The organism is Bacillus sp. NPDC094064 (assembly GCF_050279585.1).
Lineage (GTDB): Bacteria > Bacillota > Bacilli > Bacillales > Bacillaceae_G > Bacillus_A.
The window spans coordinates 439,297-495,932 of record NZ_JBNNUI010000002.1; the positions used below are offsets into that span (position 1 = coordinate 439,297).

67 protein-coding genes and 1 pseudogene (1 of these 68 running past the window's edge) are annotated in these 56,636 nt (G+C 35.0%); 55 read left to right on the plus strand and 13 right to left on the minus strand.

Features of this window, described 5'->3' with window-relative positions:
- The 7 genes from ACQKNI_RS06880 to ACQKNI_RS06910 form a co-directional block, all read left to right on the plus strand.
- Positions 1 to 818, plus strand: partial view of a flagellar motor protein MotP gene (locus tag ACQKNI_RS06880; RefSeq protein WP_098357151.1) — the 3' portion only. The gene continues 16 nt to the left of window position 1, outside the view; the window shows 818 of its 834 coding nt (coding positions 17-834); the start codon falls outside the window, past its left edge; it ends in the stop codon at positions 816 to 818.
- A gap of 19 nt (positions 819 to 837) precedes the next feature.
- Complete coding sequence (locus tag ACQKNI_RS06885) at positions 838 to 1,515, plus strand: OmpA family protein (protein ID WP_088231106.1); 678 nt, start codon at positions 838 to 840, stop codon at positions 1,513 to 1,515.
- A gap of 146 nt (positions 1,516 to 1,661) precedes the next feature.
- Entirely contained in the window at positions 1,662 to 2,030 is a 369-nt protein-coding gene (locus tag ACQKNI_RS06890; protein WP_088231107.1) for a response regulator, read from the plus strand.
- A gap of 128 nt (positions 2,031 to 2,158) precedes the next feature.
- Positions 2,159 to 4,207: a chemotaxis protein CheA gene (locus ACQKNI_RS06895; protein ID WP_098357149.1), complete on the plus strand. Its 2,049-nt coding sequence runs from the start codon at positions 2,159 to 2,161 to the stop codon at positions 4,205 to 4,207.
- A 334-nt stretch (positions 4,208 to 4,541) separates the two neighbouring features.
- Positions 4,542 to 6,185, plus strand: a complete 1,644-nt coding sequence (locus ACQKNI_RS06900; RefSeq protein ID WP_098357148.1) for a flagellar motor switch protein — start codon at positions 4,542 to 4,544, stop codon at positions 6,183 to 6,185.
- A 29-nt stretch (positions 6,186 to 6,214) separates the two neighbouring features.
- Entirely contained in the window at positions 6,215 to 7,540 is a 1,326-nt protein-coding gene (locus ACQKNI_RS06905) for a transglycosylase (RefSeq protein WP_427282281.1), read from the plus strand.
- A 27-nt stretch (positions 7,541 to 7,567) separates the two neighbouring features.
- A complete protein-coding gene (locus tag ACQKNI_RS06910) occupies positions 7,568 to 8,284 on the plus strand; it encodes a hypothetical protein (protein ID WP_088231111.1) in 717 nt (238 codons plus the stop codon).
- Positions 8,285 to 8,394: 110 nt separating this feature from the next.
- On the opposite strand, the gene cheR is transcribed toward ACQKNI_RS06910, so the two are convergent.
- A complete protein-coding gene (gene cheR, locus ACQKNI_RS06915) occupies positions 8,395 to 9,177 on the minus strand; it encodes a protein-glutamate O-methyltransferase CheR (RefSeq protein WP_140417385.1) in 783 nt (260 codons plus the stop codon).
- A 39-nt stretch (positions 9,178 to 9,216) separates the two neighbouring features.
- The gene (locus tag ACQKNI_RS06920) at positions 9,217 to 9,714 is read right to left on the minus strand and encodes a flagellar motor switch protein FliG (RefSeq protein ID WP_088231113.1); all 498 of its coding nucleotides are present in this window, start codon (positions 9,712 to 9,714) and stop codon (positions 9,217 to 9,219) included.
- 151 nt (positions 9,715 to 9,865) lie between these two features.
- Here ACQKNI_RS06920 and ACQKNI_RS06925 point away from each other — a divergent pair, with 151 nt between their 5' ends.
- From ACQKNI_RS06925 to ACQKNI_RS07030, 22 genes are all read left to right on the plus strand, one after another.
- Complete coding sequence (locus tag ACQKNI_RS06925) at positions 9,866 to 10,330, plus strand: YaaR family protein (RefSeq protein WP_000946323.1); 465 nt, start codon at positions 9,866 to 9,868, stop codon at positions 10,328 to 10,330.
- Between the two features lie 15 nt (positions 10,331 to 10,345).
- Positions 10,346 to 10,798 (plus strand): hypothetical protein, encoded by a 453-nt coding sequence (locus tag ACQKNI_RS06930; RefSeq protein WP_088231114.1) that lies wholly within the window; start codon positions 10,346 to 10,348, stop codon positions 10,796 to 10,798.
- A 17-nt stretch (positions 10,799 to 10,815) separates the two neighbouring features.
- On the plus strand, positions 10,816 to 12,114 hold the full coding sequence (flgK, locus tag ACQKNI_RS06935) for a flagellar hook-associated protein FlgK (protein WP_280147152.1): 1,299 nt from the start codon (positions 10,816 to 10,818) through the stop codon (positions 12,112 to 12,114).
- 378 nt (positions 12,115 to 12,492) lie between these two features.
- Positions 12,493 to 13,356: a flagellar hook-associated protein 3 gene (locus tag ACQKNI_RS06940; protein WP_088231116.1), complete on the plus strand. Its 864-nt coding sequence runs from the start codon at positions 12,493 to 12,495 to the stop codon at positions 13,354 to 13,356.
- Between the two features lie 19 nt (positions 13,357 to 13,375).
- A complete protein-coding gene (locus ACQKNI_RS06945; protein WP_088231117.1) occupies positions 13,376 to 14,794 on the plus strand; it encodes a flagellar hook-associated protein 2 in 1,419 nt (472 codons plus the stop codon).
- Positions 14,795 to 14,817: 23 nt separating this feature from the next.
- On the plus strand, positions 14,818 to 15,186 hold the full coding sequence (gene fliS, locus ACQKNI_RS06950) for a flagellar export chaperone FliS (protein ID WP_088231118.1): 369 nt from the start codon (positions 14,818 to 14,820) through the stop codon (positions 15,184 to 15,186).
- On the plus strand, positions 15,176 to 15,448 hold the full coding sequence (locus tag ACQKNI_RS06955; RefSeq protein WP_088231119.1) for a flagellar biosynthesis protein FlgG: 273 nt from the start codon (positions 15,176 to 15,178) through the stop codon (positions 15,446 to 15,448). The genes fliS and ACQKNI_RS06955 overlap by 11 nt, the downstream gene beginning before the upstream one ends.
- Before the next feature lie 378 nt (positions 15,449 to 15,826).
- Entirely contained in the window at positions 15,827 to 16,234 is a 408-nt protein-coding gene (gene flgB / locus ACQKNI_RS06960; protein WP_088231120.1) for a flagellar basal body rod protein FlgB, read from the plus strand.
- A gap of 21 nt (positions 16,235 to 16,255) precedes the next feature.
- Positions 16,256 to 16,669: a flagellar basal body rod protein FlgC gene (gene flgC / locus ACQKNI_RS06965; protein ID WP_088231121.1), complete on the plus strand. Its 414-nt coding sequence runs from the start codon at positions 16,256 to 16,258 to the stop codon at positions 16,667 to 16,669.
- A gap of 15 nt (positions 16,670 to 16,684) precedes the next feature.
- Positions 16,685 to 16,984 (plus strand): flagellar hook-basal body complex protein FliE, encoded by a 300-nt coding sequence (gene fliE, locus ACQKNI_RS06970; RefSeq protein ID WP_427282283.1) that lies wholly within the window; start codon positions 16,685 to 16,687, stop codon positions 16,982 to 16,984.
- A 22-nt stretch (positions 16,985 to 17,006) separates the two neighbouring features.
- A complete protein-coding gene (gene fliF / locus ACQKNI_RS06975) occupies positions 17,007 to 18,575 on the plus strand; it encodes a flagellar basal-body MS-ring/collar protein FliF (RefSeq protein ID WP_098357227.1) in 1,569 nt (522 codons plus the stop codon).
- Positions 18,576 to 18,588: 13 nt separating this feature from the next.
- Positions 18,589 to 19,593, plus strand: coding sequence for a flagellar motor switch protein FliG (locus ACQKNI_RS06980; RefSeq protein WP_088231124.1), 1,005 nt, complete (start codon positions 18,589 to 18,591; stop codon positions 19,591 to 19,593).
- Complete coding sequence (locus tag ACQKNI_RS06985) at positions 19,580 to 20,266, plus strand: FliH/SctL family protein (protein WP_427282284.1); 687 nt, start codon at positions 19,580 to 19,582, stop codon at positions 20,264 to 20,266. Before ACQKNI_RS06980 ends, ACQKNI_RS06985 begins: the two co-directional genes overlap by 14 nt.
- A complete protein-coding gene (fliI, locus tag ACQKNI_RS06990) occupies positions 20,263 to 21,567 on the plus strand; it encodes a flagellar protein export ATPase FliI (protein ID WP_427282285.1) in 1,305 nt (434 codons plus the stop codon). The genes ACQKNI_RS06985 and fliI overlap by 4 nt, the downstream gene beginning before the upstream one ends.
- 114 nt (positions 21,568 to 21,681) lie before the next feature.
- Entirely contained in the window at positions 21,682 to 22,092 is a 411-nt protein-coding gene (locus ACQKNI_RS06995; protein ID WP_098357228.1) for a cytoplasmic protein, read from the plus strand.
- Positions 22,093 to 22,102: 10 nt separating this feature from the next.
- Positions 22,103 to 23,215 carry a flagellar hook-length control protein FliK gene (locus tag ACQKNI_RS07000; RefSeq protein WP_427282286.1) on the plus strand — a complete coding sequence of 371 codons (1,113 nt, stop codon included), beginning with the start codon at positions 22,103 to 22,105 and terminating at the stop codon, positions 23,213 to 23,215.
- Between the two features lie 3 nt (positions 23,216 to 23,218).
- Positions 23,219 to 23,785 carry a flagellar hook assembly protein FlgD gene (locus ACQKNI_RS07005; RefSeq protein WP_098357230.1) on the plus strand — a complete coding sequence of 189 codons (567 nt, stop codon included), beginning with the start codon at positions 23,219 to 23,221 and terminating at the stop codon, positions 23,783 to 23,785.
- Positions 23,786 to 23,813: 28 nt separating this feature from the next.
- Positions 23,814 to 25,037, plus strand: a complete 1,224-nt coding sequence (locus tag ACQKNI_RS07010; RefSeq protein WP_088231129.1) for a flagellar hook protein FlgE — start codon at positions 23,814 to 23,816, stop codon at positions 25,035 to 25,037.
- A 49-nt stretch (positions 25,038 to 25,086) separates the two neighbouring features.
- Positions 25,087 to 25,422, plus strand: coding sequence for a DUF3964 family protein (locus ACQKNI_RS07015; protein ID WP_088231130.1), 336 nt, complete (start codon positions 25,087 to 25,089; stop codon positions 25,420 to 25,422).
- A 324-nt stretch (positions 25,423 to 25,746) separates the two neighbouring features.
- The gene (locus ACQKNI_RS07020) at positions 25,747 to 26,232 is read left to right on the plus strand and encodes a LysR family transcriptional regulator (protein WP_088231131.1); all 486 of its coding nucleotides are present in this window, start codon (positions 25,747 to 25,749) and stop codon (positions 26,230 to 26,232) included.
- Between the two features lie 104 nt (positions 26,233 to 26,336).
- Positions 26,337 to 27,245, plus strand: coding sequence for a chemotaxis protein (locus ACQKNI_RS07025; protein WP_088231132.1), 909 nt, complete (start codon positions 26,337 to 26,339; stop codon positions 27,243 to 27,245).
- A gap of 642 nt (positions 27,246 to 27,887) precedes the next feature.
- Positions 27,888 to 28,823: a DNA-binding domain-containing protein gene (locus ACQKNI_RS07030; RefSeq protein ID WP_098252655.1), complete on the plus strand. Its 936-nt coding sequence runs from the start codon at positions 27,888 to 27,890 to the stop codon at positions 28,821 to 28,823.
- Between the two features lie 264 nt (positions 28,824 to 29,087).
- On the opposite strand, the gene ACQKNI_RS07035 is transcribed toward ACQKNI_RS07030, so the two are convergent.
- Positions 29,088 to 30,494, minus strand: coding sequence for a flagellin (locus tag ACQKNI_RS07035; RefSeq protein ID WP_088231134.1), 1,407 nt, complete (start codon positions 30,492 to 30,494; stop codon positions 29,088 to 29,090).
- Between the two features lie 245 nt (positions 30,495 to 30,739).
- Here ACQKNI_RS07035 and ACQKNI_RS07040 point away from each other — a divergent pair.
- From ACQKNI_RS07040 to ACQKNI_RS07115, 16 genes and pseudogenes are all read left to right on the plus strand, one after another.
- Positions 30,740 to 31,507 (plus strand): annotated as a pseudogene (locus ACQKNI_RS07040) (lytic transglycosylase domain-containing protein).
- Between the two features lie 61 nt (positions 31,508 to 31,568).
- Positions 31,569 to 31,793, plus strand: a complete 225-nt coding sequence (locus ACQKNI_RS07045) for a flagellar motor switch protein FliN (RefSeq protein WP_000775710.1) — start codon at positions 31,569 to 31,571, stop codon at positions 31,791 to 31,793.
- A 14-nt stretch (positions 31,794 to 31,807) separates the two neighbouring features.
- Positions 31,808 to 32,794 carry a flagellar motor switch protein FliM gene (gene fliM / locus ACQKNI_RS07050; RefSeq protein ID WP_088231136.1) on the plus strand — a complete coding sequence of 329 codons (987 nt, stop codon included), beginning with the start codon at positions 31,808 to 31,810 and terminating at the stop codon, positions 32,792 to 32,794.
- Between the two features lie 10 nt (positions 32,795 to 32,804).
- Positions 32,805 to 33,164 (plus strand): flagellar motor switch protein FliN, encoded by a 360-nt coding sequence (fliN, locus tag ACQKNI_RS07055; RefSeq protein ID WP_088231137.1) that lies wholly within the window; start codon positions 32,805 to 32,807, stop codon positions 33,162 to 33,164.
- Positions 33,165 to 33,176: 12 nt separating this feature from the next.
- On the plus strand, positions 33,177 to 33,497 hold the full coding sequence (locus ACQKNI_RS07060) for a hypothetical protein (RefSeq protein ID WP_000121176.1): 321 nt from the start codon (positions 33,177 to 33,179) through the stop codon (positions 33,495 to 33,497).
- A complete protein-coding gene (locus tag ACQKNI_RS07065; RefSeq protein ID WP_427282287.1) occupies positions 33,494 to 34,252 on the plus strand; it encodes a flagellar type III secretion system pore protein FliP in 759 nt (252 codons plus the stop codon). Before ACQKNI_RS07060 ends, ACQKNI_RS07065 begins: the two co-directional genes overlap by 4 nt.
- A 33-nt stretch (positions 34,253 to 34,285) precedes the next feature.
- Positions 34,286 to 34,561: a flagellar biosynthetic protein FliQ gene (locus ACQKNI_RS07070; protein WP_001098082.1), complete on the plus strand. Its 276-nt coding sequence runs from the start codon at positions 34,286 to 34,288 to the stop codon at positions 34,559 to 34,561.
- Positions 34,562 to 34,576: 15 nt separating this feature from the next.
- Positions 34,577 to 35,338, plus strand: a complete 762-nt coding sequence (locus ACQKNI_RS07075) for a flagellar biosynthetic protein FliR (RefSeq protein ID WP_088231139.1) — start codon at positions 34,577 to 34,579, stop codon at positions 35,336 to 35,338.
- A gap of 10 nt (positions 35,339 to 35,348) precedes the next feature.
- Positions 35,349 to 36,395 carry a flagellar type III secretion system protein FlhB gene (flhB, locus tag ACQKNI_RS07080; RefSeq protein ID WP_088231140.1) on the plus strand — a complete coding sequence of 349 codons (1,047 nt, stop codon included), beginning with the start codon at positions 35,349 to 35,351 and terminating at the stop codon, positions 36,393 to 36,395.
- A gap of 23 nt (positions 36,396 to 36,418) precedes the next feature.
- Positions 36,419 to 38,485, plus strand: coding sequence for a flagellar biosynthesis protein FlhA (gene flhA / locus ACQKNI_RS07085; protein WP_088231141.1), 2,067 nt, complete (start codon positions 36,419 to 36,421; stop codon positions 38,483 to 38,485).
- 14 nt (positions 38,486 to 38,499) lie between these two features.
- Positions 38,500 to 39,807 (plus strand): flagellar biosynthesis protein FlhF, encoded by a 1,308-nt coding sequence (flhF, locus tag ACQKNI_RS07090; RefSeq protein ID WP_088231142.1) that lies wholly within the window; start codon positions 38,500 to 38,502, stop codon positions 39,805 to 39,807.
- A 42-nt stretch (positions 39,808 to 39,849) separates the two neighbouring features.
- On the plus strand, positions 39,850 to 40,623 hold the full coding sequence (locus ACQKNI_RS07095) for a flagellar basal-body rod protein FlgG (RefSeq protein ID WP_088231143.1): 774 nt from the start codon (positions 39,850 to 39,852) through the stop codon (positions 40,621 to 40,623).
- Positions 40,624 to 40,781: 158 nt separating this feature from the next.
- Positions 40,782 to 41,618, plus strand: coding sequence for a TrmB family transcriptional regulator (locus tag ACQKNI_RS07100; protein WP_088231144.1), 837 nt, complete (start codon positions 40,782 to 40,784; stop codon positions 41,616 to 41,618).
- Positions 41,611 to 42,336 carry an AzlC family ABC transporter permease gene (locus ACQKNI_RS07105; protein WP_088231145.1) on the plus strand — a complete coding sequence of 242 codons (726 nt, stop codon included), beginning with the start codon at positions 41,611 to 41,613 and terminating at the stop codon, positions 42,334 to 42,336. The genes ACQKNI_RS07100 and ACQKNI_RS07105 overlap by 8 nt, the downstream gene beginning before the upstream one ends.
- Positions 42,327 to 42,638, plus strand: a complete 312-nt coding sequence (locus tag ACQKNI_RS07110) for an AzlD domain-containing protein (protein WP_088231146.1) — start codon at positions 42,327 to 42,329, stop codon at positions 42,636 to 42,638. Before ACQKNI_RS07105 ends, ACQKNI_RS07110 begins: the two co-directional genes overlap by 10 nt.
- A 62-nt stretch (positions 42,639 to 42,700) precedes the next feature.
- A complete protein-coding gene (locus ACQKNI_RS07115; RefSeq protein WP_016088508.1) occupies positions 42,701 to 42,871 on the plus strand; it encodes a DUF3951 domain-containing protein in 171 nt (56 codons plus the stop codon).
- Positions 42,872 to 42,893: 22 nt separating this feature from the next.
- Here ACQKNI_RS07115 and ACQKNI_RS07120 read toward each other — a convergent pair whose 3' ends face one another.
- The 5 genes from ACQKNI_RS07120 to ACQKNI_RS07140 form a co-directional block, all read right to left on the minus strand.
- Positions 42,894 to 43,253: a hypothetical protein gene (locus tag ACQKNI_RS07120; RefSeq protein ID WP_088231147.1), complete on the minus strand. Its 360-nt coding sequence runs from the start codon at positions 43,251 to 43,253 to the stop codon at positions 42,894 to 42,896.
- Positions 43,254 to 43,264: 11 nt separating this feature from the next.
- The gene (locus tag ACQKNI_RS07125) at positions 43,265 to 43,858 is read right to left on the minus strand and encodes a dienelactone hydrolase family protein (RefSeq protein ID WP_427282288.1); all 594 of its coding nucleotides are present in this window, start codon (positions 43,856 to 43,858) and stop codon (positions 43,265 to 43,267) included.
- A 2-nt stretch (positions 43,859 to 43,860) separates the two neighbouring features.
- Positions 43,861 to 44,196, minus strand: a complete 336-nt coding sequence (locus ACQKNI_RS07130; RefSeq protein WP_088231149.1) for an antibiotic biosynthesis monooxygenase family protein — start codon at positions 44,194 to 44,196, stop codon at positions 43,861 to 43,863.
- A 124-nt stretch (positions 44,197 to 44,320) separates the two neighbouring features.
- Complete coding sequence (locus tag ACQKNI_RS07135) at positions 44,321 to 44,500, minus strand: H-type small acid-soluble spore protein (RefSeq protein ID WP_001019753.1); 180 nt, start codon at positions 44,498 to 44,500, stop codon at positions 44,321 to 44,323.
- Positions 44,501 to 44,566: 66 nt separating this feature from the next.
- Complete coding sequence (locus ACQKNI_RS07140) at positions 44,567 to 45,781, minus strand: helix-turn-helix domain-containing protein (protein WP_088231150.1); 1,215 nt, start codon at positions 45,779 to 45,781, stop codon at positions 44,567 to 44,569.
- Positions 45,782 to 45,900: 119 nt separating this feature from the next.
- Here ACQKNI_RS07140 and ACQKNI_RS07145 point away from each other — a divergent pair, with 119 nt between their 5' ends.
- Positions 45,901 to 47,169 carry an MFS transporter gene (locus tag ACQKNI_RS07145; RefSeq protein ID WP_088231151.1) on the plus strand — a complete coding sequence of 423 codons (1,269 nt, stop codon included), beginning with the start codon at positions 45,901 to 45,903 and terminating at the stop codon, positions 47,167 to 47,169.
- A gap of 109 nt (positions 47,170 to 47,278) precedes the next feature.
- Positions 47,279 to 47,809 carry a DUF4398 domain-containing protein gene (locus tag ACQKNI_RS07150; RefSeq protein ID WP_141552191.1) on the plus strand — a complete coding sequence of 177 codons (531 nt, stop codon included), beginning with the start codon at positions 47,279 to 47,281 and terminating at the stop codon, positions 47,807 to 47,809.
- A 40-nt stretch (positions 47,810 to 47,849) separates the two neighbouring features.
- Here the strand turns inward: ACQKNI_RS07150 and ACQKNI_RS07155 are convergent, their stop codons facing one another.
- Complete coding sequence (locus ACQKNI_RS07155) at positions 47,850 to 48,272, minus strand: YfmQ family protein (protein ID WP_098357241.1); 423 nt, start codon at positions 48,270 to 48,272, stop codon at positions 47,850 to 47,852.
- 39 nt (positions 48,273 to 48,311) lie between these two features.
- Here ACQKNI_RS07155 and ACQKNI_RS07160 point away from each other — a divergent pair, with 39 nt between their 5' ends.
- The 4 genes from ACQKNI_RS07160 (at position 48,312) to ACQKNI_RS07175 (ending at position 49,871) form a co-directional block, all read left to right on the plus strand.
- Positions 48,312 to 48,428 (plus strand): multidrug transporter MatE, encoded by a 117-nt coding sequence (locus ACQKNI_RS07160; RefSeq protein WP_098357242.1) that lies wholly within the window; start codon positions 48,312 to 48,314, stop codon positions 48,426 to 48,428.
- A gap of 65 nt (positions 48,429 to 48,493) precedes the next feature.
- On the plus strand, positions 48,494 to 48,655 hold the full coding sequence (locus ACQKNI_RS07165; protein WP_002171285.1) for a hypothetical protein: 162 nt from the start codon (positions 48,494 to 48,496) through the stop codon (positions 48,653 to 48,655).
- A gap of 181 nt (positions 48,656 to 48,836) precedes the next feature.
- Complete coding sequence (locus ACQKNI_RS07170) at positions 48,837 to 49,412, plus strand: histidine phosphatase family protein (protein WP_088231155.1); 576 nt, start codon at positions 48,837 to 48,839, stop codon at positions 49,410 to 49,412.
- 87 nt (positions 49,413 to 49,499) lie between these two features.
- Positions 49,500 to 49,871, plus strand: a complete 372-nt coding sequence (locus ACQKNI_RS07175; protein ID WP_088231156.1) for a hypothetical protein — start codon at positions 49,500 to 49,502, stop codon at positions 49,869 to 49,871.
- A gap of 18 nt (positions 49,872 to 49,889) precedes the next feature.
- On the opposite strand, the gene ACQKNI_RS07180 is transcribed toward ACQKNI_RS07175, so the two are convergent.
- From ACQKNI_RS07180 to ACQKNI_RS07190, 3 genes are read right to left on the minus strand one after another with little or no spacing between them, the layout of a single operon-like run.
- Positions 49,890 to 50,822: an alpha/beta fold hydrolase gene (locus tag ACQKNI_RS07180; RefSeq protein ID WP_141552192.1), complete on the minus strand. Its 933-nt coding sequence runs from the start codon at positions 50,820 to 50,822 to the stop codon at positions 49,890 to 49,892.
- On the minus strand, positions 50,783 to 51,112 hold the full coding sequence (locus ACQKNI_RS07185) for a DUF3147 family protein (RefSeq protein WP_098252659.1): 330 nt from the start codon (positions 51,110 to 51,112) through the stop codon (positions 50,783 to 50,785). Before ACQKNI_RS07185 ends, ACQKNI_RS07180 begins: the two co-directional genes overlap by 40 nt.
- Positions 51,096 to 51,506: a MarR family winged helix-turn-helix transcriptional regulator gene (locus ACQKNI_RS07190; RefSeq protein WP_088231158.1), complete on the minus strand. Its 411-nt coding sequence runs from the start codon at positions 51,504 to 51,506 to the stop codon at positions 51,096 to 51,098. The genes ACQKNI_RS07185 and ACQKNI_RS07190 overlap by 17 nt, the downstream gene beginning before the upstream one ends.
- Before the next feature lie 124 nt (positions 51,507 to 51,630).
- Here ACQKNI_RS07190 and ACQKNI_RS07195 point away from each other — a divergent pair, with 124 nt between their 5' ends.
- From ACQKNI_RS07195 to ACQKNI_RS07205, 3 genes are all read left to right on the plus strand, one after another.
- Complete coding sequence (locus ACQKNI_RS07195; RefSeq protein WP_088231159.1) at positions 51,631 to 52,461, plus strand: protein phosphatase 2C domain-containing protein; 831 nt, start codon at positions 51,631 to 51,633, stop codon at positions 52,459 to 52,461.
- Between the two features lie 126 nt (positions 52,462 to 52,587).
- A complete protein-coding gene (locus ACQKNI_RS07200) occupies positions 52,588 to 53,154 on the plus strand; it encodes a sigma-70 family RNA polymerase sigma factor (protein WP_088231160.1) in 567 nt (188 codons plus the stop codon).
- Positions 53,151 to 54,257 (plus strand): DUF4179 domain-containing protein, encoded by a 1,107-nt coding sequence (locus ACQKNI_RS07205; protein WP_088231161.1) that lies wholly within the window; start codon positions 53,151 to 53,153, stop codon positions 54,255 to 54,257. Before ACQKNI_RS07200 ends, ACQKNI_RS07205 begins: the two co-directional genes overlap by 4 nt.
- 39 nt (positions 54,258 to 54,296) lie before the next feature.
- On the opposite strand, the gene ACQKNI_RS07210 is transcribed toward ACQKNI_RS07205, so the two are convergent.
- Positions 54,297 to 55,370 (minus strand): WD40/YVTN/BNR-like repeat-containing protein, encoded by a 1,074-nt coding sequence (locus ACQKNI_RS07210; RefSeq protein ID WP_088231162.1) that lies wholly within the window; start codon positions 55,368 to 55,370, stop codon positions 54,297 to 54,299.
- Between the two features lie 212 nt (positions 55,371 to 55,582).
- Here ACQKNI_RS07210 and ACQKNI_RS07215 point away from each other — a divergent pair, with 212 nt between their 5' ends.
- Entirely contained in the window at positions 55,583 to 56,482 is a 900-nt protein-coding gene (locus ACQKNI_RS07215) for a cation diffusion facilitator family transporter (protein ID WP_098357244.1), read from the plus strand.
- The last annotated feature ends 154 nt before the right edge of the window (positions 56,483 to 56,636 follow it).

Here is a 56,636-nt window from a genome sequence, read left to right on the forward strand (position 1 = left end):
AAGTATTTGCTAGACCACAAAGAAGAAAAAGGAAGTTTGACATTTCTAGCCCGATTGGCATCATAATAGGTTTCGCCATTGTGATAGCGGCGATTATGCTTGGCGGCGGCGGAATAAAAGCTTTTAAAAACTTCTTAGACGTTTCATCTATTTTAATTGTCATTGGGGGAACAACAGCGACGATTGTTGTAGCATATCGACTTAGAGAAATAAAAAAATATACGAAAAGTATTTTCACTGTTTTACATAGAAGAGAAGAAGATTTAGAACAGTTAACGGATTTGTTTGTTGATTTTTCAAAAAAGTCTAAAAAATATGGTTTGCTTTCTTTAGAAGTTGATGGGGAGCAAGTAGACAATCCGTTTATTCAAAAAGGAATTCAACTCATGTTGAGCGGTTACGATGAAGAGGAATTAAAAGAAGTGTTAATGAAAGATGTAGAAACAGAAGTGTATGAATTAAGAAAAGGGGCAACTTTATTAGATAAAATTGGTGATTTTGCCCCAGCTTGGGGGATGATAGGAACTTTAATCGGTCTTATCATTATGCTTCAAAACTTGCAAGATACATCGCAAATTGGTACAGGGATGGCAGTTGCAATGTTAACGACATTGTATGGATCTGTACTTGCAAATATGATTGCAATACCTCTTGCCGAAAAGGTGTATCGTGGTATTGAAGATTTGTATACAGAGAAGAAGTTTGTAATTGAAGCCATTTCAGAATTGTATCGTGGACAAATTCCTTCTAAATTAAAATTAAAACTAGATACATATGTATACGAATCGAAGACAAAAAAAGTAAAACGAGCAGCCTAATATTTCAAGGAGTGGTATGATGAAAAAACGACCGCAAAAGGGATCGCCTCGTTGGATGACGACTTTTACAGATTTAACGATGTTATTATTAACTTTCTTTGTATTACTAGTTGCTACCTCAAAGCAAGATACAGTAAAATTATCAAAGATGCTTGAAAAGTTTAGTGACGCGGAGCAAGTTGATGCAAAAGTATTGGGAAATACAATACCAGATATTTCACATGAAAAAAATGATGAAAAAATGGTCTCAAAGAAGCGAATGGACGACTTGTATAAGAAGTTAAAAGCGTATGTAGATAATAACGGTATTAGTCAAGTGAATGTATACCGGGAGGATACAGGAGTAAGCATCGTTATAGTAGATAATTTAATATTTGATACGGGTGATGCGAACGTTAAACCAGAAGCAAAAGAGATAATTAGTCAATTAGTTGGATTTTTCCAATCGTTACCAAATCCGATTGTTGTGGAAGGACATACAGATAGTAGACCAATCCATAATGAAAAGTTTCCTTCTAACTGGGAGTTATCTTCAGCAAGAGCGGCTAATATGATACACCACTTAATCGAGGTGTATCATGTGGATGATAAAAGATTAGCTGCGGTAGGATATGCAGATACAAAGCCAGTTGTACCAAATGATTCACCGCAAAATTGGGAGAAAAACCGTCGCGTTGTCATTTATATAAAAGAATAGTATATTATTTTAATAATAATATAATAAAAATACAGAAATTCTTTTAAAAAATATTAAATTTTATCGTTTTATTTTGTATAATGAGTGAGAATGATAAGGTGAAATATTAAGATATTTTTATACATAGAAGGAGAGAGTCTAAAAGAATGGCATATAAAATTTTAGTTGTAGACGATGCGATGTTTATGCGAACGATGATTAAAAACTTATTAAAAAGTAAGGCTGAATTTGAAGTTATCGGTGAAGCGGAGAATGGAATAGAAGCAATTCAAAAGTATAAAGAGCTTCAACCTGATATTGTAACATTAGATATTACTATGCCGGAAATGGACGGACTTGAAGCATTAAAAGAAATTATGAAAATTGATGCGAGTGCAAAAGTTGTTATTTGTTCTGCGATGGGACAACAAGGGATGGTATTAGATGCAATTAAAGGCGGAGCAAAAGACTTTATTGTAAAGCCATTCCAAGCGGATCGTGTAATCGAAGCTTTAACAAAAGTAGCAAACAGCTAATATAAAAGGGGTGCCACAAGGAATCAAACAATGATAGCGGATAGACGTGTGGTCCCCTTTTTTCTCGTTATAAAACACTAAATTGTTATACATAAATGAAATGTTTGTTAGACAGGTAGGGGATTAAAATGCAAACAGATCTATTAAATATATTTTTTGAAGAATCAGAAGAACATTTACAGTCGCTAAATGAAAATGTGCTAATTTTAGAACAGAATCCTGCTGATATGGGTGTAGTTGGAGAAATATTTCGTTCAGCTCATACATTTAAAGGTATGTCTGCAAGTATGGAATTTACGGAAATGGCGGATTTAACGCATAAAATGGAAAATGTGTTAGATGAAATCCGTCATGGGAATATAGTGATAAATGCGAATATTATTGATGTGATTTTTGAGTGCATTGATAACTTGGAGAAGATGGTTGCAGATGTGCAACAAGGCGGAATGGGTAATATTGATGTTGCATCGACTAAGCAAAAATTAGAAGAGCTATTGAATGGTGATGTAGAAACTTCTACAGACCATGTAGAGACCAATCGTATAAGTAACGAGAATGTAGTTTCGCATGAAGTACACATAACTGTTGAACAGCAAGCGATTTTAAAAGCAGTACGTGCCATTATGTGTATTGAAGCACTGCAAAATTTAGGTAATATACAAAAAATAGTTCCAAGTATTGAAGAAATCGAAGCGGATGCTTTCGGATTTGAGTTCACAGTATTTATGAATACGGATCGTAGTGTAGAAGAATTGAAACAAGTAGTACTTCATGTTTCTGAAATTGATAAAGTAGAAGTAAAGCAAGGGGACTCTTCGCAGGAAGTCGTTGTACAGGAATTTGTGCAAGTAGAAGAAATGATACAACCTGCTGTGGTTGCGCAGTTGGAAACACCTATAGAAGCGGCGGTGCAACCTGCTGTGGTTACGCAGTTAGAAACATCTATAGAGACGGTGACCCAACCTACGAGTGCTAAGCCAGCTAAAAGCACAATGAAAACGAAAAATGGTAAAGTGGAGAATCGTTCCATTCGTGTTCAATTAGAGAAAATTGAAAGATTAATGAATATGTTTGAAGAAAGCGTAATTGAGCGTGGGCGCATTGATGAATTGGCACAAACAATTCAAAACAAGGAATTAATTGAGCATTTAAATCGATTAGGTGATATTTCAAAGGATATTCAAAATGTATTACTAAATATGCGTATGGTGCCGATTGAAACTGTTTTTAACCGTTTCCCGCGTATGGTACGTATGTTAGCGAAAGATCTAGGGAAGAAAATTGATTTACAAATTACAGGTGAAGATACTGAAGTTGATAAAATTGTTATTGATGAAATCGGTGATCCACTTGTTCATTTAATTCGTAATGCGATTGATCATGGTATTGAAACTGTTGAACAACGTCGCGATACAGGTAAAAACGAGACAGGCACGATTAAATTAGAGGCTTTTCATAGTGGAAATCATGTCGTGATTCAAATTACTGATGATGGAAATGGTATTTATAAAGGAAAAGTATTAAAAAAAGCGATTAAAAATGGTGTTGTAACAGAAGCAGAGGCAAATAAATTAACAGACCGCGAAGTGTTTGATCTCATCTTCCAACCAGGATTTAGTACAGCTGAAGTCGTATCGGATCTTTCAGGACGTGGTGTGGGATTAGATGTGGTGAAGCATACAATCCATAGTTTAGGTGGGCATTTGATTATTGATTCTGAAGAAGGAAAAGGAAGTACATTTAGAATTGAACTTCCTTTAACATTATCTATTATTCAATCGATGCTTGTTCAAACGAATGATAAGCGTTATGCTTTACCTCTTGGAAATATTGTTGAAGCAATTCGAATTAAGAGAGAAGACATTCAATCCTTACAAGGGAAAGATGTATTAAACTATCGCAATCAAATTATTGAAGTGAAGCATTTAAGTACTGTATTTGGTGAAAAAACAGTAGATGAGGCGTTTGAGTCATATGATAGTCAAATGGTTCCTGTGTTAATTGTTCGTAATACACATCGCAGCTATGGACTTATTGTAAACACAATTATCGGTCAAAGAGAAATAGTCTTAAAATCATTAGGTGACTTCTTTGCAGAGAGCTCTAACTATTTCTCTGGCGCGACGATTCTCGGTGATGGACGAGTGGTCCTCATTTTAAACCCAGAAGGTTTATAATAGGAATGAAGGAAGGCTCCCCACTTGTATATAATTGGGGAGCCTTTTGGTTTATTACGAACATGAAAAAATGAATCGCATGAATGTGGAAAAAAATGCATAGTAACGATTCGTATAATAAGTTTGCTAAAATATAATAATTGAGAATTTATCCCGCTATTTTCCGGGCAGTAAGACCCCCTAGCTCAAAATCCGGAGAGTGCGATGGAGTTAGGCGGAAGATAATGGCCTGAATGGTGTGAGCTAATAATTATTGGGGGATGAAGAAACCCCTACTGATTAAAGTTTCACTTTATATTATTAGATGGAAAACAGAAATGAGGAGGCGGGGAAAATGCCAGAGCAACACACACAAGGGGATACAAGTACAATTGTGCTAGAGAAAGAAAAGGTGCATTTAACGTCTCAAGAATGCGATATTCTTGGTGAAATCGCAAATATATCATTCGGTTCAGCTTCGACAGTTTTATCAATAATTTTAAATAGGCAAGTAAGTATAACTGCTCCTCATGTAGAGTTAGTAGATTTATATGATACAAGTGATGTTGAAGTTCCTCATGTTGTATTAAATATTCATTTCACAAAAGGCTTAGATATGGAAAATCTACTTGTCCTCCAGCAAGATGTTGCGTTATCCATTGCTGATTTAATGATGATGGGGACAGGTGAAGTGGAAGAAGGAAAAGAACTTGGTGAATTAGAACTAAGTGCTGTACAAGAAGCGATGAATCAAATGATGGGATTCGCAGCTACATCTATGTCGGAATTCTTCCAAGATGCAGTAGATATGTCTCCACCGACGATTAAAGTTGTAAAATTATCAGAAGAAATGGAGAAAATCTCTGGAATAAATGGAAGTAACATGATTGTTAAAGTGTCGTTTGATCTAAAAATAGATAATCTTGTAAACTCTAAATTAGTGCAAATTGTTTCAGTTGAACATACGAAACAAATGATAAATAAATTATTGCAATTATCTAGTGAAGTGGAAGAAATAAATGAGCCGGCGGAAATTGTGGGAACTGAGATTGCAGAAGAGCATGTTAAAAAAGAGCAGTTAACGCAAGAAGAGAAAGATGTGCTAGGTGAAATTGCAAATATATCAATTGGTTCAGCCTCAACAGTATTATCAACACTATTAAATCAGCCAGTCACTATTAGTACACCACACGTAGAGGCGATTAATGTTCGTCATTATGATGGGGTACCTGTACCATTCGTCATTTTAAATGTCGATTTTGTTGAAGGATTAAAAAATGAGAACGTATTCGTATTTACGAAAGATGTTGCTTTAACAATGGTAGATTTGATGATGATGGGGACAGGAGAAATTGACCCGGAGAAAGAGCTAAGTGAATTAGAGTTAAGTGGTATTAAAGAAATTATGAATCAAATGATGGGGCATGCGGCAACTGCCATGTCAGAAATGTTTAAAGAAAAAATGGATATGACACCACCAGAAGTTAAATTTGTGACGCTGCGAGAAGAAATGGAATATTTGGGAGAAGCTATGGAAGGCGATGAGCTTGTTCAAATTACATTCAACATTGAAATTGGTGATTTACTTCAATCGAAAATGTATCAAATTTTACCGATTTCAGAGGCGAAAGAAATGGTGAGACGACTTCTATATCCAATGGTGGAAGGACAAGAAGAAAAGATTGAGGAAGAAATAGAAGAGGAAGAAATTGTAGCACCTGTTGTACAACCTATTGAGTTTAAAGAAGTGAAACAAATTGAGCCAGTATATATGGATACATCCATCTTACAAAATGTAGAAATGAATGTGAAATTTGTATTTGGAAGTACTGTGAAAACAATTCAAGATATATTAAGTTTACAAGAAAATGAAGCGGTTGTACTGGATGAAGATATTGACGAACCGATTCAAATTTATGTAAATGATATATTAGTGGCGTATGGTGAACTTGTAAATGTAGATGGATTTTTCGGAGTGAAAGTGACAAAAACGTTGTAAGGCGTTGAAATAGGAGTTTGAACAAGTAGATGAAAAACGTAACGTTTTTTCTAGTTTGCTGGCTATGTATACATTTGTTCTTCCCTTTGCAAATTCAGGCGGAAGAACAAATGGAACGAGATCAAAATATAAATGAAATGAACGTGCAAGAAAAAAAGGCAGTTCAAGAGCAGACAGAACGAGTAGAAATGAACGAAGTTGAAGAGGAACAAAAAGAAGTAGCGAATGAACAAGAGATTGGAAGAAAGATAGAAACGGATCAAGGGATCATTACAGTAAATAAGCAGGAATTGAAGGTTGGCGAAGAATTGCGGATTACTGTAGAACGAAAGGAGAAAAGCATTCAAAGTATGAAAGGTATATTGCAGTTGCAAAAAAATGGCGAGCAATATGCACAAGAAAGAATGCTATCTTTTGAGTATGAAGAAGAGACGAGGCGGTGGATTGCGAACTATAAAATTGGAATTTTTGATTTGCAAGGTGATTGGCACCTTCAGCTCGTTCAAAGTTATAAAGAAAATGAGAAGGAAGAACTTATAGAAAATGAAGTGAGAGTCCCGCTTATTCGTATTAAAAATGAAACACCGACTATTGATACAGAATTGCCAACGTTACATAAAGTTACTATTGATGAGGCGAAAGAGAACTTAATTGAACGGAAACAGGGAGACTCTATACATATACGAGTAAAAGCGTCAGATATAGAATCGGTTGTGAAAGAAGCTCGTGTTACATTAAAAGGAAAAGAGGATAAAGAGATTACCTTTTTATTAGACTACAATAAGCGCGACATGGATTGGCAAAAATCATTCGAAATAACGGATGATTTGCCAATTGGACCATACAAACTATTTGTAGAAATAATAGATGCAGCAGGTAATAAACTTGTGATGGAAAGTGAATATATCGTTTCTGTTTTGGAGCAAAAAGCGGAAGATGATAAAAAGATAGAAGAACAAGAGGATGAAAATAAGTTAGAAGATAAGAAAGAAACTGAGAAGCAGGAATATTTGAAAGTAGAGATTCCGCTTCCAGAAGAAAAACTTCCAGTTGTTCAAATTCCGAAGCAAGAGGAGAAAGTAAATAATTTTATAAGAGAACCGTTAAAAGAGAAAGAAGAAATTAACTACAATATAAAAGAGCCGTTGACAGAAAATAAAGAAGTAACGAATGCAAAGGTTCAAAAAGAGGAAAAAGGAAAAAGTGACAATCACGACGTCTCAAAAAAGAAAGAAGAGCCAGAAAAGAAGGAAGAAAAAGGTGAACAAGGAGTAAAAGCTTCTAATGTATTTGCAATTATGTCAGGTTTATTCGTACTGTTGTTAGTTTTAAAGAGTAATAAAGAATGGGGCTAATTATTTCATAGTAGTGGAGGCGCTTAAATGGAAATTAAACGTACAACAATTGAACATAAGACGCTGCAACCATTAAAACAGCCTAAAGCTATTTCGGAACATGAGATTCAGAAAGAACGAAAGCGTAGTAATCTAGTGTTTACTGGACATTCTAAAATCATTACGAAAAATAATGAAATAGGAATTTTACTTGCAAGTTTAAGTGATGGAAAGAGTATGAAGGAAATGCTTTTTAAAGAGATGGATACAGTGTTACAACTTTTTAAAAAGTTACATGCGTTATCCGGAGAAGGAAAGCAAACAGAAAGAATATACGAACAAGTAATTAGAAGCCTGCAAGGACTTGTTAAGCAAGCGCATATAAAAGAACTTCCTTTGTTAGATGGAACGTATGATTTTGCTGAAGTACAATTATCATTTGGTAGAAAGGTACATATTCCGTTACTAGATGTGAGTGCGCTTATTTCTAGAGTGGAAAGTGATTCTTCAGAAGGAAATATAAATTTAATGGTAACGGTTATTACTGCTTATATAACGAAGTTGTCTAATGAAACCACTTTAATTAACGGCATGGATCACATGGCTAAAGATCGAGATGTAAGTGTATGGAGAGCGCTTGCAGAAATGAACATGACGCAACTATCTCAAGCATTGAAACAAACGATTCAAGAACATAAATGGTCAATGACGGTTCTGTTTCTCTTTATATGGATTGTTACTATTATTTTGATTCGAGTTATATAAAAAGGTCGCCACTTTCATGTGACGACCCTTTTTTATCCCGCAAACGCCCGATTGGTGAAGGTTAATAATCAATGGGGATGGACAAAACTTCCGCTGATTAAAGTTTCACTTTATATTTTTTCGTAGAAAAATGTATCGAATCGCTGAAGATTGTAGCGTTCGGGTGTTAAAATTTGCTCTGTACTACCAACAAATAGCACGCCACCTTTTCGTAAAGAACGACTAAACTTTTCATACAGCTTTACTCTTGCTTCTTCTGTAAAGTAAATCATTACATTACGACATATGATTAAATCGTAATTTGTATCGAATGATTGCATTAAGAGGTCGTGTTGTTTGAACGTGACAAGTTGCTTAATGTTTTGATGCAATGAATATATATCATCCTCTTTCGTAAAATGGCGCTCTTTCAAATCTGTAGGTAACTCTTTTAAAGAACGTTCTGTATATTGACCACGTTTTGCAGTTTCTAATATATGAAAATCAAGATCTGTTGCTTGTATTTCAAAGCGAAATGGAGAAAGATGTTTTGATAAAATTAAAGAGAGTGTATATGGTTCTTCACCGGCAGCGCAGGCAGCACTCCATACTTTTAATTTCCCGTTATTTTGTTCAAGTAATTTTGGTAGTGCTTTCGTTTCTAACGTTTGCCAGCGTTCTTTATTTCTGAAAAACTCTGAAACGTTAATTGTAATATAGTCAATAAAGCTTACAAATAAATTTTGATCGGCACGTAAATGGCTAAAAAAATTAGTGTAGTTTTCAAAGCCTTTTCTCGTAATAAAAGCATCAATTCTACGGCGCATTCTATCTTGTTTATACGAAGCGATATCCATATTGAATTGTTGTTTAAAACTCGCGATAAAATGATCATAATCTTGTTCAATTATCATATTTACAATGGGCACAATAACGATATTGTGCCTCCCCCTTTACATCATACGAATTTTTTGTTCAAAGCTTTTTTTCATCTGCTTTTCATGTAAACCTGGTAAATCATAAATGACAGCATCAATCCCCGCTTCTTTTGCAATATCAACAGGAATGACTGATGTATGTTTGTCTCCATTGTAAAAACAGAGAACTAAATCGGTATCTTCAATAATTTGTTTTACAAAAAACATATAATCTGATCGGTAAATGGAGCCAGAAGGGTGATCAAAAGCAACGTATTCGGCTCCATGTTTTTTTAAGTAATCAACGACTTCTTGAAATTCATCTGTTACTGTTTGTAACGGTTGTAGCGTGTAAAGGCATAAATTTTGAGCGAGTCTTTCGTTTGCAATGAAAAAACGAAGAACTTCATTTTCAATAGATTTATAACATAATATGTAAATTTTATGTTTATGAGCATAGTCGGTTAAAAACTTTTTAATTTCTTCTTGATCTAATGCTGTTAATTGATTTGAACCACAAAGAAAAATATTCATAGAATTGTGCCACCTCATGCTAAATTGTAACATATCTTCTACAAAAAATAACTGCAAAATATGAGTGTTCAGAGTATAATTATAAATAACTGGATTTTACGATTAACTTTAGGAAGAAATAAAAAAATAAATAAATAAATAGGTGATATATATGCTACGTTCTATCTCGCATAACCCAATTTTATCGCATATACCGCCTGCTACTCAAATGCCGAAAGAAGCAAATGTCAGGACAGGGCTTGCATTTTCGGATAATTTGCATGCAGATCCGAAAAAGGATAAATTGCTAGAACAAATGGAAGCGTTTGTCGATAATATTGGAGAAATTAAAGAGAAAATTGAAATGGAATTAACGCTTGATAATGTTATGGAATATAAAAATACGGTAAAATCATTTTTGAATTTTTACGTTGATAATGTATTGCAATATAAAGACGTTATGTCTCGTCATCCACGTTACGGGTATTCACAAAAAATGACGATTGTGAAACAGGCAGAAATGGGATTAAATGAATTAGAAGATGTTATGAACTTGATTAATACAAAAACAGGACATTTAGAAATGTTAAATCAAATTGGAGAAATCCACGGTTTAATTGTAAATCTAGTCTTGTAAAAGGAAGGAAATAATATGTACATACAATTATATGAAAAGCTCGTCATTATTCAAAAAGCATATGAAAATATTCAAGCGCTTGGAGAAAACATATACGAGAATTTAAAACATAAAAATGTAAACGCAGTTCAAAAGTTACAAATAGAGCAATTACAGTACATAGACGGTTTAAAAGGATTATCAAGCTCATTTGAAGACATGGTTGTTCAGTTTTGTAAAGAACAGGGAGTTGAATCGTTTCGTGTGAGTGCGTTATTTTTGTATTTTTCTCGTGAAGAAATTGAAAAAATTGAAAAAATACAAAAAAACTTAATTGTATTAGAAGAAAATGTAAAAATGATTCTTTTGAAAAATCAATATTACTTAAACGTACTATTAAAAACTACAGAAATTATTGTGGATTCGGTTTCTGAATATAATTTGGAGAGAAACAATAATTCGCAAATCTTTATGAACGAACTTTTGTAAAGGGGAAGTGAATCAATATGAGATTATCTGATTATAATACACCGCTATCAGGTATGCTAGCGGCCCAAATGGGATTACAAACGACGAAACAAAACTTGTCTAACATTCATACTCCAGGTTATGTACGTCAAGCAGTGAATATCGCCTCTGCTGGAGCGAGTAATGGGCATATGCCGTCACAAAGAATTGGTAACGGTGTACAAACATTAGGCGTTGATCGTATTACGGACGAAGTGAAAACGAAACAATATAATGATCAATTATCACAGTTCTCATATTATGCATATATGAATTCTACTTTATCAAGAGTAGAGTCTATGGTAGGTACGACTGGACAGAATTCGTTATCCAGTTTAATGGACGGGTTCTTCAATGCTTTCCGTGAAGTTGCAAAAAGTCCGGAGCAATCAAACTACTATGATACATTAATTGCTGAAACGGGGAAATTCACAAGTCAGGTAAATCGTCTTGCGAAAAACTTAGCTACGGCGGAAGTTCAGACGACAGAAGATATTGAAGCGCATGTGAATGAATTTAATCGTCTTGCTGCTAGTTTAGCAGAAGCGAATAAAAAAATTGGGCAAGCTGGCACACAAGTACCAAATCAACTATTAGACGAACGTGACAGTATCGTTACAGAGATGTCTAAGTATGCCGATATAGAAGTATCTTATGAATCTATGAATCCTAATATAGCAAGTGTTAGAATCAATGGTGTTTTAACAGTAAATGGACAAGATACATATCCACTTCAATTAAATAAAGAAAAAGAGCCAATGTCTGTTGGGATTTATGGTTCAGAAATTCCTTTAACTAGCGGCGCAATTCAATCAGCGATAGATACGAAAGCGAAGATTGCGGGTTATAAAAAAAATCTTGAAGATTTTATGAGTTCAGTGAAAAATCAAGTGAATACAGTGATGGGAAAAGATTTCTTCGTTGGAGATTATGCGAAAGAGATGAAATTAAACCCGGAATTTGCACAAGATGTTTCGAAAATGAAAATATCTGCTGAAACAGCAAATAAACTGGCAGGAATTACAGATGGAGATTATAAAGAGGGGCTTACGTATAAACAAGCATTAGACCAATTCATAGTTGGGGTAGCTTCAGATAAAAGTGCAGTGAATGCTTATCAAAGTATTCATGGTGATTTATTGGATGGTATTCAGCAAGAAAAAATGAGTATCGAAGGCGTGAATATGGAAGAGGAAATGGTAAATTTAATGGCCTTCCAAAAATACTTCGTGGCGAACTCTAAAGCGATTAATACGATGAATGAAGTGTTTGATAGTTTGTTTTCAATTATTAGGTAACAGGTAATGAAAAGCAAAAAGCAAAAAACAAAAAGCACATTCTTTATGTGGGAAGAGAGAATCCGGCGGAGTGTAGAAGTGGACAGAGCCTTTAAGTGGACCAAGCGAAGTAAGCCCAGAGATATGAGAAGGCGATAGGGTAAGTTAGTTAGTAAGGAAGCCATGTTTAGCAAATAGCCCCTTCACATGTTAAATAAAAACAAAAAGCACATTCTTTATGTGGGAAGAGAGAATCCGGCGGAGTGTAGAAGCGGACAGAGCCTTTAAGTGGACCAAGCGAAGTAAGACTAGAGATATGAGAAGACGAGAGGGTTCGGCGTACATAGCTGCAGTTTTTTCTTCACGCCACTTCAAATATAAATAAAGGAGAAGATAGGGATGAGAGTATCTACATTTCAAAATGCAAACTGGGCAAAGAATCGGTTAATGGATTTGAATGTACAGCAGCAATATCATCGAAATCAAGTAACTTCAGGGAAGAAAAACCTTCTTATGAGCGAAGATCCACTAGCAGCAAGTAAATCATTTGCGATTCAACATTCATTGGCAAATATTGAACAAATGCAAAAAGATATAGCAGATTCTAGAAATGTGTTAAGTCAAACGGAAAATACATTACAAGGTATTGTGAAATCTTTAACGAGAGCAGATCAATTAACGATTCAAGCATTAAATGGGACGAATAGTGAAAAAGAATTAAAAGCAATTGGAACAGAAATTGATCAAATTCTAAAACAAGTCGTATATTTAGCGAATACGAAAGAGCAAGGTCGCTATCTTTTTGGTGGAGATAGTGCAGAAAAACCACCATTTACGGATGATGGTACATACCAAGGTGGCGAAAAAGATATAATGTGGAAGCTAAATGACGGTTATGAAATTAAAGCATTTCGTAAAGGTGATGACTTATTAACTCCTGTTATCCAAACGTTAGTAAAGATGAAAGATGCTTTGCAAAGCGGTGATCAAAATGCATTACAACCTTTTTTAGAGGAGAATAAGAAAAACTTAGATAGCGTTATTAATCGTACAACAGAAGTGGGAGCAACGATGAGCACTGTAGATACGTTTAATACGATTTTAAGTGAGCAAAACTTAGCGCTTCAAGAAAACCGTAAAGAAATTGAAGATGTTGATTTAGCGGTGGCAATTTCTGATTTAGCATACATTAACGCGACGTATGAAGCGACGCTTAAAGCGATTAGTACGATGAGTAAAACGAGTATTTTAGATTATATGTAAACGATAAGGAGTGAGAAATATGGCAGGAGCATTAACGGGTATTGGCGGTAGACAACAAATATGGAACCTCGGTAATAATATGATCGATACTTCTAACTTCGTTGAATTAGAAATGAATGCACTGGATATGAGGAAAACACCATATACAAATGAAAAAAAACAACTTTCACAAGATAAACTATTATATACAAGTTTAAAATCAGAATTTAGTTCTTTCACGCAAACCTTTAAAAATTTAGCTACTTTTAAAGGAAATGAAAAAAAAGTGACGACATCACAAGATGGCTATATTAACGTAAAAGCTGGTGGTGGAGCCATCGCAGGAACATTTAATGTGAAAATTAATCAACTGGCACAGCGTCATCAAATCGCATCTAATGAAATTACGATAGGTGATAAGCTTCCTAGAAATGAAACGTTAAAGATTAATAATAAAGAACTTAAAGTTACGACGGATATGACATATAAAGATTTAATTAATAAAATTAATGATGGGGATTACGGTGTATCGGTATATACACTAGGCAAAAAAATCTTCATGTCTTCTACGAAAGAAGGAGAAGCAAACGCTATTCATTTAGAACAGACACCACCTAACGTGCTCACTGAGTTGTTTTATTCAGAGGTGGAAGTTAAAGGTACAGAAACAAGCACGCCTAAAACGGAAATGAAATTAAATACGATTAATGAAGCACTAGATGCCATATATAGTATCAATGGTATTGAAGAAAAAAGCGCTAGCAACACAATTGAATCACTTCCTGGTGTAAAGATTGAGCTTTTAAAAGTAACAGACCCGATAGTGGAAAATAAGCCTAGTGGTGACACGGGTGCAGATACAAAAGCTGTGGATCAAAAAGATATAGATTTAAAGTTTACAGTTAGTGATTCAAACGTCACAGATGCAGCTAATTTAATTAAAAAAATGGTAGCTGAGTACAATAAGGCTGTAGGTACAATTGATATTTTCGATGGGAAAAATGGAGCTTTTCAAGGACAGGCAATTATGCAAAGTGTTCGCCAGATGATGAATAGCGTCGTGACGTTTTCAAAGGATGGCAACTATTTGTTCACATATGGTATTCAATTAAAACAAGATGGAACAATGCAAGTGGACGATGAAAAATTAGCAAAGGCGTTAAAAGATAATCCTGATGCAGCAAAACAGTTCTTCTTTAGTTCAAATGGAATAGGAAAGATGATGGAAGAACCACTTGAAAAGTTATTTGGTGATAAGGGTGTAGTCGGGGAAAGTGTGAAAAGCATCGATTCGCGTGTAAGTGATTTAGATAAAAAGATTAAAGATATTGAAGCACAAAACTTGCAAAAGCAAGATGAAATCGTGAAGAAATATCAAAAGTTAGAAAGTACATTAGCGGCGCTTGATAGCCAATTAAAAACAATTAAAGCAATGACAAAACAAAAAAGTGATGATTAATGAAAAGCTAAGGAAGTGATCGTATGCAAGCATGGCAACGCTATATGCAAAATGATATTATGACGAGTAACCCAATTAAAAATACAATTTTTATTTATGAAAGATGTATTGTAGAATTTCGTAATTTAGAAGAGCTTTTACATACTTTTAAACTACAAGAAGGTGATGCGCTTCTTGAAAAGTTAGAACGTATTTTTGAAGAATTAAAGCTACAATTAAATCCTGAAATTACGAAAGATTTATATGATAGCCTATTTGGTTTATATGATTGGATTAGCGTTCAAATTCAAACGATGAAAGTAACACGTGAAGCAAAAGATATCGATGCGATTGTGAAAGTATTACAAGATTTAATAGATGGTTACCGCGGAGCGCTCGAAAATGAACAATGATATTTATCGAGCATTTGTCCGCTGTTTTAATGAAATCGGTGAATTGCAAGTGTCAGATGAAGAGTTTGCTGAGAAAAGTACGATGTTAAATCGCTGGATGATGACATTGGATGAAGAAACACGCGCGCAAGTTGCAGCGGAAGTGAGTCCGTTAATTATTAAGGCAGCTCAGCATATTCGAGATAAGCAAAAGATTTTGGAAGAAATGATTATGACAAATGATGGGCGAATGAAAGCTAATTCATTTTACGGTAAATATTAAATATAAAGTATGGAAACGGGTTCCCTTTTTGAAAGGGAATCCATCCCTTTGTTTAGGAGTTCCGCTGATTGAGGTTTCTCTTCATGGCTGTAGTGAAAAAAACAGTAATTCTCTACATAATATAAAAATGGATGTTAGCTTGTAGTTCATATATTGAAATGCTACATGGATGACTACGTGTATACAATTTTTTTCATTCTTTTTTATATTTTTGTATTTTTCTAAAGACAACAATGAAAAAATGGAATAAAATATGTTAGGGTATATAACAGTTAATATTTTAATAAATACATATAAGAAAATAAATAATGAAGTGAAACTTCTATTAGTGGATTATTATGTTCGAAATGGCCAAGTGGAAAAGGAAGGATGTTGAATATGCCAGATTTAGTGAGTGATGTAAGCCACTATATGAATTATTTAGTGACGAAACGAAATACTGTTTCTAGTAATATTGCAAATGCAAATACACCTGGCTATCAAGCACAAGATGTAACATTTGCTGAACAGATGAATAAAAGCAGTGCATTATATAAAAGTAATCCTTCAGATTTAAATAGCAATCCAGATTTATATCAAACGAATGAAATGCACTTACCAACAGTAAATATGAAAAATACATATGCAAAGATTCAAACGAAATCAATGCAAATGAATAAAGATGGAAATAGCGTGGATGTAACGACAGAAATGCTAGATTTAATGAAAGCAAATCAATTATACGGTATTTCAATTAACGCGATTAATACGCAATATGCAATTAACCAGGCAGCGCGTGGACGTTAAGTATAGAAGGAGAGGCAACTTATGTTTCAAGCAATTAATGCAAGTGGTTCAGGGCTCACTACAGCACGAAAATGGATGGAAGTTACTTCTAATAATATCGTAAATGCGAATACGACTGCAGCACCAGGGGCAGATTTGTATGAGCGTCGCAGTGTAGTGCTAGAATCAAACAATAGTTTTTCAAGTATGTTAAACAGTACTCCTACAAATGGAGTGAAAATAAAAAGTATTGAAGCAGATCAAACTGAAAATTTAGTGTATGATCCGACGCATCCGCATGCAAATGAAGAAGGATATGTACGTTATCCGAACGTTGATGTGACTGCTGAAATGACGAATGTAATGATTGCTCAAAAAATGTATGAAGCAAATACGAGTGTATTAAATGCGAACAAAAAAATGCTCGATAAAGATTTAGAGATTGGCAGAGGATAAGGGAGAAGATGAGAAATGAAAATTCAACCAATGATACAGACACAGCCATTTGGAACGATTCAGGCAATCGGCACGTCTAAACCTTCGCAAACATCCGCAGCTTCTGGGAAAAAGTTTATTGATTTATTAGAAGATATGAATAAAACACAAAACAATGCCCAAACAGCTGTATATGATTTATTAACAAAAGGGGTAGGGGAAACACATGACGTTTTAATTCAGCAAAAGAAAGCTGAATCACAAATGAAAACTGCAGCTCTTGTACGTGATAATCTTATTGAAAATTATAAGTCGCTAATTAATATGCAAATTTAGGAAAGTGGACGGGTGTGTTTAAATGGAAAAGATAAAAAATGTTTTCCAATCGTTAAAAACTTGGCATAAATTAGTGATCGGTGCTGCGCTTTTAGCAATTGTAACAGGAGCACTTTTATACTTCACCTTGCCAGATAAATATGTTGTTGTATATCAAAATTTAAATGATGCAGACAAACAAGAGATTACAGCAGAATTATCGAAGCTAGGTGTTGATTATCAATTAGCAGCCGATGGTTCGATTCGTGTGCAAAAGAATGATGCTCCGTGGGTTCGAAAAGAAATGAATGGAATGGGCTTACCGTTTAATTCGAAAAGCGGTGAGGAAATTTTATTAGAAAGCTCGCTCGGTTCAAGTGAGCAAGATAAAAAAATGAAGCAAATTGTCGGTACGAAAAAGCAATTGGAGCAAGATATTGTAAGAAACTTCGCAACAGTTGAAACGGCAAATGTGCAAATTACGTTACCTGAAAAAGAAACGATTTTTGATGAGGAAAAAGCGAAAGGAACAGCAGCAATTACTGTTGGGGTGAAACGTGGACAACTTTTAACAACTGATCAAGTTGCGGGTATAAAGCAAATGATTAGTGCGGCAGTTCCTGGTGTAAAACCGGAAGAAGTAAGTGTAATAGATAGTAAAAAAGGTGTAATCTCAAAAGGAGCAGATGCAGCGAATGCGAACAGCTCTTCTTCTTATGAAAAAGAAGTTGAGATGCAACATCAAATTGAAGGTAAATTAAAACAAGATATTGATGCAACGCTAATGACGATGTTTAAACCAAATGAATATAAAGTGAATACGAAAGTTACTGTGAATTATGATGAAGTAACACGTCAATCAGAAAAATATGGTGATAAAGGTGTACTTCGTAGTAAACAAGAGCAAGAAGAGCGTTCGACGGCACAAGATAATGCGAAGCCGAGTGCTGGTATTACAGCAAATGGTGAAGTGCCAAACTACGGTACGAACAATAATCAAGATGGTAAAGTCGTCTATGAGAATAATAATAGTAATAAGATTGAAAACTATGAAATAGATAAAACAGTTGAAACGATTAAGAAGCATCCAGAATTAACGAAAACAAATATTGTAGTATGGGTAGATAATGATACGTTAGTAAAACGAAGAATCGATATGACAACGTTTAAAGAAGCAATTGGAACGGCAGCAGGACTGCAAGCTGATCCGAACGGAAACTTTACAAATGGACAAGTTAACGTTGTAACAGTTCAATTTGATCAACCGAAAGCAGAAGAACCGAAAAAACAAGAGAAAAGTGGCTTGAACTGGTGGCTAATCGGTGGAATTACAGGTGGCTTGTTAGCGTTTGTTGGTCTAGTATGGTTCTTCTTAGCGAGACGTAAGAAAAAGAAAGAAGAAGAGGAATATGAAGAATACTTAGCAGAAGATGAAGTTGCGGCAAGTAGTGAAAGTATTATGGAAATTCCGGAAGAAAAAATAGAGCCAGAACCAAAACTTGAACCAGAAAAACCGAAAGAACCAACGTTAGATGAACAAGTACAAAATGCTACGAAGGAACATGTAGAAGGTACTGCAAAAGTTATTAAAAAATGGCTAAACGGACAGTAAGGGAGGAACAATGATGTTAGATGGAATCTCCTCCAAAGAAAAAGCTGCCATCCTCATTCGTACATTAGATGAAGAGGTGGCAGCAAAAGTCATTGAATATATGACTGCTGAGGAAAAAGAAGTATTACTTCGTGAAATCGCGAAGTTTCGTGTATATAAACCGGAAACGTTAGAAAATGTACTAGGGGAGTTCTTATATGAACTAAATGTAAAAGAATTGAATCTAGTGACTCCGGATAAAGAATATATTCGTCGCATATTTAAAAACATGCCAGAAGACGAGCTTGAAAAATTATTGGAAGACCTTTGGTATAACAAAGATAATCCATTTGAATTCTTAAATTCACTAACAGATTTAGAACCGCTTCTTACAGTACTTAATGATGAATCACCGCAAACGATTGCGATTATTGCTTCTTATATTAAGCCACAGCTTGCTTCTCAATTAATTGAGAGATTACCAGATTATAAACGAGTAGAAACAGTAATGGGTATTGCAAAGCTAGAACAAGTAGATGGCGAATTAATTAATCAAATTAGTGAATTATTAAAGGCGAAATTAAATAATATGGCATTTAGTGCGATTAATAAAACAGATGGCTTGAAAACAATTGTGAACATTTTAAATAACGTTTCACGAGGTGTTGAAAAAACAGTCTTTCAAAAGCTGGATGAAATGGACTATGAACTATCTGAAAAGATTAAAGAAAACATGTTTGTCTTTGAAGACTTACTCGGTCTTGAAGATCTTGCGCTTCGCCGTGTGTTAGAGGAAATTACAGATAATGGTGTTATCGCAAAAGCACTTAAAATCGCAAAAGAAGAAATTAAAGAGAAACTATTTACATGTATGTCTATGAATCGTAAAGAGATGATTTTAGAAGAATTAGATGGTTTAAGACCACTTAAGATGACAGACGCTGAAAAAGCACAGCAAACGATTACAGGTACAGTGAAAAAGTTAGAGAAAGAAGGAAGAATTATCATTCAAAGAGGTGAAGATGATGTCCTTATTTAAAAACAGAATTCCGAAGAATTCTGTTTCTTTTTCTGAAGAGACGTATGAATTACAATTTCCAAAGCCAGCCTCAGTTCATATAGAGGGAGAACTACAAGTTGATCATGCAGAACTTCGTGCGCAGCAAGATGCCTTGCATATTGAAATGAATCAGCTAAGGAAAGAGCAGCAAACGTTAGAACGAGAACAACAACAGTTGATGCAAGGGAAAGAAGAATTTCAACAGCACATTCATGAACAAATGGAACAGATGGAAGCAGCGCGTATCCAGTTTCAAAAAGAACAACAAGAAATAGCGTATGAATGGACAGAATTACTATGGGATCAATCCTTTCAGTTAGCGGAAAAAATCGTGAATCAAGCGGTAGATTCGCGATTACTAGATGTTTTACCAATTTTAACTGGCATCGTTCAAACATTGCCTACTTCATTTGAAAAATTAATCATTACAGTACACCCAGAAATGTTTGAACGCATTCAAGAAGAGAAAGAAAATACGAAAGAATATTGGCTTTTACAATTAGTTGAATGGAAGTATGATTTCTCCTTGCAGTTTGGTGAATTTGTTCTGGAAGAAGAAAAGGAATTTTTCGAATTTAAATTTGCACCTATATTTGCGAAACTTCGTCAAAAATGGGAAGAAGAGAAAGTATTTGAGGAGCAAAACGTATGAGCAGGCTTTTAATGAATGAGAATGCTAAATGGAATATGTTCATTAAAACACCGCTGTATACGAAAGTTGGTAAAGTTCATAGTGTACAAGAGCAGTTTTTCGTAGCGAAAGGGCCGAAAGCGAAGATTGGAGATGTTTGCCTCGTTGGGGAACATAATGTCTTATGTGAAGTAATTGCGATTGAAAAAGAGAATAATATGTTACTCCCATTTGAACAGACGGAAAAAGTATGTTACGGAGATTCAGTTACATTAATTGCTGAAGACGTTGTTGTACCTCGTGGTAATCATTTGCTCGGAAAAGTGTTAAGCGCAAATGGTGAAGTGTTAAATGAGAACGCTGAAAATATGCCGCTCCAGAAAATAAAATTGGATGCCCCGCCTATACACGCATTTGAGCGTGAAGAAATTACCGATGTATTTGAGACAGGGATTAAATCGATAGATTCTATGTTAACGATTGGCATCGGTCAAAAAATTGGTATTTTCGCTGGATCTGGTGTTGGTAAATCTACTTTACTCGGAATGATTGCGAAAAACGCAAAAGCTGATATCAATGTTATTAGTTTAGTAGGAGAGCGTGGCAGAGAAGTAAAAGATTTTATCCGAAAAGAATTAGGCGAAGAAGGAATGAAAAAAAGCGTCGTAGTTGTAGCAACATCAGATGAAAGCCATCTCATGCAACTTCGTGCTGCCAAGCTTGCAACATCTATCGCTGAATATTTTCGCGACCAAGGCAATAACGTATTGCTCATGATGGATTCTGTTACTCGTTTTGCTGATGCACGCCGAAGTGTTGATATTGCCGTAAAAGAATTACCGATAGGTGGTAAAACGCTCTTAATGGAAAGCTATATGAAGAAATTGTTAGAACGATCGGGAAAAACACAAAAAGGATCAATAACAGGCATATATACAGTACTTGTTGATGGGGACGACTTAAATGGCCCAGTACCAGATTTAGCGCGTGGTATTTTAGATGGGCATATCGTGTTAAAGCGTGAACTTGCAACGCTTAGTCATTATCCAGCTATTTCTGTATTAGATTCAGTAAGTAGGATTATGGAAGAAATCGTATCACCGAATCATTGGCAATGTGCAAATGAAATGAGAAAAATCTTATCGATTTATAAGGAAAATGAATTGTATTTCAAATTAGGAACAATTCAAGAAAATGAAGAAAATGCTTATATTTTTGAATGTAAAAATAAAGTGGAAGGTATAAATACGTTCTTAAAACAAGGGCGAGCGGATCGTTTTCAATTTGAAGATATCGTCCAAGCGATGCATCATATTGTATAAGACCTCGTGTTTTGGGGTCTTATTTTTGTTTTTTAATATTTCACAGATTTTTTTGTGAAAAAACTATATAATAGAAAAAGAGAGCGCTATAATAGGAAGGGGCTATGAAAATAGGTGGATAAGCAGCAGTACGACACGATAAAATTGCAGATGAATCAAGAGAAAGAACATATTTTAAAAGAAATGTACGAACTAACAGCTGAAAAAAGAAAAATAGAACAAAAAAAAGAATATGATTTGTATGTTGTGAAATCGCGAAGTAAAGTCGTACAAACTGGGCAATGTATTATGGCTGGTATGCTGTCTTCACATACATTTTCGCCTGAGAGAATAGAAGAATGGAATCGGAAAATTAAAAAAACGGAAGGTTTTATTCAAAAAAATGAAAGCCTTTTAGAAAAAATAAAAGAAAAAGAACGTGTCATTGATGAAATGTATCAAGAAGATTGTAAGGAGCTTGCGAAAGCACAAGAAAAGTTAGAAGAAAAGATGCTTCTTGATTTAAAAATGTGTATAAATAGATGAGGTGGAAGTTGTGTTACAGTTTGTATTACCGGTGCAACAAAGTTTACCTCCGCAAGAAGAGAAAAGTCTTGAAATGCAGCCGAAACGTGAAGAGTCTGCATTCGATCAAACGATGAGAAGTGAAAATAAAACAAGGCCGAAAACGGAGAAAGCAAAGCAAGAGGAAGCGCCAGAAGAAAAGAAAGAGTATCTTCTAGTACAAAAGCCGGTGAAAAAGGAAGAGCCGCTTATAAAGAAAGAAGAGAAAAAAGAAACAGAACAAATACTGTTAGCTATATCAGAGCAAATGGTTGCAATTGAACAATTACGTGTGCAAACAAAATTGTTATATCAATACATACAAAAAATACAAGAGTTATATAAAGAACACGGCAATATAAAACTTAACGAATTGCCTGCAGCTGAATTACAACAGTTACAAGAGCTTCTTTCAAATATGCGCATTACAAATGCTATCTGTTTAGAAGATACATTGCAAATGGTGTTAGATAAAGTGATGATGCCGGAGCAAACGATGCAAGTATTGAGAGTTGTAGAATCAGAATTTTGTAATATCGCAAAGAAACAAGAAGAGTCTAAAGACTTAGATGCAGATCTTCCGAAATTAGAGAGCGACGATGTAAAGATAGAGTTGCCAGAAGTTGACGCATTAAACGATTCGAGTTCCGCTGGTGTGGAGTTATTAAATAAAGTGACGAGTACGGATCAAATAGGAAAATCAAATGGCGGTGCAGAGAAAGTTGCATTACCTGATTTAGGAAAGAAAATGGAAGCGCAAGTAGAAGCATTGCAAAAATTTGTAGTGAAACAAGAACGTGTTTTATTTCAGTTAAACCCAGAGAAACTAGGGACATTAACTGTATTTATGAAAAAGCATGGAGATCAAATTGATGTTCATGTCGAAATGGAAAAACACGATGCGAAAAAACGTGTTGAAATCATATTTGATGAATTGAGACTCAAGTTAAAAGAAAAAGAAATTAATATTCAAATTAGTTATTCAGATAAAGATGAAAACCGTAAAGAACAGCGAGAACAAGAGCAAAGGCAAAAACAGAAGTTAGCAAGTCCGAAACAGGAGAATCAACAATCAAAAGAATTTGCGGGATTATTGGAGGAATAAAGCGTGCCAACAGTTGGATTAAATACAACGAGTACAAATCATATTCCGTTACAAGCAGGAGCGCAAAGAAGTAATGTCCCTGTTAACGGTGTACAATCGCCAGTAGGGCAAACAAATGGAGTATCAGCAAGTGAACAAAAAACACCTGGTGTAATGGAAAAAGATGATTTTCTAAAATTGTTTTTAGCGAGTTTTCAGCACCAAGATCCATTCAATGCAATGGATATGAATCAAATGATGAATCAGACAGCGCAGTTATCTCTTATGGAACAAGTGCAAAATATGACAAAGGCAGTTGACTCTTTAAGAATGACGATGTATTCGACAGCGCTTGATGGTGGAATGAAGTTTTTAGGGAAGTACGTAAGAGGTGTTGACGGTGACGGTAACAAAGTAGCTGGTCAAGTAGAGACAGTTCGCCTTGCAGAAAATAATGATGTACAGCTTGTTATTGGTGATAAAGTGGTATCCCTTCGCTTCGTTGAGAGAGTATCTGATAAACCAATTGGAGAAACGAATCCAGAAGATGTAAAGAAAGACGATCAAAAAGGAACTGAAGAAGTAAAATAGCAAATCCATAAGGGAGTGTCCATACATTATGATTAAAGCGTTATATACAAGTATTACAGGTATGAATGCAACACAAAATGCATTAAGTGTAACTTCAAATAATATTGCTAATGCACAAACAGTTGGTTATAAAAAACAAAAAGCGATGTTTGATGATTTATTGTACAACAATTCAATCGGTGCAAAAGGCGATGAAAGATACGCAGGAACGAATCCAAAAAGTATCGGTAACGGTGTGAAAATGAGCGGAACGGTTACGGATTATAGCGATGGTACAATTACGTTAACTGGTGGTAAAACACAAGCAGCAATGGAAGGGAATGGATTCTTCCTTGTAGGTGATTCAAAAGCTGGAAATATGGAATTTACACGTAAAGGGACGTTTGCGATATCTTCAGATTACTATATTACGAATACAGAAGGTCAATATGTATTCGCCTATCCAGCTGATCCATCAACTGGTAATGTGGACTTATCTGGTATTCCGGGACCATTGCAAATTCCAATGGGATCAGCAATCGGTGGTATTCGAACGTCAAAAGGAATTGTTGGAGGGAACATTCCATCTGATGCAAAACATATTACGCAAGAATTGCCTGTATACGATGATGCTGGTAATACGTGGACAATGCGTTTGGAGTTTACACAAGATGGTGAACATAATTATAAATATACAGTGAAGATGCGTAATGACACGAAAAAAGAAACAGGGTTTAATGAAATCCAAGAAGCAGCTGGTAATGTGAAATTCAATAAGGTAGGGAAGCCAGATCCGGTAGATCCTGAAGCAGAGATTCCATTTAATGGTGGAACAGTGAAAATAGATTTTAGTAAATTAACAAACCACCCGACAGAGAAAACGATAGCGGTAACAAACGTAGATGGTAGACCAGCGGCAACTGTTAAAGATTGCTTTATTGCTGACGGTGGATATGTGATGGTGAAGTACTCTGATGGGAGTATGAAGGCTGCAGGTCAATTAGCTGTTGGGATGTTCCCGAACGAAGGTGGCTTAATGAAAACGGGTAATGGTAACTATACCGCGACGAATACAACTGGTATTTTAGCACTTGGCGTATCTGGTCAAAATGGTGCAGGAAAAGTACGTGGTGGTGCGCAAGAAGGTGCAAACGTAGATTTATCTGTAGAATTCGTTGATTTAATGCTATACCAACGTGGCTTCCAAGGAAATGCGAAAGTAATTAAAATTTCAGATGAAGTATTAAATGAAGTTGTAAACTTAATTCGATAATAAATCATAAAGAAAATTTGTAAGGAAGTAGAAAGGGTTTTTTATTCGTATGACAAGACAAGAGCGAATTTTACAATTGCCTTTTTTCGAAAATAAACGTGAACTTGCTGAGCAAGTGTTAAAAATGGAACGAGAAGAGCATGTATATTTACCAGATCAATTTGAAATTAAGCAAGTGCCGCCATATTCATTCGGTGAAAAACAAGCAATGATTGGCCGTATTCACGAATCATATTTCATAAGTGTCGGCAGTTATGGCGTTTGGAAGTATCAACTGTTTAAGGACGAGATGAAGTGCCGTGAGTTTTTTGTTACGTTATCAGGGATAACGGATCAGCAAATTGCGTTTTGGTTCAATAACATCGAGTTACTGAAAAGCTCTTAAAAGATCTTAAAAGCCCTTTTTTAGATTTTGAGAGATGGGCTAGCGGTGGTTTGGAGCGGTTAGTGCTTAAGAGAGGCTCGACTGGTGTTTAAGAACAGAGGTATGAAGAGTTACTAGGATAGTTTAAGAAGATGTAGTATGAGTGATGTCTCTGGTTCTATTGTATTAAGTTTTAGAGAAGGACATGGCGGTTAGTGCTTCTTCGTTCTTTGACGATAGGATTGATCCAAGTCTAGAAGCAGTGAATTGAAATAGGTTAAGTTAATTTAAGATAGTTGTAGTAAATAATTAGACTGAATTTCTATAAAAGGAGAGATGAGGAGGATGGCGCAGAATAAGTATCGCGTTACATTCATTTCGCCAGGTGAGATTGAGCAGCGTACTGTAATGGCAGCGAGTAGTTTGCCAGATTTAATTCGTAAAGTAGAGAGTATTATTGCAGATTCGAATGGTTATTTTGTGAATGATAAAAAAAATAATTGCTACTTTCAAGTAATTAAAGAAAATGTTACGTTTATTCAATATGAGTTATTATTTTCGGATAAGGAAATTCATATTGAAAAATTAAAACATATAGCGCCGGTAGTATTGCAACGGTTATTTGAAAAAATAAATGATCCGGAACTATATGCACTTGCTCTACTGGATGTTGATATAGCAACGAAAGAATACGTGCTAGAAGAAATGAATCCAGCGTTAAGAGTGAGAGTGGAAACGGAACTTTCGAAAAAATGGGAAGCAATGCCGACAGAAATTGTAGGAGCACAAGAAGTGTTATTAGAAGCACTTGCATCGTTTATAAATGAATGAATCGTTTGACTACCTATATTATTTATATAGGTAGTTGACTTTTCTGTTTTAATAAAGCTTAATAATCAGATATAAGGAGATAACGGAAGGGGAGCGACACCATTATGTCACAAGCACAAAGTATTTTATTAGAAAGCGGAACAAATGAATTAGAGATTGTTACATATACTGTTGGTGAAAACCTATTTAGTATTAATGTAATGAAAGTACGCGAAATCATTAACCCATTCCCTGTTACAACTGTGCCAGAATCTCATCATGCAGTTGAAGGTGTTGTTCAAGTACGTGGTGAAATTTTACCAGTTATTAACTTAGCGACGGCACTCAATATAAAATCTACAAAGCCACTGGATCAAACGAAATTTATTATCTCGGAATTAAACCAAATGAAAGTGATTTTCCGTGTTGATGAAGTGCATCGCATTCAACGTATTTCATGGGAACAAATTGATGAACCAGCTTCATTATCTATGGGACTAGAAGAAACGACATCTGGTATTGTAAAACTAGATGGGAAAATCATTTTATTATTAGATTATGAAAAAATTGTTTGTGAAATTAGTAACGGTGGTTATGATAAGAAAACATTATCTGGTTTGGCGCAAAAAACAGATCGTGCTGAAAAAATTATTTATATTGCGGAAGATTCTGCAATGCTTCGTCAAATACTAGAAGAAACATTATCATCAGCTGGATATTCAAAAATGAACTTCTTCAGTAATGGTGCAGAAGCGTTAGCGCATATTGAAAAACTAGAAAAAGAGCAAGGAGAAAAAATGTTTGAACATATTCACTTGCTAATTACAGATATTGAAATGCCAAAAATGGATGGACATCATTTAACGAAAGTAATTAAAGATAGTGAAGTAATGAAACGTTTACCAGTTGTTATTTTCTCTTCATTAATTACGAATGAGCTATTCCATAAAGGTGAAGCGGTAGGGGCAAATGCGCAAGTAAGTAAGCCAGATATTCAAGAGCTAATTGGTTTAGTAGATAAGTTAGTGTTGTAAAAAAAGCATTTTTTTAGTTGGAATAGAGGAACTAGCCGTGTGTGGAAGCGGTCAGTGCCTAATAGAGGTCCAAACGATGTGAGACCAGAGATATGAAGTAGTTCTTAGGTAAGTATAAGAAGTGAGTCTTCGAGCGAGGCTTTGCAGAACCAGTGTACACCTCTATTCTTTTAGTAGAGAGAAGGGAACTAGCCATGTGAGTTTTTGGTTAGTTCCTTTTTAGTATTTTATAGGTTACATAGGCAGGGGAATGAAACGTTTCGAGAGTGTTTGTGGCGGTATGTAGTATTGTGGATTGGTTTCATGAATAAGTAGTATGCTTTTTTATTTAAAAAGATAAGAGAATGTATCTTTGGATCATGCTAGTACGATTTCGTGGTAGCGCAAATTTTTTCGGTGAAAAGACATTCGAAATACCGTATAATATAATTAAGTAGATTATTTTTAAAATACACTTATACATATATTATTTCAAAAAATTTAGTTTTTCTATTTTTATACTTTCTATACATTTGTGTATGTTAATTATTTGACAGATAATTTCGAAATGTTATAATGTGGATATGTAAAAATTGCTATTTTCTTAAAAGACATGGGAGTCAGATGAGAATTGTGAAAGGATGAGGGGAAGTGGCACAGAGTATGTATCACCACACAGCAATCAATGTATTAAGTCTTTTACAAAACATGTCAAATAATGAAATGAACGATATGAAATTAGAAACGGAATTTAAAAAAATAGAGAAACAATTCCGAGTAAAGTATGAAGAACTAGTTGATTTATATAATAGAATGGTATTATTTCAAATAGATATAGAAAAAAGTGGCGGGATGCGCGCCTATGAAAAATCAGCAGTTACGTGGCTGAAGTCTGAACTAGAGCTACTGTATGAAGTGTATCAATTTTGTCAGCGTCACGGTTTAAACATCGCAAATATTTCAAAATACGTTAGTAAAAATGAGCTGAATATATTTCCAAAAACAGAAAGTCAATTACAAAATACGTATTATAAATTAAAAAAACAGGAAATACCGTTTGAAAACATTGAAAAACAAAAACCGGGACGAAAACGAAAATATACCCCTGCAAAAGTAATGGCTGAACCAATAATAGAGAGTCAGGAAGAAGTCGCTGTAGTTGAAGAGGATGAAAAAAGCCTCGTAACAGTTCTATCTGGTATCGTTGATAATTTTGACACGATTCGTAACAATAGTGAAAAGAAAGAACACGAACTGCACCAGTTTATGGAAGGGATATATAAGCTTTCTAGCATGGCTGCAGAGCGTTTGAAAGATGAGAAAGATGCACGTAGTATAGAAAATGAATTGCAATTGCTACAAGCAGAAAATGAGAGGTTACAACGAGAGAAAGAAGAACTTGTACAAGATGTTAAAGATATGACGTGTCATGTCATTAACTTCATTACGAGTTCCGATATCGATCAAATTCGTCAACTGCCGAAATTTGTGAAAGACTGCAAAAAAGAATTACATAAAATAGGATTATACAACGCACAAGACGGAAACATGAAAATAATGGTCGACCGCAGAGGACAAGTTGTGACGGTAACGCCATAAAGTATTGGGTACAAAATAAAAGGGAGATACATAGATTTTATGTATGTCCCTTTTGTTTTTTGTGGAATTTGATTATTTGGAAGGGTATTAAAAGTGTCGTTTATCTTCTTGTTAATTGATATATAATGGATTACCACGTATATAACTCACTAAGGATTGGCTAGCGTTTATTATTAAGTTTAAAAATCTTTTAATCTATCTATATAGAAAAAATAAACCTCTCTGCAAGCAGAGAGGTTTATTTTTGAAACTAACTCAAATGGATTATTGTAATAATTTAGAAACCATTTGTGGAGTTTGGTTCGCTTGAGAAAGCATGCTAATACCAGCTTCGTTCAAGATTTTGAACTTAGTCATTTCAGACATTTCTTTTGCCATGTCAGCGTCTTCTACTTGAGAAGCAGCAGATGCCATGCTTGATTGTTGGCTCTTAAGGTTGTTTACGTTAAAGTCTAGACGGTTTAATGTAGCACCTAGAGTTGCACGATTGTCAGCAACTTTTTTCAATGCCGCATCAATGTTTTCAATTGCATTTAATGGAGTACCGTTTGTAGCAGCTGTTTTAGCACTTTCATATGTAGCAACTAGTGCTTTCGCATCAGCATTTTTTTCCATACTAGCTTTTGCTTCTTCAAATTGTGTTTTCGCCTCAGGTGATTTAGGATTTTTTTCAAGAGCAGCTTTCGCATCAATGTAACTTTTAGCAGCTTTTGTTCCCTCAGTTTCAGTATCTGGACTGGTAATTGCACTTTTAGCATCTTCGTACGCTGTTACTAATTTTTTTGCAACAGCAGTATCTGCATTAGAAGCAATCTTCGCATCATCATATTCAGCTTTTTTAGCAGTAGTAGCAGCTAGTTTTGTTTCATATGCATCAACTAAACCTTTTGCATCATTAGTTAATTCTTTGGCTTTGGCTGCGACCTCATCAGCAGCACCTTCATATCCATCTTCACCAGGTTTAATTTGTGCGAGCGCTTCTTTTGCTTCAATATAAGCAAGTGCTTTTTGGGCATCAGTATTAGGAGATGTTGCCCCTGCTTTATCTTCAATATCAGTACGCGCAGCATCAGAAAGTACTTTAGCACTATCATAAGCATCTTTTGCTTCGATTGTTGCTTTAGCAAGTGGATTTGCAGAAGAACCAATTGTTAGCTTTTCGATACCAAGTGCTGATAGTGAAGTTGATTTTAAATCAATTCCAATTTGTTGATCAGAATCTTTAGAATCTAGAGTTTGGATTTTAATAGTTGAATCATCTTTTAGTAGGTTTTTATCATTGAATTGTGTATTGTCCGCAATATAAGTAATTTGTTTTTGTAATTCAGCAAATTCTTTTTGTAATGCAGCTTTGTTGTCGTCTGTATTCGTACCATTTGCAGATTGGTTAGCAAGGTCACGCATACGAAGTAAGATGTTAGATACTGAGTTCATTGCTGAGTCAGCTGTACGGATTAAAGAAATACCGTCTTGTGTGTTGTTGGAGGCAACACCTAATCCGCTTTCACGTGCACGCATACGAGTTGCGATTGCAAGACCTGCTGCGTCGTCAGAAGCGTTGTTGATACGTTTACCGCTTGATAAACGGTCCATTGAGTTACTCATTTTTGCTTGGTTTTGGCGCATGTACTCTTGTGTACGCATGCTATTGATATTTGTATTAATTCTCATATTTAGAACCCCCATTTTTTGATTTTGATTTTTCTATAAATTACTAAACGGTAATATACAAAAAAAACAATTTCGGATTTATTGTAATCCTTGCTATATCAAGTGTCAACTTAAAATTTGAATTAACAAATATAAGAAAATAACAGTTTAACAATTTAGTTGTTTTTTTATTACAAAGGATTATTGCAAACTTTTAAAAAAAACTCTAATATTAGAATATCTTTGTTTACCGAAAAGGTGATATTATGGTAGTTGGAAATATAGTAAAAGAAGTGCTTGCGTATAAAAAAGGACAATTTCAGCAAAAGTTAAGTAGTCCGCAGGCGTTCGTTAGTAGTCGTTTTCAAGAGAAATTGCAGAACGATCCTGCGAAGGAGACGAAGGCTACTATTCAGCCGGAAAAAGTAGAAGATATGAGTCAGCCGGTACAATCTACGAAAATAGAAACGCTCGTTCCTAAAGGTGAGTCTAGTAAAGTGGATGAAGCAAGTAAGTCTGAAACGAAGAAAGTAGATGAAGTGCAAGTTGCGCAAAAAGAGTTTGAGCGACGCTTCCCATAAGCAAAAAATGAGGGTGCTGATACGTGGAGATTAACCGATAAATATAATATTCAGAAAATACGTTCTTCAAATGAAGGGAAGTATGAGGATATTATTGATCGCGTTAGTCGTACATACGGAATTCCGAAAACGTTAATTCAAAAAATGATTGAAGTAGAGTCTAATTTTAATCCGAAAACGGTGTCACCTGCAGGGGCGATGGGGCTTATGCAACTTATGCCAGCGAATGTGAAGGAGATGGGTGTGAAGAATCCATTTTCACCAGCTGAAAGTATTGAAGGCGGCGTGAAAGAGTTAAGCGGTTATTTAAAGAAATATAATGGTGATCTTGTTCTTGCGCTTGCGTCTTATAATGCTGGTCCAGGTAATGTGAGAAAGTACGGAGGCGTACCGCCATTTAAAGAAACGCAAGGATATATTAAAAAAATATTGAATATCGACGTTTCAAAATAAGGAACTTCATTATATATAGAATAGAAATTTTTTGTGAACAAGATATGGGAGTTGGCTAGATTTGAAATTACAAGATGATATTCCGTTAACAATTTATTTTGAAATCGGAAATACGAAAAAGAAAATTGAGGATCTGCTTCATATTACGAAGGGTACATTGTATCGTCTTGAAAATTCAACGAAAAATACGGTGCGTATTATGCTTGAGAATGAAGAGATTGGAACCGGAAAGATTTTGACAAAAAACGGGAAGATGTATGTTGAAATCGTTGAGTTGAAAAGGTAGGGAAGGGGATTTTCATGAGTGGCGATAAATTAAGCCAAGAACAAATTGATGCCCTGCTGAAGGCGGTGAATGAAGGCGAGGAAATGCCAGCTTTCGCACAAGGAGCAGGGAAGCAAGATAAATTTCAAGAGTATGATTTTAATAGGCCAGAGAAGTTCGGTGTTGAGCATTTACGTAGTTTGCAAGCGATTGCTTCTACGTTTGGTAAACAGACGTCACAAGCGCTTTCGGCTCGTATGCGTATTCCCATTGAACTAGAGCCTTCGACCGTTGAGCAAGTTCCATTTACGAGTGAATATGTGGAGAAAATGCCGAAAGATTATTATTTATATTGCGTTATTGATCTTGGACTTCCAGAGCTTGGAGAAATTGTTGTTGAGATTGATTTAGCATTTGTCATTTATATTCATGAGTGTTGGCTCGGCGGAGATAGTAAGCGTGCGTTTACGATGCGAAGACCACTTACTGCATTTGAGTTTTTAACACTTGATAATATATTCGCTCTTATTTGTAAAAATTTAGAACAATCATTTGAGCGTGTTATTGCGATTAAGCCGACATTTGTAACGACAGAAACGGATCCAAATGCACTTAAGATTACGACAGCGAGCGATATTATTTCATTGCTGAACGTAAATATGAAAACGGATTTTTGGAATACGACGGTTCGTATCGGGATTCCGTTTTTATCTGTCGAAGAAATAATGGATAAGTTAACGTCTGAAAATATTGTCGAACATTCTTCGGATAAGCGTAAAAAGTATACATCTGAAGTAGAAGTGAAAGTAAACCAACTGTATAAACCTGTTCACGTTGCGATTGGTGAGCAGAAGATGACAATGGGTGAGATTGAGCAAATTGAAGAAGGTGACATTATTCCGCTTCATACGAAAGTTTCGGATCAATTACTTGGTTATGTCGATGGAAAGCATAAATTTAATTGTTTTATTGGGAAAGATGGAACGCGTAAGGCGCTTCTATTTAAAAGTTTTGTAGAGTAGGAGGGTCTATATGAAGCATGAAGTATCTCCTGTGTCGTTAATGGGGTTAGAAGAATTTGCAAGGAAGCGAAATGAAGTAGGTAAAGCACATATTGATACTGTTTCAGATATTTCGATTGATTTAGGTGTAAAGCTTGGGAAGGCATCTATTACACTTGGTGACGTGAAGCAATTAAAAGTTGGCGATGTTCTTGAAGTAGAGAAAAACTTAGGACATAAAGTAGATGTGTATTTAAGTAATATGAAAGTCGGCATTGGTGAAGCAATTGTAATGGATGAGAAGTTTGGCATTATTATTTCTGAAATTGAAGCTGACAAGAAGCAAGCTGCGCTTATGAAAGCGCAAAGTCAAATGAAAGATAAAGAGTAGAGGAGGAGTCATATGTCGTATATGACGACCTTATTTCAAGTCGTTTTACTGTTTGGTGCGCTCGGCTATGGTGCATATTATATGACGAAAAAGACGCGTAAACAGCAGTTTTTTAAGCAAGGAGAAAATGGCCATATTCAAGTGAAGGACGGCGTGTATTTAAATCATCAAACGAGCGCCTTTTTGTTTGAAGTGGACGGAAAGCAAGTATTCACTGTTATTAGTAATAACGGTGTACAATCTGTGCAATTAACAGGAACAGGAAATCAGTTTCAACAAGCGCTAGAAGATGCGGTGAAGAGTGAAACGAAAAAAGTAGAGGATCCATCATGAGAATAAAGAAACAATTATCGTTATGTACCGTTATTTTCTTATTTTCTATTATTTTTTCATTTGTTTTTGTAAGTCCAGCGTATGCAGCCCCGAACGGTTTTATTAATTTTGAAAATGGAAAAGAGTTTACGAGTAATTCAAGTGTACAGTTATTTGCACTTGTTACCCTTTTATCATTATCTTCTTCTATCGTTCTATTATTTACCCATTTCACGTATTTTATGATTGTTCTTGGAATTACACGTCAAGGTCTTGGGGTAATGAATTTACCGCCGAACCAAGTACTTGTTGGACTTGCTTTATTTTTATCACTTTTTACAATGCAGCCTGTACTTGGGCAACTGAAGAGTGATGTGTGGGATCCAATGACGAAAGAGAAAATAACAGTAAGTCAAGCCGCGGAGACGACAGCTCCTATTATGAAGGATTATATGTCGAAGCATACGTATAAGCATGATTTAAAAATGATGCTGAAAGTGCGCGGAGAAGAGTTGCCGAAAGATTTGAAAGACCTTTCCTTATTTACGCTCGTACCATCCTTTACGTTAACGCAAATTCAAAAAGGATTATTAACGGGGATGTTCATTTATTTAGCGTTTGTATTTATAGATTTAATTATTAGTACACTTTTAATGTACCTTGGGATGATGATGGTACCGCCGATGATTTTAAGTTTACCGTTTAAAATACTCGTTTTCGTATATTTAGGTGGGTATACAAAAATCGTCGACATTATGTTTAAAACGGTCGCCTGAAGCGTTTGATGCTATGTGATAGGAGTCATATGAATGAATACGTCACCAATTATAGATATTTTTCAAACCTTTTTTTATAAAGGGGTAATGATTTTAATGCCGGTTGCCGGCGTTAGTATGATCGTCGTTATTATTATCGCTGTCATTATGGCGATGATGCAAATTCAAGAGCAAACGCTGACGTTTTTACCGAAAATGGCGAGTATCGTACTCGTTATTATCATTTTAGGTCCGTGGATGTTTCAAGAGTTAACGATGCTCATTTTAGATTTATTTGATAAAATTCCATCGCTATTGCGTTCGTACTAAGATAGGTGAACCGAAATGAATATGGAATTATGGGCGGCGACGTTTTTTGCGTTTTGCCGCATTACTTCATTTTTATATTTTTTACCGTTTTTCGCAGGTCGATCGATTCCAGCAATGGCAAAGGTTACATTTTGGCTTGGTCTTTCGATTGCAGTTGCGGATCAAGTGGATGTCTCTCATATAAAGACAGTTTGGGATGTAGCCGCTTATGCAGGAACGCAAATTGTAATTGGAGTATCTCTTGCCAAAATTGTAGAAATGCTGTGGAACATTCCAAAAATGGCCGGGCATATTTTAGACTTTGATATCGGTTTATCACAAGCAAGTTTGTTTGATGTGAATGCAGGATCGCAGTCTACTTTACTATCAACCATTTTTGATATATTTTTTCTTATTATTTTTATTTCACTTGGCGGCATTAATTATTTCGTTGCCACGATTTTAAAGTCGTTTCAATATACAGAGGCGATTTCAAAATTGCTGACGACTAGTTTTTTAGATAGTCTACTCGCAACGTTATTATTTGCAATTACATCAGCGGTTGAAATTGCTCTTCCGCTTATGGGAAGTTTATTTATCATTAACTTTGTTCTTATATTAATCGCAAAAAACGCCCCGCAATTAAACGTTTTTATGAATGCGTATGTCATTAAAATTACGTGTGGTATTTTGTTTATTGCGATGAGTGTACCAATGCTCGGTTATGTGTTTAAAAATATGACAGATGTATTACTTGAGGAATATACGAAACTATTTGACTTTTTCTTAACGAAGTAGGGGGACGCGCATGGCAAAGGATAATAAAACTGAAAAGGCCACCCCGCAGAAGCGTAAAAAATCGCGTGAAGAAGGGAATATTGCCCGGAGTAAAGATTTAAATAATTTATTTTCCATTCTCGTATTAGCAGTTGTCGTTTATTTTTTTGGAGATTGGTTAGGGTTTGAAATTGCGAATTCCGTAGCGGTGCTATTTGATCAAATTGGAAAAAATACAGATTCGACTGAGTATTTTTATTTAATGGGAATATTACTACTGAAAGTATCAGCTCCCATATTAATACTCGTATACGCTTTTCATTTATTCAATTATATGATTCAAGTCGGTTTCTTATTTTCTTCTAAAGTCATTAAGCCGAAAGCATCACGTATTAATCCGAAAAACTATTTTACGAGACTACTTAGTCGTAAAAGTTTAGTAGATATTTTGAAATCATTGTTTTATATGGGATTAATCGGTTACGTTTCGTACGTTCTCTTTAAAAAGAATTTAGAGACAATTGTAAGTATGATTGGTTTTAACTGGACGGCGTCACTTACTGAAATTATTAGACAAATTAAATTTATCTTTTTAGCTATTTTAATTATTTTAATCGTCCTTTCTATCATTGATTTTATTTATCAAAAATGGGAGTACGAACAAGATATTAAGATGAAAAAAGAAGAAGTGAAAAGGGAGCATAAAGATAATGAAGGGGACCCGCAAGTAAAAGGGAAACGAAAAAACTTTATGCACGCCATATTGCAAGGGACAATTGCGAAGAAGATGGATGGCGCAACGTTTATTGTAAACAACCCGACGCACATTTCGGTCGTACTTCGTTACAATAAACAAGTTGATGCAGCGCCAATTGTCGTAGCAAAAGGGGAAGATGAACTCGCTTTATACATACGAACGCTTGCCCGTGAACAAGAAATACCAATGGTGGAAAATCGCCCGCTCGCTCGCTCTTTATATTATCAAGTCGAGGAAGATGAGGCGATTCCAGAAGATTTATACGTAGCTGTAATTGAAGTTATGCGCTATTTAATTCAAACGAACGAACTTGAAGTGTAATAGCGCGTTTGGAGGAGATCTCTTTGTTTAAGATAGATTCGGCAAGAACCTATTTTTCTATCTTTTTAGCAGCGTCATTCGTTGTGGCGCTCTTAATTCCACTTCCACCCTTTATACTTGATATCATTATCGTTTTTCTACTAAGTATGTCAGTACTTATTTATATGCGAGCGACAAGTATTAACGAGTGGGATGAATTAAAGTCATTTCCGACGATGTTGTTATTAATCGGGATTTTCCGCGTATCGATTAACGTTTCGACGACGCGAGCGATTTTGACAGACGGAAATGCTGGTCATGTTATTGAAGAGTTCGGTCAGTTCGTAATTGGCGGAAACTTATTAATTGGTATCGTTATTTTTACAGTATTAATCATATTCCAGTTTATCGTTGCAAACGGTGCATCTCGTACAGCGGAAGTAGCGGCTCGTTTTACACTTGATTCTTTACCAGGGAAACAAATGTCGATCGATGCTGATTTAAACCAACGCATTATTACAGAGAAAGATGCACAGGCAAAACGAAAAAAATTAAATATGGAAACAGAGTTTTACGGAGCGATGGATGGTGCCGGGAAGTTTATTAAAGGGGACGTTATTTTCGGGATTGTCATTTTATTCGTAAACATCATTTTCGGCTTAATTGTCGGAATGATGCAGCAAGGAATGAGCTTTGGTGAAGCAGCTCTTCATTATACACAGTTAACTGTCGGTGACGGAATTGTAAACCAAATCGGTTCGTTAATGCTTGCGATTTCAACAGGTATTATCGTAACACGTGTATTTGACGGTTCGCCTGATACAGTAACAGAAGGTATTTTTAAAGAGTTATTAGCACATGAAGTCGTTGTCTATGCGCTCGGTGGTTTATTTATCGCAATGGGTATCTTTACACCACTACCATTTCTACCATTTGCACTCGTTGGAGGCACAATTATTTTCTTAGGAGTTCGCAATAAACAGCGAATAAAGAAAGAAAAAGAAGACGAGCTGCAAAAAGAATTAGAAATGATTCAAGGTGATGAAGAACAACTACAACAAGTAGAAGATTCATTCGGAGTATTTACAGATAAATATCCAATTATCGTAGAACTCGGTTTAGATTTAGCGGCACTTGTAAAGCAGAAAATTAACGGAGAAACAGCTCGTGATAAAGTTGTTCTAATGAGGAAGTCGATTATTACCGATCTTGGTATTAATGTTCCTGGCATTAACTTTAAAGATAATACGAGTTTCAGGCCACGCGGACGTTACATCATTCGCATTAAAGGTGCGAAGGCGGCTGAAGGGGTTTTAAAATCAGGTTATTTATTAGCGCTGAAAACACCGAACGTAATGGCTGATTTAGATGCGGAACCAGCGAAAGATCCGATTTTCGGTGAAGATGGATATTGGATTTTGGAGCATATGGTACAAGATGCACAAATGAAAGGCTATCAAGTGTTAGAGCCACTTAGCATATTAATTACACATTTAGATGTTGTCGTTAGACGTAACCTGCATGAGTTAATTCAGCGTCAGCATGTGAAAGACTTAATTAATTCGCTTGAAAATGATAATGGCGTTTTATTGGAAGAGATTAAGAAGAAAGAAATCGATTTATCACTCATTCAAAATGTTATTAAACAACTATTAAAAGAAGGAATTTCCATCCGAGATTTACCAACCATTATCGAAGGTATTATTGACGGAAAAGAAATTTATCAAAACCATGTTGACGGTGTAACATCATTCGTTCGTGAGTGTATTTCAAAAGTTATTTGTGAACATGCGAAAAATCCTGACGGAAAAATATATGCGGCGCTCTTCTCGGATTCAATCGAGTTAGATGCGGATGTTGTGAACAATTCCTACCAAGGTTATTTATTAAACTGGGATTTAGATTTAGAAACGCGTGTCGTTGAGCAAGTACAACGCTTCTTTAAACAAGCTCGTTTAATGGGAAGAGAACCCGTGTTATTAACGCGTAGAAAAGATTTCAGATTTGCGATTGTAAGACTTCTTGAGCGTTATCAAATAGAAGCACAAGTACTTTGTATTAGTGAATTAGCACCAGAAATTGTTGTAGATCAAATTGCCTATATTGAATAGTAGGGGGTGAAGTAATGGAAAGTACAGAAAAGAAAGAAGCGTTAATGCGAATAAAAGCAGCTTCAAAAAATGAATTGTATCGAAAGTTATTTGACCAATATGGTACAGATTATTATTACGTTGTCGATGAAAGTGTAAAACGAAATATCCCGTTTTTTTGGAAAAAGAATTATGAAATGTTAGTTGCTTTTCCAGAGGATAAACAGGAAGAAGTGAATGAGAGTACAGCTCACTTTCATGAACAATTAATGGATGTTGTAGGTGACCCTGCAGAAGAAATTGTGAAGGCGGATGGAATTCAATCTGTACTGCACAATTTAGAAAACGTGACGACTTCTATGTCATATGCGGCGATGCAAATAGGAAATAGTGAAGAGTGGGCAAGAAAGAAAGAGAAGCTCTTAAAGCTGTTTGAAAAAGGAATCGTCGTTGTGAAACAGACGGAAGAAACGAGAGTAACGAAAAAGCAATATGTTGAGAAAAAAATCGTTTCTGCTAAAAAAGAAGAAGTTGTAAAAAAAGAAACACAACAATCTGTACCGTTTATTATTCAAAAAGTAGTTCGAATGTTAGAACAAAATGATGTAGAACAATATTTCATTCATGCATATGCTGAAAAATTAAAAGTGAAGTTTGAGAAGGCAACGATGATTACAGAAGAAGAGGTGATCGGATATATATTGGAAGATATGAAATCTCATTTCAATACCGAGAACGTCTTTGAAAAAGAGGTACAAACAATTGCTTTAATCGGCCCGACTGGCGTTGGGAAAACGACGACACTGGCGAAAATGGCATGGCAGTTTCATGGAAAGAAAAAAACAGTTGGTTTTATTACAACAGACCATTCGCGTATTGGAACAGTGCAGCAACTACAAGATTACGTAAAGACAATCGGATCAGAAGTAATCGCTGTGCGTGATGAAGATGCAATGACAAGAGCACTTACGTATTTTAAAGAAGAAGCGCGCGTCGATTATATATTAATTGATACAGCTGGAAAAAATTATCGTACGTCAGAAACAGTGGAAGAAATGATTGAAACGATGGAACAAGTAGAACCAGATTACATTTGTTTAACGTTATCAGCCTCTATGAAAAGTAAAGATATGATTGAAATCATTACGAACTTTAAAGATATTCATATAGATGGAATTGTGTTTACGAAATTTGATGAAACAGCTAGTAGTGGCGAATTGCTGAAAATTCCAGCAGTATCATCAGCTCCCATTGTACTAATGACAGACGGACAAGACGTGAAGCAACATATCCATATCGCTACAGCTGAACATTTAGCAAAACAAATGTTACAAACATCGTAGAAAAGAGGTGAAGAATAAGGTGCTTGCCTTATTCAAACGAGTATGAATGGTCTTTATATAGGTTCTATGGGTATGATGAATTACATGCAGCGTATTAATGTTCATTCGAATAACGTTGCAAATGCTCAAACGACAGGATTTAAAGCAGAAAATATGACTTCTAAAGTATTTGATGTACAAGATACATATCGAAGCGGAGATGGATCTACGACAAATATCGGTAAGGTTGATTATGCTGTAGTGCCAGCTGCGACCCATGTGAATTTAGCGCAAGGGAATATACAAATTACGAATAGCCCTACAGATTTCTTTTTAGATGACGGGGCAGCTGGTACATCATCATTTTTCGTTACATCTAAAAATGATGAAACATTTTTAACGAGAGATGGTAGTTTTACAGTAAATAGCGATCGGTATTTACAAACATCTTCAGGTGCTTTCGTAATGGGAGAGAATAATGAGCGCATTCGTATTCCAGAAGGCGCAAAGGTCGCTGTACAAGCAGATGGTACATTGTATGATGAAATAACACAGAATAATATTGCACGTTTGCAAACGAAAACAGTAGATGCAGAAACGAATAATCGTCTTGTGCAACGTGAAAATAAAAGCTTTACACTAGCTGAAGGAAATATTGCTGATTTACCGAATGGTACAGGGATAGTAAAAAATCATATGCTAGAAAATTCAAATGTAGATATGACGAAAGAGATAGCGGATCTTATGACGAATCAAAAAATGATCCAAGCGTCACAACGCATTATGACTTCATTTGATAAAATTTATGAAAAAGAAGCGAATGAAATATTGAGATAAAGGACTCCCGTTAGCGGAAGTCTTTTTTTGTTTTGAAATTTCAGAATTATCAATTGACTTTGTAGGTCTGTTTTTTTATATTAGTAGGTATACTAATAACTACTAATATACATGTATCGTTTTGAAATAAGAGTTATATAGAATGTGAGGTGTTACAGATGGATGAAATAATAAAGGAGTTACAAAAGTTAGGTTTTTCCCAGTACGAATGTAAAGCATATATTGGACTTTTAAAACATTCCCCAGTAACAGGGTATGAAGTGAGTAAACAAACAGGGGTACCTCGTTCCATGATTTACGAAGTGCTTGGTAAGTTAATGGATAAAGGAGCGGTGCATATCGTTCCGTCAGAACCTGTGAAATATGTCCCAGTACCAGCTACGGAATTAATGAATCGAATGCGAAAAGATTTTGAGAAGTCCTTTGAATTTTTAGATGAGAAATTAAATTGTTTGGAACAAGAGCGACAAATAGATGTAATTTCGCATATTCGCTCAAATGATCGTGTTTTAAAAGAAATATGCAATATAATTAATAGGGCAAAGGAAGAGTTATGGATTTCTGTATGGGAAGATCAAGTGCATGAAATTGAGCCGTTCATTCATCGGAAAGAAGAAGAAGGCGTACATATATTTTCAATCTTATTTGGCGCTCCCAATACAAAAATAGGCGCGACGTTTCACCATAATTATATGACGCCCCACGTTGTTGAAAAGAGAATGGGTGGTCATTTAACTGTAATCGCGCGTGACGGGGAAGAAGTATTAATTGCGAACTTCTCAAATGATAGCACTTCATGGGCCGTTACAACGTATGACCCAGCATTAGTTCTCGTTGCTACAGAGTATGTGCGGCACGATATTATGGTTGAAGAAATCACGAAGGAATTTGGGGCTGATAAGTTAGATACGTTATGGCGTGAAAATATAGATTTAGTTCATGTCGTAACAGGAAAACGAACTTTAGAAGGAATGGAGGATGATAAGGATGAGTAAAGCTCAGGCACATGTAGCTTTGCAGAGCGATGATACATTTCAACAAGGAGTAAAAGATTGTTTACCAACTGTATTTGGTTATTTGAGCATCGGTATAGCAGCAGGTGTTATTGCGAAAACAGCAGGTTTCTCCATCATTGAAATTGCTTTTATGTCCACTTTAATTTATGCAGGTTCTGCTCAGTTTATATTAGCTGGTATGTATGCAGCAGGTGCTCCTGCTTCCGCAATTATTTTCACCGTCTTTTTTGTTAATTTACGCCACCTTTTAATGAGTGCAGCACTTGCACCGTACTTTACAAAAATTCCTCTATTTAAAAACTTAGTCATCGGTTCACAAATTACAGATGAAACTTTCGGTGTTGCAGTGCAGCATGCAGCGCAAAAAGGATATGTAGGCGAAAGATGGATGATCGGGCTAAATGTAACAGCGTATTTAAATTGGATTCTTGCTACTATTATTGGAGGCCTATTTGGTGAGTGGATACCAGACCCTCATACGTACGGGATGGATTATGCATTACCAGCGATGTTTATCGGATTATTTGTTCTTCAGCTCATAAGTAGTAAACCGAAACTAGCAATTCATGTAACTGTTGCAATTATAGCAATTATTATCGCATATGTTTCACACCTATTTATGCCAGATAGTATAGCAGTTATTATTGCAACACTAGTAGCTGCAACGATTGGGATGGTGATTGAAAAATGGAAATGAGATTAGATGTATTATTACTTTTACTAGCAGCAGGAGCTGTCACACTCGTGCCACGCATATTACCTCTTCTCGTATTTAGCAAACTACAAATTCCAGATTGGGGTTTAAAATGGTTAAATTACATACCAATTGCGATATTAGCGGCACTGTTAGCACAAGTCTTATTTATGCATGAGACGACGCAGTGGGATTATCTTATCGCGGCAATTCCGACATTTCTTGTTGCAATATATACTCGTAGTCTATTAGGAACAGTATTAACTGGCGTGATTGTGATTATTTTGTTACGTTTCTTTTTCTAAAAAGGATTCAGCTCATTTAATAGCGAAAGGTGTAATAACATGAAAGATATAGGGGTGGTGTTATGATACTTTTAACGATAGGAGCAATTTTGTTAACGTTGTTTATTTTTTTTATTATCGGCTTTATTACGTTTATGATGTTTGTTGATAAGGCGACACCTCAAATATATTATACACCTTGTGAATCAGTGACAGTGAAGTCTAAAGGTAAACATAGAAGGAAGAAAAGTTGAAAGTGGACTTTTCTTCCTTTTTTTACATCCCCGAAAGAACTAACAACAATAACCCAAATAGAAAACTAATAAAGGAAAGAAACCCAATGGATATCGAAAACACACGATTATTTCTCCATTCACGCCAGAAAACGATACATCCTAAAATACAAAGGAAGAACCAAATGGGTAAGAAGATGAACGCACTAACCTTCTCGGGGAGTAACGAATAAAAAGTTGTTAAATATAAAATCCAATTTGTAAAAAATAAAATGCAAACGATAATAGATTGTAAGTAGGGACGTTTTAAAAATGTCCCTTTTTTAACTGATATAAAGATAAGAGATAGTACTGCAATAAAAGGAATGATAATGAATATGAGAGAAAGTAATGTAAGTTGCATAAAAAACTCCTTTATCGTATTGTTTGCGTAAGAAACGAATCTATTAAATTGTATGCTTTGTTTGTAGAGTGCTCGTTATACTTTTCCGAGTACGGATTTAGAAATCCATGCTCACCATGCAGTTGCTGTATTTCTATTAAAGGGTTATTTTGTTTCTTTAATGTTTTCATTAAAGAGGATACTGAAAAGCTAGCTTCTTTTTCAGGGAAAAGAAGCAATGTAGCGCATGTAGGCTTAACATGAACATAGTCACGTATACGGGAACCGTAACATCCGATAATAAAATCTATTTTCGGATTGTTACTACATAGCCATGAGATGGTAGCTCCAGCGCTAAAGCCAATAAGTCCAATGTGTGTGTAACTACTAGAAAGACGAGTAATGAATTCTTCAATTTGCTTTTTTCCATCATCAAATCCAATATGATTCATAAAAAACTGATATGCTTTTTCTTCATCATTATAATGAAAAGCATGCTGTGATTGTAAAAGACTAGGACAGAATACATCGATATGAGATGAAGTGAAGTGGTCAATTACGTGATGCATATGGTCGTTCACACCATATATTTCATGAACAGCAACGAGAGCTAATTTTTTCTTCATAGTTACAATGTACCTCTATGAAACTTAAATTCTTTCTCAACAAGGCAGATGCGCAGGTGGAAGTTTTCATACCATTGCTCACGGCCTCTTTTTTTCGCTTCTTTATGTAAGGCATTCTGTTTCCAATTGTCAATTGCTTCAAGTGATTCCCAATAAGAAATTGTGATTCCGAGACCCGAATGATCTCGTGCACTGTCTACACCTAAAAATCCAGGCTGCTGCTTTGCGAGTTCCTCCATTTTTTCGGCAATGGTACTATAATCTGTTGTATCAGTCGATAAATTAGAAGTGAATATAACTGCATAATAAGGCTTCTTTTTTTGTGAAGTATTCTCCATTCAAATGTCCCCTTTAAAATCATTTTATAGTTTGAATTTTAGCACGAAATAAAAAGAAAAGAAGCACGAGCTTCTTTATAGAAAAAAGAAAAATGCCACTTCAAAAAATTTGAAGTGGCATTGCTTATATTTCCTCTAAGCTATTAACTGGAACCGTTAATTCGCGTCCTGGGTTTTTAACTTCATATATGCGGGCGGTTTCGCTGCTTTCGTCGACGTGTTGAATCATAACAGGCATACCTTGAAAACTGACATTGGCATGTTCTGCTGATACAGAAAGCTCTTTTGCACGTTCTATATTCATTTATATTCCTCCCATCATTATTATCTTTGCTAAAAAGGAGGGATAATATACCATTTCGAGACATTTTTAAAGTTTTTGTATTATTTGTAATGTTTCTTTAATGAATGAAGAGAATATGGAATCGGGATAAGATTGTATGAATTGGTTTGCTTCTGTTATTTCTTCAAGAGCGCTTTTTTTATCATTAAGTTTTACGTAACAAAGAGCGCGATATGCCCCTGCTGTTGTAAGCCACGCTTGATCAAGTGGATGATTCATATAATCTGGTAGGATAGCACGTTGTAATGTTTTCAAAGCTTCCTCGTAACGTTTTAAACCGTACAAAGCTTTTCCTTTTTCAAGATAATATAATCCGTCATCTTGAAAAAGTGGTTCATCTTTTAGTTTTTCTCGAAATTGTTCTAGATGCTCTAATGCGATTGTATATTCATTAGTAATTGTATTGTAGTAGTACGCTTTTAAAATATCAACAATCGCAGCAGATAAAGTATCTTCTGTGAAAATGGCAAATTGCTCAGATTTTTTTATGTAGTGTAAATATTGTTCTTTATCAGCCGTGATGACTTTTTGATAAGATAATATGCGGTAAAATTCATCTGTTTTATAATACACTTGATGTGTTTTTGAAAAGGCAAGTGCATCTAAAATGACTCTTTCACAATTTTCATAATTACCACATGCAAGTAAAATAATTGCTTCATATAAACATAACTCGATATGTATGATAAGATCCATTTCTAAATGTTTCTCTTCATAGTCATTTCGGATACTAGCTATAAGTTGTAAACATTCAGCATACTTTTTACGTGTGAATATCGTATAAGATAATTTTAATTTTGTTTCCGTACTGTCACGGTATAAAGTATATTTTTCAAAAATAGAAGTAGCCTTTTCAACGTAATATTCTATATTATAATCTTTCATTATAGCTGCAGCGGTTACAAATTGTTTATATAAACGAGCCGTATTTAAAGTAAGAGGTAGCTCTTTTTGAACGATAGGTAGTAAAGTGTTATATACTTTATCACAATTATTTGCTTTTATGAGTTGTTCCATTTGTTGAATCAGTTCTACAATTTCTACATCATCATCTTCTAGTAAAAAACTCGTTTCGCACCCAAGTTTTTCAGCGATATATTGTAATGTTTTCATGGAGGGTGTAGCTTTTCCATTCTCAATTTGACTTAACATACTTTTTGTCAGTTCTGAGCCAGCTAGTTCTGTTTGTGTAAGTTTTTTTTCTTTTCGTAATGCTTTAATTTTTTCGCCGAGAGTTTCCATATTATTGCTCCTTTATAGTTAAAAAAGTTAAATACAATTAAACTTTTTGTTGTAAAAATTGGAAAGTTAAATATATAATAAGTTTAACACAATTTAACTTTTAGGGGGAGAGTGTCATTATGGGGGATGTAAGTATAGGTCAAAATGATTCGAAAATGAAGGTAGCAACGAGAAATATTATTTTAATGATGATTGGAAAAATGACGTCTTTGTTAGGGGCGGGTATTTATACGTTTGCAATGGGGTTATACGTATTAAAGACAACTGGTTCAGGGATGGGATTTGCAACTACACTTATTTGCGGATCAATACCAAGAATGATTTGTGGACCGATTGCAGGTGCTGTAGCTGACCGCGTCAATCGAAAATGGCTTGTCATTGGCACAGATTTATTAAGTAGTTTAACGATGCTTATTATGTTTATTCTTGCGACTACTTTTGGGCCGTCACTTCTGTTTATTTATGTTTCAGCAGCATTATTATCAATTTGTGCAAGTTTTTATTCTGTAGCATTAACTTCGTCTATTCCTAATTTAGTAGATGAGGAGCGTATTCAAAAGGCGAGTGCTTTGAACCAGACGGCAGCATCTTTATCGAATATTTTAGCGCCGATTATTGGTGGAGTTGTATTTGGTTTCTTTTCAATTAAATCTTTCTTCCTGTTAAATAGTATTACATTCTTTTTAGCAGTTATTATACAATTATTTATCATATTTGATTTATATAAAAAAGAATTGGCCGAAAGTAAAGAGCATTTCTTGACGAGTATAAAAGAAGGTTTTTCATATATAAAACGACAGCATGAAATATATGGTTTAATGAAAATTGCATTATGGGTAAACTTTTTTGCGAGTGCACTTTTCGTTTCACTTCCATATATTATTATTCAAAATTTGCATTTATCCTCGAAGCAACTCGGTGTTGTAGAGGGAATGTTAGCAGTTGGGATGCTAATTGGTGCAATCGTTTTATCAGTACGTAAAGAAGTGAATAATCCGTTTCGCTCTGTTTATATTGGGCTGTTTTTATTTGCGGGCTTGAGTTTATGTACAGTCTTTCCATTGTTAGTTACCATTCCGAAAGTAGCAAGTTTTATTTACTATATCACTTTTATGATTTTAACTGGTATATCAATGATGGTTGTAAATATCCCGATGCAAGTGCATATGCAAAAGACGACAGATCCAAACTATTTAGGGCGTGTATTCGGCCTACTTGAAACAATCGCTACTGCAATCGCGCCGCTTGGCATGATTGTATATGGATTATTATTAGATATGTTGCCAACTAGCATCGTTATGATGACATTGGGCGGAGGCTTATTGTTAGTTGTATTAGTTGGAGTAAAGCAGCATATGGCGAAAAAACAAGTGAATGTGCCGGCCTAAAAGAAAAATTTAACAATATAAAAATGACTAAATTAGTATTTTAGTTTTTGAAACTCTTTTTCATGTATGTTACAGTAAAGTGAGCAGGCAAAGAAAAGGAGAAAACATCATGAAAAAATTAAGTTTTGTTATGCTTTTTCTGTTAGTTGTAATGACTGGATGTAGTAATTATGACACGTATATTGAAACAGGTATGCAATCATTGAAAAATGAAAAATATAGTGATGCGGCAATGTGGTTTGAAAAAGCAGAGAAAGAGAAAGAGAAAGCAGGAAATGAAGCAAAATCATATAAAGAAGTTGCCGAGATAATGGATCACGGAGCAACAGCATTAAAAGATGGTAAGTATTTAGAAGCGAAAGACATTGCAAATGAAGTGTTACAAAAGAAAAAAGACGCTGCACTTGAAAATGCTGTGACATCAAATGCCGAGGATATGCTTCAAAAAGCAAAAGATGTGGAAGAGAAAGTAAATGAAAGAGTGGCAAAAAGGAAAAAGGTAGAAGAAGCAGGAATCGATAAACTTATTAAAGCTGTAGATAGTATAGATGACGTGAAAGAAAAAGAGAAAAAAGTTTCAGAAGCATTAGATAAGGCTGAAGAGGCGCAAGCCAAAATTGAGGAAAAGAAAAATAAATAGAGTTATAGTTTAAAAGGCTGTCGTGTATAACGACAGCCTTTTAAATTATATCAGAAGATACGAACATATCACTATTTTGAAGGTTTTTAGAACGCAAACTATAAGCAACTACCTTCTTTTTATGTTGTTTTACAACATCAACATGCTCTTCATGACTATAAATATAAAATGTAAAATCCTTTTTGCCATGTTTTGCATTGATAATTAAAGGAGTGCCCTCATTTAGCGGTGGTGCATAATAACGATCTAAATATAAACCTTCATTAAAATCATGAATAATTTGAGATTTCTTTTCGCCTTCTAAGCTCTTTCCATTGATTGTAACAGTCACATTCTCTTCCTCAAGTTGTGGATGTGTTTCGTACTTGCTAATAATGGATTCAATAACAGAGTTCGGAAGACTAGAAACGATAATTTTAAATGCTCCAAATACAACTAACATTACAATAAACCAAGTCGTCATAATATCATCCCCTTTATCCTATTTAATAATATAACTCATATAGTAATAGTACATATGGTGAAGTTTTGTATAATTTGTGAAAAATATTCCATTTTTACGGACGAAATATTAGAAAAATCAATTTTGTTACAAAAAATTGAAATCGAAGCATTTTAAAAGAAAAAGGTTTATAATAAAAATATAACTAATAACAACATTACTAATTACAAGGAAGTGTAACTATGAGTACTGTAGCAATCGTGTATGGTATTATTCTTTCCACAATTTTTGTTTTATTTTTCGTCGGGGTTTCACGTTATATTCATAAATGGAAAGAAGGCGTTGCGAAATTAAATCACATTGAAGAAGAACTAAGTGATTTAATGTTACATCATGGTAAGTAAACGTTTATTTTTTAACTAAACAATGTGAAGAATATCACAAAACATGCTCTCATTATGAAAGCATGTTTTTTGTTATGTAAACAAAAGGACGCTTATGAAAAAGCGCTCTTTTCTATTATGATACAGGATTTTCTAAAGAATCCATTGAATATAGATTAACAATAAGAAAGGAAGTTGAATAATGACTACAATATATTTCGTTCGCCATGCTCACTCTACATATACAAAAGACGAAAGGGAACGTCCCTTATCTGAAAAAGGGTACTTAGATACAGAGAATGTAACACGCTTATTAAAAGGTGAACATATTGATGTCGTGATTTCTAGTCCATATAAAAGGGCGATTCAAACTGTGCAAGGAATCGCGAATACATGTAATTTATCAATACAACTAGAAGAAGATTTGCGGGAAAGGTTATTAAGCGCAGAACCAGTACATAATTTTAACGATGCGATTCAGAAGGTGTGGGAAGATTGGAGTTTTGCACACGAAGGCGGAGAATCGAATGATGTAGCACAAAGGCGTGCTGTAATATGTATGCAAAATATATTAAAAAAATATGAAGGTAAGAATATTGTAATAGGAACTCATGGGAATATTATGGTATTACTTATGAATTATTTTGATTCGAAATATGATTTTCAGTTTTGGAAAACACTTCATATGCCCGATGTATTTAAGTTGACTTTTCATAATGAAAGTTTAATTTCTGCTGAAAGAATAGAACATACAGGTCATCAGATAAATATTTTGTAAAAGTTTATCAAAAAAGAAGGAAAGAGAGAAGTTATTGTAGAAATATGACTTTGTAACAAAAAATATTTGTTAAAGGAGGCTGTTTACATGTTTGAGAAAGAGAAAGAAGGGCTTATTGAGGTTCACAACGTATATGAAATTGTACCAGCAGATGGAACAATTATTGGTATGGCAACGGAAGAAGAAATGGAAATTGCTGCTGAACTTGAGTTACAGTACTATGCCCATTCTCGTTTATTAGAAGCAAATGTTCAGTTAGACGGTTCCTCCTATAAAGAGTTACTTCAAGAGTTCGAGGAGTACGAAAGAAAATCAATGAGCTTTTGGCGAGCAATACATAAACGTTTAGCTGTGCCATGGGCATGGGTACTACGTATTGATGTTGCGAATGGTCCTATATATGTAAGCAATGGGAATTCGTATTACGAAGAAATCAATGATGAAGAAGATTATGAATAGATAAGTAAGGAAGCAGCTTTAGTTGCTTCCTTTTTTTATTTGTAAGGAGAGGATAGCTTCGACGATAATATCTGGTCGGTCATTTTCTATTCCGTGACTGGCATGTTCGGCAAGTATATAATCGCTATGTATTGAGATGTTTAATTGTTCTTGAATAAGTTCTTGCCACATTGTTTCAAGTTGTGAGGCTTCTTCTTTTGGCATACCACTCTCAATCAATTGAGAAATGGAATAATGAGGATCTCTACCGATAATGATTAATGGTATTTCTAATGTTTTATATAACTCTTTTATTGAGCGGGCGCAATTTTTCCACTCCGATAGTTCAGAAGCTGTCGCTTTATATAATGAAGGAGAGATAGAAAATTCAATTAGCTGTCTTGATTGATCAACGAGCATAGACTTTAGTTCATTATACAGTGTGTCTACATTCATATTGGAGTACGTATTATATTTTTGAAGCCACATATCATCAGAATCAGTTTGATCAGAAATCGGTAGATGAAGTTCATCTAATCGGTGTAAGTTCATGGAAGTGGAATCAACTAAAATAAGTGCTTGCAGTCTATCATCATGTAGCATCGCAAAATGTTGTGCACATAACCCTCCATAGGAATGACCGATTAGAATGATGGGCTCATGAATAGCTAGTTTTTGTAGTAACATATGTAATTCTTTTGCTGCTTGTAACGTAGTACGTGAATGATTCCCTAGTTCACTTTTTCCATAACCGGGGCGATGGTATGAAACGACTGTAAAGTGTTTTGAAAGTTTTTCAATAATCGGAAGCCAATCATAGAATGAGCAAGTCATTCCGGTCTGAATGACTACAGTTTGTTTATGATTTCCTTTTATATATACTTCTATGTTTTGGCCCAATATCTCTACAAATTTATAAATAATAATTCCTCCTAAGCTTGAAATAATTTTTGACAAGCGAAAGCGATGCACCAAACACTTATACCAAACAGGACAGATGTACTAAGTGCAAATGAGTTTTTTAAGCCAATATAGACGATAAATAATAGTAGTGCTGATGCAGGAAATCCATATAATACGCCTAAAGCAAATTGACTCAATTCTTGTTTATTGCCACCTTCGAAAGAAATCCAAAATAGACTAAGCAAACTTACAAGAGGAAGGGCGGCAATAAAGCCTCCTATCGTACTATAATGTTTAGCGACTTCAGTAATAACACCAATAATAAGTGCCGAAACAATAACCTTAACGAGGAAATGCATATTGTGCCTCCTTCGCTAATAACGAAAAGGCTTTTTCGATTAATTGCTGTTCTTCTTTTGATAACTGTGATTCTAATATTTCTATCTTTTCTTTATCTAGTAAAGTATGCTTTTCTAATACTTCAATTCCTTCTTTTGTTAATGTAAGATTTACGACCCTTTCATCTTGTTTATTTCTTTCTTTAACGATGAAATCCTTTTGAATAAGGCGCTTTACGTGTTCAGAAGCTGTGTTATGAGAAAGACTAAGCTCAGTAGCGACTTTTCCAATTGTTATATCTTTCTCGCGGGAAACGATTTGTAAAATACGAATTGCTTGGTGTGAAAGATTGTCTTCATATTCATATCGTAAGTGATAATAAATGCTCTCCCAATGTTGATTCAAGTCTTTCATAATAATAAATCCTCCTATTTTTATATCGTATATTAAGATATATTCGCCAGATAAGAAATAAAATCCTTTTATTTGGATAAAAAATGTTGAAAAAGTTTATTTTTATTGAAATATAAGGTAATCTATGTGTAAAGGTATACATTTAGCAAGAGAGAGGATGATAGCTGTGAATACATTCAAATGGATGAGTCATGAACAGATGTATGTAGATGAAATACATGTTGAAAAATGTGGTCCTCTTTCAGTCGGCGTATACGGTGGAAATCAAGAGAGTGATGCATATGAAAGAGGAGATGCAGTGCTTGCTTGGTGGGATCCTGAATTACAATTTGAATTTGTTATGATTTTTGATACACATCATAAAACGAAAAATATCCATTATATAATAGAAGCGATTTCGGAAAGAAAAGAGAAACTAAAAGAGTTATTTTCATACCCGATACATTTAGCTTTTCATCATACACATATGTACTTATTAGCGTTATTTACAGATGAGTTATTTATTGAAAAATGTGATCAAGATGATGAGGAACTTGCCTGCTTAATTTGCTTGCGAAAAGGTGAATTTCTGTATTGGCTATCAGTGGGTGATTGTTTCGCATATTTATTCCATTCTGAGAAAACGAAGAATGGAAAAGGACGATTAAATAAACGAAAGAATTATGAATATATCGGTAGAAAAAATATCTTTGCAGCAAATACACCGTGCTTTACGTCAGGTGTAAGAGGATTAGAAAAAGGAATGAATCACATAGTAATGGCAACGGACGGTATTTTAGAGTGTGATAAACGAAGGTTTGATGATGATCAATCTTTAGTAGAAATATTACACGATGGAAGTTGCTTACAGATTGAGCCAGTATTAACAAATGTACTGCAGTGGAAAGGTAGAGATTGTGCTACGATTATTGGGTGGTCCATTGACACTGAAAATAAACAATGCGCGAATGAATAAATGAAAGAGAGTTCAAGGGATTTTGTCCTTGAACTCTTTTTTGTTAAGCAAAGATGAGAGAAAATATTTTTAAAGACGTTATATAGGGTGTAAAAGCTTTTACAAAAAAATAAGGGGAATCGCTACATGAAATCAAATGAGAAAAATTTTATAAAACGATTACAGCGACAAAAAGAAGATGCGCTAGAATTTGTTGTTGATACATACTTACCACTCATAAAAGGAATAACGCATAAAGTTCTTCTTCCTGTTCAAAATGATGGACTCATAGAGGAATGTGTAAACGATATATTTCTTTCCATATGGAATAACGCAAATAAATTTCATGGAGAGCAGAATGATTTTAAAAAATGGATTGCAGCGATTGCAAAGTTTAAGGCAATTGATTATTACCGAAAAGCGACTAAAAAAGTAGAAATTATATCAGATGAGTTTCATATCAGTACGGAAAAGTCAGCTGAAGATGAATTAATCGTTATGGAAGATAGGGAAGAGTTATTAAAGCTTATTAATCAATTAGAACCGTTAGATCAAAAAGTGTTCATTATGAAATACCTTCTCGGTATGAAGACAGAGGAAATAGGTGACAAGTTAGGATTAACTCGGGCAGCGATAGATAATCGAGTGTACCGTGGAAAAAAGAAACTACAACAAAATGCTACGAATATTAGTTTTGGAGGTAGTGCAATATGAAAGACATTTATGAGCTATTAAATGATATTGATATAGATGAAAAAGAACTAGAAGAAATTGAGGCTTCTGAAATTGAAAAAGAAAAAGTGAAGCGTAATGTAAAGCAATCGATACGTACGAAGAAAAAGATGAAAACTTGGAAGAAAGGTGTCGCTGCTGCATCTATTTTAGTCGGCGTATCGGTTGCCATGCTTGGCATCGGATTTCCTACATACGCTGGAGGACTACCAATAGTAGGGGACATATTCCGATTTTTAGATAATGGTAGAACAGGGGTATATGAAAATTATAAAGAGTTTTCGACTGAGTTGAATATGACGAGAGAGAGTAATGGGGTTAAGGTTACAATTAATGATGCTGTGTTCGATGGTAGAACAATTACAATTACATATTCTATTGAGAGTAATAAAGATTTAGGAGAGAAACCATTCATATTTGGAAGTCCGCAAGTTATGGGCTTTAATGGCGGGGCAGGTAGTTCGAATGTTACAAAGGTTGGAGAGAGGAAATATGTAGGCATGACTACTATGAGTGGTATTGAAAATGAAAGGCTAGATGTTGCAAATGTGAGATGGAACATGGAAGCAATTGAACTGGATTATGAAGGGAACTCAATAAAAGGAAATTGGGATTTTGAACTTAGTATAAAGGCGAAAGATGGTAAGGATGTGAAGGTTAAGGGTACTTCGGAAAAAGAAGGTATAAAAGTAAATATAGACAAAATGGAAGTTACCCCTATGTCGTTTATCATTTTTTACAATCAGGAAGAATCGAAGGCGTTAAGAAGTATATGGGATAGTGCGTATGTTGAACTGGAAATAAAAGATGATTTAGGAAATCGATATGCAGGTCAAGGAAATGGTGGAAGCAGTACAGTAGCAGAACCATATAAAAGTAGTTGGAGTGCTACATTCCAAAAATTAAACGAACATGCAACAAAGCTTATCGTTACGCCTCATGTTCATTTAAGAGTTCATACGCCAGAAAACTTTGGTGGAGTGGAGTTTATTGATGGAATCGAGAAGAAAATTGAAGTGCCGAATAAAGAAGCGAAAAAGAAAGGGATTATATTAGATGATATCGTGATTGATTTAAAGAAATAAAAGAGAGACTGCCTGAAATAAGTAGGCAGTCCTTTTTCATTAAGAACTGGTAACAAGTAACGCATGCGGATGCTGCGTTTTATATTCCTCTTTCCACGGAATGTTTAGTTGTTCCCACGATTCGCCGCTATCGTTGGATTGAAACAAGCCGTTGTTATTTAAAGTGTAAAATGTGTGTGGTTCTGCTGAATTTGTCGCAAACATCGAAATGACTGTACCAATTGCAGATGGTAGTCCTTGTTGTACTTGCTGGAAAGGAGTGTCTTTCGTTTTACGATATATATAAGATTCATAAGGAATACGGTGATGAGCGAGATCAGCACTTGGTGCGGCAGAAACGAGAATTGTATTACAATCAGCTGGATCGATAGCCATGCTGTATAAATAATGATGTTCAATTCCTTCACTACATGATATCCAACTACTGCCGTTATCGTAGCTTTCTAGATAAGCGCGATCAGGGCCACTCATAAATCCGTCACCACATGATGCATAAAGGCGATTTGGAGCTTCAGGGTGCATAAGTAATTGATGAGCGTCGATAGGAGCACCGAATTTTTTATCAATCCATGTATGCCCTCTATCATTACTTTGAATAACAGCACCAGCTTCGATTGAAACGTGTATTGTATTTGGATTGTTTGGATCCACTGTAATCCAGCGCACGTGATGAGTAAAAGGTCTAGGTGGAAAAGCCCACGTATAAGAAGATAATAATGATTTCATATTTTTAAGTTCAGTCCACGTTTCACCACCGTTTTCTGAACGGAATAAAGCGCTCGGTTCTGTGCCGACATAAACGACGCCATATCCGTTAACTTGTTCATTTGAGCTTATCGTTATGGAAGTGATAGAAGAGTGTAAAATACCATCCTCTTTAGGGAAATCAAAGTAACGATAAGAATCTCCAATTGGTCTCCATGAATCTCCGCTATCGTCACTTAACCAGAGACCTCGTCCAAATGTTCCGCAATATACACGATTTTGGTGGAACGGATCAACGGCGATACAGGTAGGTTGCATATTTTGTAAGTGATATGCTGTTTCATAGTTACCATATTGTTCTTTTACTACAACAAGTTCACGCTCCATACAGAGAAATAAACGTTTCATTTTAGTAGCCTCCTTAAAAATTCTTTCATTAGTAAACAATATGAAAATAAAAAAGAAGTAGTCTTGTTTTTATTTGAGAAAAAGGGATTATTTGAAAAATAGCGAAGTGAGTATACAGAGGAAGCGGGCATTTATGGGCAGTTAATGCGGGATAAAGATGGAGAGTTTGTTTCATACTAATGTACAGATATTGCATTTAAAGGAGCATTCGTATGGGACATTCACATGATCACGGTCATTCTAACAATAAAAAGGCGCTACTACTTGCGTTCTTATTAACAACAAGTTTTATGATTGCTGAAGTTATTGGGGGATTTGTAACAAATAGCTTAGCACTACTATCTGACGCGGGGCATATGTTAAGTGATGCGGTATCTTTAGCTTTAAGTTTACTTGCGTTTAAGCTTGGAGAAAAAACGGCAACTGCTGCAAAGACATATGGATATAAGCGAGTTGAGATGTTAGCGGCATTATGTAACGGTGTCGTTCTTATCGTCATTTCAGTATACATTTTTATTGAAGCCATTCGTCGTTTTAAAGAACCGGTTGAGATTGCTAGTAATGGGATGCTCATTATTGCTGTACTTGGTCTACTTATTAATATTTTATCAGCTTGGATATTAATGAGAGGCGGAGATGTGAAAGGTAATTTGAATTTAAGAAGTGCTTTCTTACACGTATTAGGGGATCTATTAGGATCAGTCGGAGCGATTATTGCAGCACTACTTATTAAATTTTTCGGATGGACTGCTGCAGATGCAATTGCTAGTATTCTCGTGTCTATTTTAGTCATTATTAGTGGATGGCGTGTAACACGTGATACGGTTCATATATTAATGGAAGGTGCACCGCAGCACATAAATGTTGAAGAAGTAAAAAAGACATTGTTAAGTATTACGATTGTAAAGGAAGTTCATGATTTACACATATGGTCTGTCACATCGGATTTTCAAGTATTAACTTGCCACTTGATTATTAAAGGTAATGAAACACAAAGTGTATTAAAAGAAGCTACGGATGTATTAAAGGAGAAGTTTCATGTAGAACATGTCACCATTCAAGTAGAAATTGATGGTGAATTTGCTCATAGTGAGACAACTTGCAAAGTATGAAAGAAAAAGGATACGAAAAAGTGTCATAACATTTTTCGCACGACATACATATATATAATGTGGCCACAAATACTTTGTAAGGTAAATATTTCATAAGATTACTTTACTTATTAAGAATCATCTTTTATAATCAAAAGTGGTAATTGATAAAGAT

Coding starts and splice junctions, on each gene's coding strand:
- ACQKNI_RS06885 (WP_088231106.1), top strand. CDS start 838: ATGAAAAAACGACCGCAAAAGGGATCGCCTCGTTGGATGACGACTTTT.
- ACQKNI_RS06890 (WP_088231107.1), top strand. CDS start 1,662: ATGGCATATAAAATTTTAGTTGTAGACGATGCGATGTTTATGCGAACG.
- ACQKNI_RS06895 (WP_098357149.1), top strand. CDS start 2,159: ATGCAAACAGATCTATTAAATATATTTTTTGAAGAATCAGAAGAACAT.
- ACQKNI_RS06900 (WP_098357148.1), top strand. CDS start 4,542: ATGCCAGAGCAACACACACAAGGGGATACAAGTACAATTGTGCTAGAG.
- ACQKNI_RS06905 (WP_427282281.1), top strand. CDS start 6,215: ATGAAAAACGTAACGTTTTTTCTAGTTTGCTGGCTATGTATACATTTG.
- ACQKNI_RS06910 (WP_088231111.1), top strand. CDS start 7,568: ATGGAAATTAAACGTACAACAATTGAACATAAGACGCTGCAACCATTA.
- cheR (WP_140417385.1), bottom strand. CDS start 9,177: ATGATAATTGAACAAGATTATGATCATTTTATCGCGAGTTTTAAACAA.
- ACQKNI_RS06920 (WP_088231113.1), bottom strand. CDS start 9,714: ATGAATATTTTTCTTTGTGGTTCAAATCAATTAACAGCATTAGATCAA.
- ACQKNI_RS06925 (WP_000946323.1), top strand. CDS start 9,866: ATGCTACGTTCTATCTCGCATAACCCAATTTTATCGCATATACCGCCT.
- ACQKNI_RS06930 (WP_088231114.1), top strand. CDS start 10,346: ATGTACATACAATTATATGAAAAGCTCGTCATTATTCAAAAAGCATAT.
- flgK (WP_280147152.1), top strand. CDS start 10,816: ATGAGATTATCTGATTATAATACACCGCTATCAGGTATGCTAGCGGCC.
- ACQKNI_RS06940 (WP_088231116.1), top strand. CDS start 12,493: ATGAGAGTATCTACATTTCAAAATGCAAACTGGGCAAAGAATCGGTTA.
- ACQKNI_RS06945 (WP_088231117.1), top strand. CDS start 13,376: ATGGCAGGAGCATTAACGGGTATTGGCGGTAGACAACAAATATGGAAC.
- fliS (WP_088231118.1), top strand. CDS start 14,818: ATGCAAGCATGGCAACGCTATATGCAAAATGATATTATGACGAGTAAC.
- ACQKNI_RS06955 (WP_088231119.1), top strand. CDS start 15,176: ATGAACAATGATATTTATCGAGCATTTGTCCGCTGTTTTAATGAAATC.
- flgB (WP_088231120.1), top strand. CDS start 15,827: ATGCCAGATTTAGTGAGTGATGTAAGCCACTATATGAATTATTTAGTG.
- flgC (WP_088231121.1), top strand. CDS start 16,256: ATGTTTCAAGCAATTAATGCAAGTGGTTCAGGGCTCACTACAGCACGA.
- fliE (WP_427282283.1), top strand. CDS start 16,685: ATGAAAATTCAACCAATGATACAGACACAGCCATTTGGAACGATTCAG.
- fliF (WP_098357227.1), top strand. CDS start 17,007: ATGGAAAAGATAAAAAATGTTTTCCAATCGTTAAAAACTTGGCATAAA.
- ACQKNI_RS06980 (WP_088231124.1), top strand. CDS start 18,589: ATGTTAGATGGAATCTCCTCCAAAGAAAAAGCTGCCATCCTCATTCGT.
- ACQKNI_RS06985 (WP_427282284.1), top strand. CDS start 19,580: ATGTCCTTATTTAAAAACAGAATTCCGAAGAATTCTGTTTCTTTTTCT.
- fliI (WP_427282285.1), top strand. CDS start 20,263: ATGAGCAGGCTTTTAATGAATGAGAATGCTAAATGGAATATGTTCATT.
- ACQKNI_RS07010 (WP_088231129.1), top strand. CDS start 23,814: ATGATTAAAGCGTTATATACAAGTATTACAGGTATGAATGCAACACAA.
- ACQKNI_RS07015 (WP_088231130.1), top strand. CDS start 25,087: ATGACAAGACAAGAGCGAATTTTACAATTGCCTTTTTTCGAAAATAAA.
- ACQKNI_RS07020 (WP_088231131.1), top strand. CDS start 25,747: ATGGCGCAGAATAAGTATCGCGTTACATTCATTTCGCCAGGTGAGATT.
- ACQKNI_RS07025 (WP_088231132.1), top strand. CDS start 26,337: ATGTCACAAGCACAAAGTATTTTATTAGAAAGCGGAACAAATGAATTA.
- ACQKNI_RS07030 (WP_098252655.1), top strand. CDS start 27,888: ATGTATCACCACACAGCAATCAATGTATTAAGTCTTTTACAAAACATG.
- ACQKNI_RS07035 (WP_088231134.1), bottom strand. CDS start 30,494: ATGAGAATTAATACAAATATCAATAGCATGCGTACACAAGAGTACATG.
- fliM (WP_088231136.1), top strand. CDS start 31,808: ATGAGTGGCGATAAATTAAGCCAAGAACAAATTGATGCCCTGCTGAAG.
- fliN (WP_088231137.1), top strand. CDS start 32,805: ATGAAGCATGAAGTATCTCCTGTGTCGTTAATGGGGTTAGAAGAATTT.
- ACQKNI_RS07060 (WP_000121176.1), top strand. CDS start 33,177: ATGTCGTATATGACGACCTTATTTCAAGTCGTTTTACTGTTTGGTGCG.
- ACQKNI_RS07065 (WP_427282287.1), top strand. CDS start 33,494: ATGAGAATAAAGAAACAATTATCGTTATGTACCGTTATTTTCTTATTT.
- ACQKNI_RS07070 (WP_001098082.1), top strand. CDS start 34,286: ATGAATACGTCACCAATTATAGATATTTTTCAAACCTTTTTTTATAAA.
- ACQKNI_RS07075 (WP_088231139.1), top strand. CDS start 34,577: ATGAATATGGAATTATGGGCGGCGACGTTTTTTGCGTTTTGCCGCATT.
- flhB (WP_088231140.1), top strand. CDS start 35,349: ATGGCAAAGGATAATAAAACTGAAAAGGCCACCCCGCAGAAGCGTAAA.
- flhF (WP_088231142.1), top strand. CDS start 38,500: ATGGAAAGTACAGAAAAGAAAGAAGCGTTAATGCGAATAAAAGCAGCT.
- ACQKNI_RS07095 (WP_088231143.1), top strand. CDS start 39,850: ATGAATGGTCTTTATATAGGTTCTATGGGTATGATGAATTACATGCAG.
- ACQKNI_RS07100 (WP_088231144.1), top strand. CDS start 40,782: ATGGATGAAATAATAAAGGAGTTACAAAAGTTAGGTTTTTCCCAGTAC.
- ACQKNI_RS07105 (WP_088231145.1), top strand. CDS start 41,611: ATGAGTAAAGCTCAGGCACATGTAGCTTTGCAGAGCGATGATACATTT.
- ACQKNI_RS07110 (WP_088231146.1), top strand. CDS start 42,327: ATGGAAATGAGATTAGATGTATTATTACTTTTACTAGCAGCAGGAGCT.
- ACQKNI_RS07115 (WP_016088508.1), top strand. CDS start 42,701: ATGATACTTTTAACGATAGGAGCAATTTTGTTAACGTTGTTTATTTTT.
- ACQKNI_RS07120 (WP_088231147.1), bottom strand. CDS start 43,253: ATGCAACTTACATTACTTTCTCTCATATTCATTATCATTCCTTTTATT.
- ACQKNI_RS07125 (WP_427282288.1), bottom strand. CDS start 43,858: ATGAAGAAAAAATTAGCTCTCGTTGCTGTTCATGAAATATATGGTGTG.
- ACQKNI_RS07130 (WP_088231149.1), bottom strand. CDS start 44,196: ATGGAGAATACTTCACAAAAAAAGAAGCCTTATTATGCAGTTATATTC.
- ACQKNI_RS07135 (WP_001019753.1), bottom strand. CDS start 44,500: ATGAATATAGAACGTGCAAAAGAGCTTTCTGTATCAGCAGAACATGCC.
- ACQKNI_RS07140 (WP_088231150.1), bottom strand. CDS start 45,781: ATGGAAACTCTCGGCGAAAAAATTAAAGCATTACGAAAAGAAAAAAAA.
- ACQKNI_RS07145 (WP_088231151.1), top strand. CDS start 45,901: ATGGGGGATGTAAGTATAGGTCAAAATGATTCGAAAATGAAGGTAGCA.
- ACQKNI_RS07150 (WP_141552191.1), top strand. CDS start 47,279: ATGAAAAAATTAAGTTTTGTTATGCTTTTTCTGTTAGTTGTAATGACT.
- ACQKNI_RS07155 (WP_098357241.1), bottom strand. CDS start 48,272: ATGACGACTTGGTTTATTGTAATGTTAGTTGTATTTGGAGCATTTAAA.
- ACQKNI_RS07165 (WP_002171285.1), top strand. CDS start 48,494: ATGAGTACTGTAGCAATCGTGTATGGTATTATTCTTTCCACAATTTTT.
- ACQKNI_RS07170 (WP_088231155.1), top strand. CDS start 48,837: ATGACTACAATATATTTCGTTCGCCATGCTCACTCTACATATACAAAA.
- ACQKNI_RS07175 (WP_088231156.1), top strand. CDS start 49,500: ATGTTTGAGAAAGAGAAAGAAGGGCTTATTGAGGTTCACAACGTATAT.
- ACQKNI_RS07185 (WP_098252659.1), bottom strand. CDS start 51,112: ATGCATTTCCTCGTTAAGGTTATTGTTTCGGCACTTATTATTGGTGTT.
- ACQKNI_RS07190 (WP_088231158.1), bottom strand. CDS start 51,506: ATGAAAGACTTGAATCAACATTGGGAGAGCATTTATTATCACTTACGA.
- ACQKNI_RS07195 (WP_088231159.1), top strand. CDS start 51,631: ATGTGTAAAGGTATACATTTAGCAAGAGAGAGGATGATAGCTGTGAAT.
- ACQKNI_RS07200 (WP_088231160.1), top strand. CDS start 52,588: ATGAAATCAAATGAGAAAAATTTTATAAAACGATTACAGCGACAAAAA.
- ACQKNI_RS07205 (WP_088231161.1), top strand. CDS start 53,151: ATGAAAGACATTTATGAGCTATTAAATGATATTGATATAGATGAAAAA.
- ACQKNI_RS07210 (WP_088231162.1), bottom strand. CDS start 55,370: ATGAAACGTTTATTTCTCTGTATGGAGCGTGAACTTGTTGTAGTAAAA.
- ACQKNI_RS07215 (WP_098357244.1), top strand. CDS start 55,583: ATGGGACATTCACATGATCACGGTCATTCTAACAATAAAAAGGCGCTA.